This is a genomic window from Kribbella koreensis, assembly GCF_039525325.1.
In the GTDB taxonomy this organism is placed as follows: Bacteria; Actinomycetota; Actinomycetes; order Propionibacteriales; family Kribbellaceae; genus Kribbella; species Kribbella koreensis.
Genome location: NZ_BAAAHK010000003.1, coordinates 237,496 through 294,528 on the forward strand (window position 1 = coordinate 237,496; position 57,033 = coordinate 294,528).

55 protein-coding genes (1 of these 55 only partly in view) are annotated in these 57,033 nt (G+C 68.8%); 27 read left to right on the plus strand and 28 right to left on the minus strand.

Annotated elements, in window-relative coordinates; all coding sequences use genetic code 11:
- The 8 genes from ABD116_RS04990 to groL form a co-directional block, all read left to right on the plus strand.
- Positions 1-307, plus strand: the end of a protein-coding gene (locus tag ABD116_RS04990) for a ferritin family protein (RefSeq protein WP_343965262.1). It extends 1,343 nt beyond the left edge of the window; only the last 307 of its 1,650 coding nucleotides appear in the window; its start codon lies beyond the left edge, outside the window; it ends in the stop codon at positions 305-307.
- A 103-nt stretch (positions 308-410) separates the two neighbouring features.
- Positions 411-1,484 carry an NADH:ubiquinone reductase (Na(+)-transporting) subunit F gene (locus ABD116_RS04995; protein WP_343965264.1) on the plus strand — a complete coding sequence of 358 codons (1,074 nt, stop codon included), beginning with the start codon at positions 411-413 and terminating at the stop codon, positions 1,482-1,484.
- Complete coding sequence (locus ABD116_RS05000) at positions 1,481-2,665, plus strand: ferritin family protein (protein WP_343965266.1); 1,185 nt, start codon at positions 1,481-1,483, stop codon at positions 2,663-2,665. The genes ABD116_RS04995 and ABD116_RS05000 overlap by 4 nt, the downstream gene beginning before the upstream one ends.
- Positions 2,662-3,033, plus strand: a complete 372-nt coding sequence (gene mimD / locus ABD116_RS05005) for a propane 2-monooxygenase effector subunit MimD (RefSeq protein WP_343965269.1) — start codon at positions 2,662-2,664, stop codon at positions 3,031-3,033. Before ABD116_RS05000 ends, mimD begins: the two co-directional genes overlap by 4 nt.
- Before the next feature lie 18 nt (positions 3,034-3,051).
- On the plus strand, positions 3,052-4,095 hold the full coding sequence (locus ABD116_RS05010) for an amidohydrolase family protein (RefSeq protein WP_343965271.1): 1,044 nt from the start codon (positions 3,052-3,054) through the stop codon (positions 4,093-4,095).
- The gene (locus tag ABD116_RS05015) at positions 4,095-4,811 is read left to right on the plus strand and encodes an iron-sulfur cluster assembly protein (RefSeq protein ID WP_343965273.1); all 717 of its coding nucleotides are present in this window, start codon (positions 4,095-4,097) and stop codon (positions 4,809-4,811) included. The genes ABD116_RS05010 and ABD116_RS05015 overlap by 1 nt, the downstream gene beginning before the upstream one ends.
- A complete protein-coding gene (locus tag ABD116_RS05020; protein WP_343965275.1) occupies positions 4,808-5,833 on the plus strand; it encodes an NAD(P)-dependent alcohol dehydrogenase in 1,026 nt (341 codons plus the stop codon). The genes ABD116_RS05015 and ABD116_RS05020 overlap by 4 nt, the downstream gene beginning before the upstream one ends.
- Positions 5,834-5,881: 48 nt before the next feature.
- Entirely contained in the window at positions 5,882-7,573 is a 1,692-nt protein-coding gene (gene groL, locus ABD116_RS05025) for a chaperonin GroEL (RefSeq protein ID WP_343965277.1), read from the plus strand.
- 25 nt (positions 7,574-7,598) lie between these two features.
- Here the strand turns inward: groL and ABD116_RS05030 are convergent, their stop codons facing one another.
- Complete coding sequence (locus tag ABD116_RS05030) at positions 7,599-8,531, minus strand: NAD-dependent epimerase/dehydratase family protein (protein ID WP_343965279.1); 933 nt, start codon at positions 8,529-8,531, stop codon at positions 7,599-7,601.
- Positions 8,532-8,637: 106 nt separating this feature from the next.
- Complete coding sequence (locus ABD116_RS05035) at positions 8,638-11,406, minus strand: ATP-binding protein (protein ID WP_343965281.1); 2,769 nt, start codon at positions 11,404-11,406, stop codon at positions 8,638-8,640.
- 165 nt (positions 11,407-11,571) lie between these two features.
- Between ABD116_RS05035 and ABD116_RS05040 the strand changes: the two genes are divergently transcribed.
- The 4 genes from ABD116_RS05040 (at position 11,572) to ABD116_RS05055 (ending at position 17,171) form a co-directional block, all read left to right on the plus strand.
- Positions 11,572-12,603: an alpha/beta fold hydrolase gene (locus tag ABD116_RS05040; RefSeq protein WP_343965283.1), complete on the plus strand. Its 1,032-nt coding sequence runs from the start codon at positions 11,572-11,574 to the stop codon at positions 12,601-12,603.
- A gap of 110 nt (positions 12,604-12,713) precedes the next feature.
- A complete protein-coding gene (locus tag ABD116_RS05045; protein ID WP_343965285.1) occupies positions 12,714-15,500 on the plus strand; it encodes an ATP-binding protein in 2,787 nt (928 codons plus the stop codon).
- A gap of 4 nt (positions 15,501-15,504) precedes the next feature.
- A complete protein-coding gene (locus ABD116_RS05050; RefSeq protein ID WP_343965287.1) occupies positions 15,505-16,512 on the plus strand; it encodes an SLAC1 family transporter in 1,008 nt (335 codons plus the stop codon).
- Positions 16,509-17,171, plus strand: coding sequence for a hypothetical protein (locus ABD116_RS05055; protein WP_343965289.1), 663 nt, complete (start codon positions 16,509-16,511; stop codon positions 17,169-17,171). The genes ABD116_RS05050 and ABD116_RS05055 overlap by 4 nt, the downstream gene beginning before the upstream one ends.
- A gap of 60 nt (positions 17,172-17,231) precedes the next feature.
- Here the strand turns inward: ABD116_RS05055 and ABD116_RS05060 are convergent, their stop codons facing one another.
- The gene (locus tag ABD116_RS05060) at positions 17,232-18,422 is read right to left on the minus strand and encodes an epoxide hydrolase family protein (RefSeq protein ID WP_343965291.1); all 1,191 of its coding nucleotides are present in this window, start codon (positions 18,420-18,422) and stop codon (positions 17,232-17,234) included.
- A 219-nt stretch (positions 18,423-18,641) separates the two neighbouring features.
- Between ABD116_RS05060 and ABD116_RS05065 the strand changes: the two genes are divergently transcribed.
- On the plus strand, positions 18,642-19,094 hold the full coding sequence (locus tag ABD116_RS05065; protein ID WP_343965293.1) for a hypothetical protein: 453 nt from the start codon (positions 18,642-18,644) through the stop codon (positions 19,092-19,094).
- Here the strand turns inward: ABD116_RS05065 and ABD116_RS05070 are convergent.
- From ABD116_RS05070 to ABD116_RS05120, 11 genes are all read right to left on the minus strand, one after another.
- A complete protein-coding gene (locus tag ABD116_RS05070) occupies positions 19,091-19,624 on the minus strand; it encodes a hypothetical protein (RefSeq protein WP_343965295.1) in 534 nt (177 codons plus the stop codon). The genes ABD116_RS05065 and ABD116_RS05070 overlap by 4 nt on opposite strands.
- Positions 19,625-19,683: 59 nt before the next feature.
- Positions 19,684-20,100, minus strand: a complete 417-nt coding sequence (locus tag ABD116_RS05075) for a hypothetical protein (RefSeq protein WP_343965297.1) — start codon at positions 20,098-20,100, stop codon at positions 19,684-19,686.
- Positions 20,097-21,476: a DUF4331 domain-containing protein gene (locus ABD116_RS05080; RefSeq protein WP_343965299.1), complete on the minus strand. Its 1,380-nt coding sequence runs from the start codon at positions 21,474-21,476 to the stop codon at positions 20,097-20,099. Before ABD116_RS05080 ends, ABD116_RS05075 begins: the two co-directional genes overlap by 4 nt.
- Before the next feature lie 10 nt (positions 21,477-21,486).
- On the minus strand, positions 21,487-21,759 hold the full coding sequence (locus ABD116_RS05085) for a twin-arginine translocation signal domain-containing protein (protein ID WP_343965301.1): 273 nt from the start codon (positions 21,757-21,759) through the stop codon (positions 21,487-21,489).
- Positions 21,760-21,917: 158 nt separating this feature from the next.
- Positions 21,918-23,300, minus strand: coding sequence for a serine/threonine-protein kinase (locus ABD116_RS05090; RefSeq protein ID WP_343965302.1), 1,383 nt, complete (start codon positions 23,298-23,300; stop codon positions 21,918-21,920).
- Positions 23,301-23,347: 47 nt separating this feature from the next.
- The gene (locus tag ABD116_RS05095) at positions 23,348-23,890 is read right to left on the minus strand and encodes an EF-hand domain-containing protein (protein ID WP_343965304.1); all 543 of its coding nucleotides are present in this window, start codon (positions 23,888-23,890) and stop codon (positions 23,348-23,350) included.
- A 75-nt stretch (positions 23,891-23,965) separates the two neighbouring features.
- Entirely contained in the window at positions 23,966-24,379 is a 414-nt protein-coding gene (locus tag ABD116_RS05100) for a hypothetical protein (protein WP_343965306.1), read from the minus strand.
- 138 nt (positions 24,380-24,517) lie between these two features.
- Positions 24,518-25,246, minus strand: coding sequence for a GAF and ANTAR domain-containing protein (locus ABD116_RS05105; protein ID WP_343965308.1), 729 nt, complete (start codon positions 25,244-25,246; stop codon positions 24,518-24,520).
- 42 nt (positions 25,247-25,288) lie between these two features.
- Positions 25,289-26,020: an ANTAR domain-containing protein gene (locus tag ABD116_RS05110; protein ID WP_343965310.1), complete on the minus strand. Its 732-nt coding sequence runs from the start codon at positions 26,018-26,020 to the stop codon at positions 25,289-25,291.
- A 137-nt stretch (positions 26,021-26,157) separates the two neighbouring features.
- Entirely contained in the window at positions 26,158-27,285 is a 1,128-nt protein-coding gene (locus tag ABD116_RS05115) for a heavy-metal-associated domain-containing protein (protein WP_343965313.1), read from the minus strand.
- A 26-nt stretch (positions 27,286-27,311) separates the two neighbouring features.
- A complete protein-coding gene (locus ABD116_RS05120; protein WP_343965315.1) occupies positions 27,312-28,373 on the minus strand; it encodes an acyltransferase family protein in 1,062 nt (353 codons plus the stop codon).
- A gap of 172 nt (positions 28,374-28,545) precedes the next feature.
- Between ABD116_RS05120 and ligA the strand changes: the two genes are divergently transcribed.
- Positions 28,546-30,543: an NAD-dependent DNA ligase LigA gene (gene ligA / locus ABD116_RS05125; protein ID WP_343965317.1), complete on the plus strand. Its 1,998-nt coding sequence runs from the start codon at positions 28,546-28,548 to the stop codon at positions 30,541-30,543.
- 130 nt (positions 30,544-30,673) lie between these two features.
- Here the strand turns inward: ligA and ABD116_RS05130 are convergent, their stop codons facing one another.
- From ABD116_RS05130 to ABD116_RS05145, 4 genes are read right to left on the minus strand one after another with little or no spacing between them, the layout of a single operon-like run.
- On the minus strand, positions 30,674-30,880 hold the full coding sequence (locus ABD116_RS05130; protein ID WP_343965319.1) for a hypothetical protein: 207 nt from the start codon (positions 30,878-30,880) through the stop codon (positions 30,674-30,676).
- Positions 30,877-31,521, minus strand: a complete 645-nt coding sequence (locus ABD116_RS05135; protein WP_343965321.1) for a DedA family protein — start codon at positions 31,519-31,521, stop codon at positions 30,877-30,879. The genes ABD116_RS05130 and ABD116_RS05135 overlap by 4 nt, the downstream gene beginning before the upstream one ends.
- Positions 31,518-32,621 (minus strand): glycosyltransferase family 4 protein, encoded by a 1,104-nt coding sequence (locus ABD116_RS05140; protein WP_343965323.1) that lies wholly within the window; start codon positions 32,619-32,621, stop codon positions 31,518-31,520. The genes ABD116_RS05135 and ABD116_RS05140 overlap by 4 nt, the downstream gene beginning before the upstream one ends.
- The gene (locus ABD116_RS05145; RefSeq protein ID WP_343965324.1) at positions 32,618-33,661 is read right to left on the minus strand and encodes a lysylphosphatidylglycerol synthase domain-containing protein; all 1,044 of its coding nucleotides are present in this window, start codon (positions 33,659-33,661) and stop codon (positions 32,618-32,620) included. Before ABD116_RS05145 ends, ABD116_RS05140 begins: the two co-directional genes overlap by 4 nt.
- 109 nt (positions 33,662-33,770) lie before the next feature.
- Here ABD116_RS05145 and ABD116_RS05150 point away from each other — a divergent pair, with 109 nt between their 5' ends.
- The 4 genes from ABD116_RS05150 to ABD116_RS05165 are packed head-to-tail and all read left to right on the plus strand — an operon-like array spanning position 33,771 to position 36,430.
- Positions 33,771-34,577 carry a PIG-L deacetylase family protein gene (locus ABD116_RS05150; protein WP_343965326.1) on the plus strand — a complete coding sequence of 269 codons (807 nt, stop codon included), beginning with the start codon at positions 33,771-33,773 and terminating at the stop codon, positions 34,575-34,577.
- Between the two features lie 17 nt (positions 34,578-34,594).
- Positions 34,595-34,969 (plus strand): hypothetical protein, encoded by a 375-nt coding sequence (locus ABD116_RS05155; protein ID WP_343965328.1) that lies wholly within the window; start codon positions 34,595-34,597, stop codon positions 34,967-34,969.
- 49 nt (positions 34,970-35,018) lie between these two features.
- Positions 35,019-35,696, plus strand: coding sequence for a response regulator transcription factor (locus ABD116_RS05160; protein ID WP_343965330.1), 678 nt, complete (start codon positions 35,019-35,021; stop codon positions 35,694-35,696).
- Positions 35,696-36,430 (plus strand): phosphatase PAP2 family protein, encoded by a 735-nt coding sequence (locus ABD116_RS05165; RefSeq protein WP_343965332.1) that lies wholly within the window; start codon positions 35,696-35,698, stop codon positions 36,428-36,430. Before ABD116_RS05160 ends, ABD116_RS05165 begins: the two co-directional genes overlap by 1 nt.
- Here the strand turns inward: ABD116_RS05165 and ABD116_RS05170 are convergent.
- Positions 36,408-37,781 (minus strand): sensor histidine kinase, encoded by a 1,374-nt coding sequence (locus tag ABD116_RS05170; RefSeq protein WP_343966582.1) that lies wholly within the window; start codon positions 37,779-37,781, stop codon positions 36,408-36,410. The genes ABD116_RS05165 and ABD116_RS05170 overlap by 23 nt on opposite strands.
- A gap of 102 nt (positions 37,782-37,883) precedes the next feature.
- On the opposite strand from ABD116_RS05170, the gene ABD116_RS05175 reads away from it, so the two are divergent.
- The gene (locus ABD116_RS05175) at positions 37,884-39,137 is read left to right on the plus strand and encodes a COG4705 family protein (RefSeq protein WP_343965334.1); all 1,254 of its coding nucleotides are present in this window, start codon (positions 37,884-37,886) and stop codon (positions 39,135-39,137) included.
- Between the two features lie 77 nt (positions 39,138-39,214).
- Here ABD116_RS05175 and ABD116_RS05180 read toward each other — a convergent pair whose 3' ends face one another.
- The 5 genes from ABD116_RS05180 to ABD116_RS05200 form a co-directional block, all read right to left on the minus strand.
- Positions 39,215-41,893: a bifunctional YncE family protein/alkaline phosphatase family protein gene (locus ABD116_RS05180; RefSeq protein WP_343965337.1), complete on the minus strand. Its 2,679-nt coding sequence runs from the start codon at positions 41,891-41,893 to the stop codon at positions 39,215-39,217.
- A 90-nt stretch (positions 41,894-41,983) separates the two neighbouring features.
- The gene (locus ABD116_RS05185; protein WP_343965339.1) at positions 41,984-43,360 is read right to left on the minus strand and encodes an ABC transporter permease; all 1,377 of its coding nucleotides are present in this window, start codon (positions 43,358-43,360) and stop codon (positions 41,984-41,986) included.
- Positions 43,360-44,310 (minus strand): ABC transporter ATP-binding protein, encoded by a 951-nt coding sequence (locus ABD116_RS05190; RefSeq protein ID WP_343965341.1) that lies wholly within the window; start codon positions 44,308-44,310, stop codon positions 43,360-43,362. Before ABD116_RS05190 ends, ABD116_RS05185 begins: the two co-directional genes overlap by 1 nt.
- Before the next feature lie 121 nt (positions 44,311-44,431).
- Positions 44,432-45,250 carry an NADPH-dependent oxidoreductase gene (locus ABD116_RS05195; RefSeq protein ID WP_343965343.1) on the minus strand — a complete coding sequence of 273 codons (819 nt, stop codon included), beginning with the start codon at positions 45,248-45,250 and terminating at the stop codon, positions 44,432-44,434.
- Between the two features lie 356 nt (positions 45,251-45,606).
- Positions 45,607-46,242, minus strand: coding sequence for a DJ-1/PfpI family protein (locus tag ABD116_RS05200; protein ID WP_343965345.1), 636 nt, complete (start codon positions 46,240-46,242; stop codon positions 45,607-45,609).
- A gap of 63 nt (positions 46,243-46,305) precedes the next feature.
- On the opposite strand from ABD116_RS05200, the gene ABD116_RS05205 reads away from it, so the two are divergent.
- Positions 46,306-47,643 (plus strand): aminotransferase-like domain-containing protein, encoded by a 1,338-nt coding sequence (locus ABD116_RS05205; RefSeq protein ID WP_343965348.1) that lies wholly within the window; start codon positions 46,306-46,308, stop codon positions 47,641-47,643.
- Here the strand turns inward: ABD116_RS05205 and ABD116_RS05210 are convergent.
- Positions 47,640-48,464 carry a M55 family metallopeptidase gene (locus ABD116_RS05210; RefSeq protein WP_343965350.1) on the minus strand — a complete coding sequence of 275 codons (825 nt, stop codon included), beginning with the start codon at positions 48,462-48,464 and terminating at the stop codon, positions 47,640-47,642. The two genes, ABD116_RS05205 and ABD116_RS05210, sit on opposite strands and share 4 nt — an antisense overlap.
- 249 nt (positions 48,465-48,713) lie before the next feature.
- Positions 48,714-48,842, minus strand: coding sequence for a hypothetical protein (locus ABD116_RS05215; RefSeq protein WP_343965352.1), 129 nt, complete (start codon positions 48,840-48,842; stop codon positions 48,714-48,716).
- Positions 48,843-49,063: 221 nt separating this feature from the next.
- Between ABD116_RS05215 and ABD116_RS05220 the strand changes: the two genes are divergently transcribed.
- A complete protein-coding gene (locus ABD116_RS05220) occupies positions 49,064-49,255 on the plus strand; it encodes a hypothetical protein (protein WP_343965354.1) in 192 nt (63 codons plus the stop codon).
- Here the strand turns inward: ABD116_RS05220 and ABD116_RS05225 are convergent.
- Positions 49,252-50,322: a zeta toxin family protein gene (locus ABD116_RS05225; protein ID WP_343965356.1), complete on the minus strand. Its 1,071-nt coding sequence runs from the start codon at positions 50,320-50,322 to the stop codon at positions 49,252-49,254. The genes ABD116_RS05220 and ABD116_RS05225 overlap by 4 nt on opposite strands.
- A 106-nt stretch (positions 50,323-50,428) precedes the next feature.
- Here ABD116_RS05225 and ABD116_RS05230 point away from each other — a divergent pair, with 106 nt between their 5' ends.
- From ABD116_RS05230 to ABD116_RS05255, 6 genes are all read left to right on the plus strand, one after another.
- On the plus strand, positions 50,429-50,917 hold the full coding sequence (locus tag ABD116_RS05230) for a SigE family RNA polymerase sigma factor (RefSeq protein WP_343965358.1): 489 nt from the start codon (positions 50,429-50,431) through the stop codon (positions 50,915-50,917).
- Entirely contained in the window at positions 50,914-51,495 is a 582-nt protein-coding gene (locus tag ABD116_RS05235; RefSeq protein ID WP_343965361.1) for a hypothetical protein, read from the plus strand. Before ABD116_RS05230 ends, ABD116_RS05235 begins: the two co-directional genes overlap by 4 nt.
- Positions 51,496-51,575: 80 nt before the next feature.
- Positions 51,576-51,992, plus strand: a complete 417-nt coding sequence (locus ABD116_RS05240; RefSeq protein ID WP_343965363.1) for a hypothetical protein — start codon at positions 51,576-51,578, stop codon at positions 51,990-51,992.
- A gap of 41 nt (positions 51,993-52,033) precedes the next feature.
- Positions 52,034-53,827, plus strand: a complete 1,794-nt coding sequence (locus ABD116_RS05245; RefSeq protein WP_343965365.1) for a hypothetical protein — start codon at positions 52,034-52,036, stop codon at positions 53,825-53,827.
- A gap of 23 nt (positions 53,828-53,850) precedes the next feature.
- A complete protein-coding gene (locus ABD116_RS05250) occupies positions 53,851-54,756 on the plus strand; it encodes a carbamate kinase (RefSeq protein ID WP_343965368.1) in 906 nt (301 codons plus the stop codon).
- Positions 54,757-54,771: 15 nt separating this feature from the next.
- Complete coding sequence (locus ABD116_RS05255; RefSeq protein WP_343965371.1) at positions 54,772-55,845, plus strand: acyl-CoA dehydrogenase family protein; 1,074 nt, start codon at positions 54,772-54,774, stop codon at positions 55,843-55,845.
- Positions 55,846-55,884: 39 nt separating this feature from the next.
- Here the strand turns inward: ABD116_RS05255 and ABD116_RS05260 are convergent, their stop codons facing one another.
- A complete protein-coding gene (locus ABD116_RS05260) occupies positions 55,885-56,844 on the minus strand; it encodes an N-acetylglucosamine kinase (RefSeq protein WP_343965373.1) in 960 nt (319 codons plus the stop codon).
- Positions 56,845-57,033: the final 189 nt, after the last annotated feature.

Genomic DNA, 57,033 nt, shown 5'->3' on the forward strand with positions numbered 1-57,033 from the left:
CCGGCAGACGCCGAACATGGGCAAGCTGATCGGTCACCGCGAGTGGGAGACCCTGTACCACGGCTGGAACTGGGCCGACGTGGTCTCCGACATGGGCTTCGTCCGTGACGACGGCAAGACGATGGTCGCCCAGCCGCATCTGGACCTGAACCCGGACAAGATGTGGACCCTCGACCACCTGCGCAAGTGCCCGCCGCTGGCGAGCCCGAACGTGCTGCTGAACGAGATGAGCGACGACGAGCGGACCGCCTTCGCGGCCCGGTACGTCCGCGGCGGTCCGGCCGGACGGCCGGCCAGGGACAACTGACGCAACGCCATGGGAGGGCGGGCGCCCCTCGCTCTCCCCCAGGTCCACCCCTCTGATCGACACAGTCGGTCGGCACAGCCGGTCAGCGCAGCTGCGAGGAGCCATGGGCGACAAGCACGTCGTACGGTTCGAACCGGTCGGCATCGAGATCGAGGTCGGCGAGGAGCAGACCATCCTGCGGGCCGCGGCCGAGCAGGGCGTGATGCTGATGCACGGCTGCAAGGAGGGCCAGTGCGCCTCCTGCAAGTCGTTCGTCCTCGACGGTGACGACATCGAGCACGACCGGTACTCGACCTTCGCTCTGCCGGACTACGAGCTGGACGAGGGCTACACGCTGCTGTGCCGGGCGCACGCCTACGAGGACCTGACGATCGAACTGCTCAACTACGACGCGGACATGATCCGGTCCGGCCTGCCGATCCAGGAGGCGGTCGCCGAGGTGATCGCGAACAACGCGGTCACACACGACATGCGGCACCTGGTACTGCGCCTGCTGGACCCCGGCGAACTCAAGTACTTCCCCGGCCAGTACGTCGACATCACCGTGCCCGGAACGCAGGCCACCCGGTCGTTCTCGATGGCGAACACATCGAGCCGCGACGGCGGACAGCTCGAATTCGTGATCAAGATCTACCCGGGCGGCCTGTTCTCGTCGTACCTGGACGAACGGATCTCGGTCGGCGACCGGCTGGAGCTGACCGGGCCGTTCGGGGTCTTCACCCTGCGCGACAACCCCGGCGCGCGCCTGGTGTTCCTCGGCGGCGGGGCGGGGATGGCCCCGATCCTGTCGCTGCTGCGGTCGATGGCCGAGCGGGCGATCGACCGGCCGACGACCTTCTACTACGGCGCGCGTGGCAAACGGGACCTGTGCTTCGACGAGGAGCTGCGGTCGCTGGCGGCCACGCTGCCGGACTTCCGCTACCTGCCGGCGTTGTCCGAGCCGGCCGACGACGACGCGTGGGACGGCGAGGTCGGCTTCATCACCGACGTCGTCGCCCGGTACGAGAACGACCTCGACGGCGCCGACGCCTACGTCTGCGGCCCGCCGCCGATGGTCGAGGCCGCGCTGCCCCTGCTGGAACGGCTGGGGGTCGCGCAGAAGCGCATCTTCTACGACAAGTTCACCACCACCGGCGACGCCGGTGATCCCGAGGCGCTGGAGGCAGAAGCCAGATGACGACCACACAGGACTCCCCGCAGGCACGCAGCGTGCCGCAGCCGGTCTTCACCGATGCCGAGGCCGGTGCCAAGGTCTTCCCGGACTCGACGGCCCGCCGGTACAACTACTACACCCCGCAGAAGCGCAAGCAGAGCCACTACGAGGACGTCACGGTCGACGTCCAGCCGGACCCACGGCACTACCTGAGTCAGGGCTGGCTGTACGGCTTCTCCGACGGCCGCGGCGGCTACCCGCTGGACTGGACCGCGCTGAAGGCCTGGGGTTCGGACCAGCCCTCGCCCAAGCGCGGGCCGGGCTCCGGTGGGCTGTTCGTCAAGGAATGGCCGGCCACCGGCTGGCACGAGTTCCGCGATCCCAACGAAGAATGGGAGATGACGCTCTACCGGTACAACTCCAACGTCGTGCGGCAGGTCACCCAGAACGTCGAGGCGGCCCGGCAGTCGCACGCCTTCGAGCAGTGGAACCCCAACTGGATCCGGTTCGTCGAGCAGCACGTCGGCGCCTGGATGCACGTCGACCACGGCCTGGGCCTGTACCTGTTCGCGAACGCGAACCGGCGGGCGCCCACCAACATGCACAACAACGCGATCTCGGTGAACAGCATGCACCGGATCCGGGCCGCCCAGGACCTCGCGCTGTACAACCTCACGCTCAGCGAGGAGATCGAGGGCTTCAACGGCAAGGCGCACCTGGACACCTGGAACTCCGACCCGGCCTGGCAGGGCGTCCGCGACCTCGCCGAGCAGCTGACCGCGATCGACGACTGGTGCGAGGCGATCTTCGCCGCGAACGTTGTGTTCGAACCGCTGGTCGGTGAGCTCTTCCGCAGCCAGCTGGTCCAGCACGCGGCGCCCGGCAACGGCGACTTCGTGACGCCGACGGTGATCGGCGCCGAGGAGTACGACTTCGCCGAGCGCGACCTGCGCTACACGAAGGCGATGTTCGAGCTGCTCACCAGCGACAAGGAGTTCGCCGACCACAACAAGGCGATCCTGCAGGACTGGCTGGCCGACTGGACCGAGCGGTCGATCGGCGCGGCCCGCAGACTGCAGCCGCTGTGGTCGCAACCGGACAGCAAGCCGCCACGATTCGAGGACGGGCTGGACCGGGCGAAGAGCCGCTTCCGCGGCATCGTCGTCGGGTTGGGCCTCGAGGAGCCCAAGGAGCTGGGACTGTGAGCACCACCTTCACCACCGCAGAGAGTCCGTTCAAGTCCGACAACACCCCGTCCAACCGGTGCGGCTTCACGCTGATGAACAACCAGGTCGGCGCGGTCGTGGCGGAAGTGATGGGCACCAAGGACAACGTCACCGTGACGCCGTTGCCGTCGATGATCCGGGTCGACGCGGTCGGCAAGATGGAGGTGATCTACGACGAGATCTCCGAGGCGCTCGGCGAGGAGCAGGGCTTCTTCGACGCGGCCCAGTTCGAGGAGAACATGTCCACCCACTACGGCCGGATGATCCACCTCGACGACCGCACGATCATGTTCGCCAACCCCGAGGACGCTGCCGAGTACATCGGCTTCGACCTGACCACGCGCTGAGAACTCTCGGGAGGGACCGTGTACGAGAAGAACGGCGAGAAGTACTTCGTTGTCGACAGCCACATGCACTTCTGGAACGCCGGGCCGGACAACTGGGTGCCGGGGGCCGAGCAGTACGCGAAGGGCTGGATCGAGTGCTTCCACGCCTACCAGAGCCTGGCGCCCAAGGAGACCCACTGGCCGATCGAGAAGTTCATGAGCTACACCGAGGACGACCTGATGAAGGACGTCTTCGAGGACGGCTACGTGGACGTCGCGATCTTCCAGCCGACGTACCTGAAGGAGTGGTACACGAAGGGGTTCAACACCACCGAGCAGAACGCCGACCTGGGTGAGAAGCATCCCGGGATGTTCGTCCTGAACACCCGCTTCGACCCCCGCGACGGCGACGTCGGCCTGGAGGAGCTGAAGGCGAACGTGGACCGGTACGGCTCGAAGGGCGTCAAGCTCTACACGGCCGAGTGGAACGCCGGCTCGCGCGGCTACAAGCTGACCGACCCGGCGGCGTACCGGTACCTGGAGAAGGCGCAGGAGTACGGGATCAAGAACATCCACGTCCACAAGGGCCCCACCATCTGGCCGCTGGACAAGGACGCGTTCGACGTCTCCGACATCGACCACGCGGCGACCGACTTCCCCGAGCTCAACTTCATCGTCGAGCACGTCGGGCTGCCGCGGATCGAGGACTTCTGCTTCATGGCCACCCAGGAGCCCAACGTGTACGCCGGGCTGTCGGTGGTGATCGGCGGCCTGATGGCGGCCCGGCCGCACTTCTTCAACAAGGTGATGGGCGAGCTGTTGTTCTGGGTCGGCGAGGACAAGATGACGTTCGGCAGCGACTACGGCATCTGGGAGCCGAAGTGGCAGATCGAGGGCTTCGTGGACTGGGAGTTCCCCGACCTGCCCGAGTTCGCCGACTATCCCCGGCTCGGGGTGGAGGGCAAGAAGAAGATCCTCGGGTTGAACGCGGCGAAGCTGTACGACATCAAGGTGCCCGACGAGCTGCAGCTCAAGGCGGCCACTCCCGCGGCGCAGGACGACGCGAAGCTGGTCACCCAGTAATGACGGCAACAGCTGAGAGGTCCAGGGTGCTGAGCGCCCTGGACCTTGTCCGCGATCCGGAGCTGGACGAGCCGATCACCACGCTCGGGTTCGTCTCGTCCTGTCATGTGTCGGCAGCCGGGGACGTCGTCGTCAGACTCCGGCTGCCGACCTATTTCTGCGCGCCGAACTTCGCCTTCCTGATGGTCGCCGACGCGTACGACGTACTGGCCGCGCTGCCCGAGGTGCGGAGCGTGGACGTGACGCTGGAGGACCATTTCGCGGCCGACCAGATCAATGCCGGCGTGGCCGCGCGGGCCGGCTTCGTCGCGGCCTTCGACGGCGAGGCGGCGGATGAGCTGGACGACTTGCGCCGGACCTTCGTGTCCAAGGCGATGCTGGCCGGGACCGATCAGGTCTGCCGGCCATTGGTTGCCTCGGGCACCGATCCGGTCGAGCTGACCCGGCTGACGCTGGGCGACGTACCACCGTCGGCCGACCTGGACCGGCTACGGCGCCGGCGGGCCGAGCTGGGCCTGCGCTCGGACGACGGAGCGCCCCTGCTCGTCGATCCGGGCACCGGTGCGCCGATCGCCGCGGCCGGCGCACCGAAGTACCTGGGCCTGGCCCGGCTCACCCAGACTGGGATCGAGGCCAACACCGGGATCTGTAGGGGAATGCTGCGGCACCGGTACGCCGGGGCCGGGGCTGGGGAATCGGAGGAGGGACCAGGATGAAAGCAGTCCGGCTGCACGGATACCACCAGCAACCAGTGGTCGAGGACGTTCCCGAGCCGAAGATCAGCGGCCCGCTGGACGTGATCGTCAAGATCGGCGGCGCCGGCGTGTGCCGCACCGACCTGCACATCATCGAGGGCCAGTGGGCGGACGCGATGCAGCCGGCCCTGCCCTACACGATCGGGCACGAGAACGCCGGCTGGGTGCACGAGATCGGCTCCGCCGTCACCAACGTCCAGGTCGGCGACACGGTGATCCTGCACCCGACGCCGACCTGCGGCCTGTGCCACGCCTGCCGGGCCGGCAACGACATGCACTGCGAGAACAGCACCTTCCCTGGCCTGGACAGTGACGGCGGGATGGCGGAGTACCTGCTCACCTCGGCCCGGGCCTGTGTGAAGCTCGATCCGTCGACGCAGCCCAAGGATGTCGCGGCACTCGCCGATGCGGGCATCACGGCGTACCACGCGGTGCGCAAGGCGCTCCCCCAGCTGTACCCCGGCACGACCGCCGTGCTGATCGGAGCCGGCGGGCTCGGCCACATCGGCATCCAATGCCTGTCGGCGCTGACCGCCACCAACATCATCGTGGTGGACCGCAACCCGGAGGCGCTCAAGCTCGCCGAGCAGCTCGGCGCCGATCACACCGTCGTTGCTGACGGCAACCAGATACAGGCGGTCCAGGAGCTGACCGGTGGCGCGGGCGCGCACGTCGTGCTCGACTTCGTGGCCGAGCAGGGCGCCGAACAGGACGGCTTCGCGATGACCCGGCCGAACGGTTCGTACTTCGTGATCGGGTACGGCGGCGAGCTCCGGGTCCCGACCCTGGACATCATCTCCACCGAGCGCAACGTCATCGGCAACATCGTCGGGACGTACAACGACCTGGCCGAGCTGATGGCGCTCGCCCAGGCCGGCAAGGTCACCCTGCACACCAGGGCCTACCCGTTGGAAGCCGCCGCCGAGGCGGTCGCCGATCTCGACGCCGGCCGGGTGCGCGGCCGAGCGATCCTCGTCCCCTGACGCACCTACACCGTTCGCCCTGACCGGGCACGTACTGAGGAGGGAACGATGGCCAAGGAACTGCGATTCGGTGCACAGGCGCGTGAGCTGATGCTGAGAGGGGTCGAGCAGCTGTCCGAGGCAGTCAGTTCGACGCTCGGCCCGAAGGGGCGCAACGTGGTGCTGGAGAAGATCACCGGCTCCCCCGTGGTGACCAACGACGGCGTCACGATCGCCCGGGAGATCCACCTCAAGGACCAGTTCGAGAACATGGGCGCCCAGCTGGTCAAGGAAGCCGCGATCAAGACCAACGACATCGTCGGCGACGGCACCACCACCGCGACCGTGATCGCGCACGCGATCGTCCGGGAGGGGATGGCCGCGATCGGTTCCGGCGGCAACCCCGTGCTGATCAAACGAGGGATCGACGTCGCGGTGGCCCGGCTGGTCGAACGGCTGCGTCAGGTGGCCTACCCGGTCGTCAGCGAGCTGGACTTCGCCCGGGTGGCGGCCATCTCGGCCAACGACGACAACACGGTCGGGGCGGTGATCGCCAAGGCGCTGCACTCGGTCGGCGACGGCGGCATCGTGACCGTCGAGGAGTCGGCAGAGCACGGGATCCGGGTCGACTTCGTCGAAGGGTTCGAGTTCGACAACGGGTATCTGTCGCCGTACATGGTGACCGATCCGGGCAGCCTCCAGGCGGTCGTCGACGATCCGTACATCCTGCTCTGCAGTGAGAAGATCACCAAGGTGCAGGAGCTGATGCCGCTGCTCGAGAAGGTGATGCGCGATCCCAAGCCGCTGGTGATCATCGCCGAGAACCTCGAAGGCACGGCGCTCAGCATGCTGGTGCACAACCACATCAACGGGCACTTCCAGTGCGTCGGCGTGCGGGCGCCCGGGTTCGGCGACCGGCGGCTGCACAAGCTGGAGGACATCGCCGCCATCACCGGTGGCGCGGTGCTCAGCAAGCACTCGGGCTTCAGCCTGGAGACGATGACCATCGACCAGCTCGGCCGGGCCGACCAGGTCCGGGTCACCGCGGAGCGGACGGCGATCGTCGCGTCGCCCGGGCATGAGAAGGATGTCGAGTTCCGGCTCGCCCAGCTGCGGGCCGAGCTTCAGCGGGCGACGTTCGGGGTCGACGAGGACGTACTGACCGAGCGGATCGGCGCGTTGTCGGGCAAGGTCGGCGTGATCTCGGTCGGAGCGCCGACCCCGGCCGAGCTGAAGGAGCTCCAGCACCGGGTCGAAGACGCGCTGTCGGCGACCCGGGCTGCGATGGCCGAAGGGATCGTGGCCGGTGGCGGGGTGGCGATCCTGCACGCGGCGTCGGCGCTGGACGACCTCGAGGTCAAGGACGACTACGCGATCGGCGTCGACATCGTCCGGCGGGCGCTGCGCGAACCGGCGTACCTGATCGCCACGAACGCCGGCTACAACGGCGAAGAGGTGCTGGAGCGAATCAGCCAGCTGGGCACCGACGACGGCTTCGACGCCCTCGACGGCCGCTACGGCAACATGCTCGAGATGGGCATCGTCGACCCCCTCCGGGTAGCCCGCTCAGCCCTCCAGAACGGCGCCTCCGTGGCCGGCCTGCTCCTCACCACCAACGCCATGATCGCCGAAGAACAAACCGCCTGGGGCGGCAGCGCCGCCCTGATGACCGAGTTCGGCCCCCTCGACGAAGGCCTCCACCAACCCTCCCCCGACTCCAGCACCCCCCAATCCCTCGGCCTCGGCCCCTCCGTCGGCTGACCACCTGGTCCGTACGGTCTTCGGCTCAACCGCCGAAGACCGTACGGAAGCCATCGCGCCAGGACGGGGTCGTCAGGGTCCAGCCGAGGGCCGCCTTGGCCTTGCCGTTGGTCGCGGCCGGGAGCTGATCGCCGTAGTACACGGCCTGTACGCCGAGGGTCTCCGCCGCCTCCACGGCGGAGATCCGGCGTGGCAGGGGCGCGTCGAGGATGCCGGCCAGGTAGGGCAGCCACTCAGCCTGAGCCGCCGGTTCGTCATCCATGATGTTGTAGACGCCGGGGTCACCCTGCTCAACGGATCGGAGGGTGGCCGCGACCGCGTCGTCGACGTGGATCAGCGGATAGCGGCCGGCGCCGTCGCCGACGATCGGCAGCTCGCCCGCGCCGATCGCCACCGCGATGTCACCACCGGGTCCGATCGAGGTGCCCGCGCCGTAGAGGAACCCGTAGCGCAGGACGACGCCGTCGATCCCGGTGGTGCCCAGCACCAGCTCCTCGGCCACCACGTTCGCTCTGATGTGGATGCCGATCGGCCCCGGAGCATCCAGGTACAACGGTGACGACTCGTCCGTCAGGTCCTGCCCGGGCGCGGTCATGAAGCTCGCGCTCTGCGCCACCACCCGGCGGGTGCCGGCCTCGCTCGCGGCGCTCATCAGGATCTTCGTCCCCTCGATCCGCAGCCGGTTCGTCACCTCCAGCCAGGCGCCGTAGTCGGCGGCCGGGGCGGCCAGCGCGGTCATCAGGTTGACGATCACCTCCGGCTCGGTCTCGGTGATCGCGCGGTGTACCGTCGCCTGGTCGAGTCCGTCCATCAGGACCGGCCGGGCGCCGAGCGCCGCGACGACCGGCAGATTGGCAGACCGCCGGGCACTCGCGGAAACCTGATGGCCGCGGGCCACCAGCGCATCGACGAGCGGCCTGCCAACGACCCCCGTACCACCTGCGACGAAGACTCGCATGGTCATCTCCTTGTCGCCGATCCGGCTGTGACTGAAGACAGCCTGCCCCGGTCCGGTCACGCTTCGCGCCCCGGACACCCCTGGTCGGGCCACTGGTCGGCGCGACTCACCAGAGGTCCGCGGCCTGCAGCGCGTCGGTCAGATGCGTACGGGTGCTGATCGCGAGCTTGGTGAACACCTTCCGCAGATGCCACTCCACCGTCCGCGGACTGATGAACAGCTCGGCGCCGATCTCGGGGTTGGACAGCCCGCGGGCCGCCAGCCGGGCGATGTGCAGCTCCTGCGCGGTCAGGTCGAGGCTGGTGTCGACCGTCCGCTTGCGCGCCAGCTCACCGGTCGCGGCCAGCTCTCGCCGGGCCCGCTCGGCGAAGGCGTCCATCCCGATCTCGGTCGCTGCTTCGTGGCTCGCCCGCAACAGCTCACGGGCCTCGACCCGCCGGCCCTCGCGCCGCAGCCATTCGCCGTACAGGAGCCGGGCGCGGACCAGCTCGGTCCGTACGTTCGTCCGGCCGAGTCGTTCGATCGCTTCCCGATAGAGATCTTCGGCCTGTTCACCCTGGTGGAGTTGGGCATTCGAACGCGCGGCGACCCCTAGCGCCCAGTCCGTGCCGCTGGCCTGCGTCATGACGGAGAGCTGCTCGAACGCCTCGACCGCGGTGGCCCGCTCACCCGCGCGCACGGCGGCCTCGACCAGCTCGACCAGTCCCCAGTTCGACACCCCGATCTCGGCCGGGAACGCGGCGGCCTCGCGGGCGGCGGCCAGCGCCTCGGAGTACCGGCTGAGTCCGTTGCAGAGCAACGCCCGGGCCCAGTGCGCCAGCGAGACGCCGATGCCCTCGCCGCGGGCCGCGAGCTCGCGCATCGCGTCGGCGATCAACGGAGCGGCCTGGTCCTCGTGACCGCGGAACGCCGCCAGGCCGATCGCCGCGTAGAGCGTCAGCGTGTTCTCGGCCGCCTCGCTCACTGCCCTGATCTCTTCGACCGCGTCGGCGGCCGCGGTCAGCTCGCCGGCGAACACGTCGACGAAGACGCACGTGGTCAGTGCCAGCGGTAGAGCGCTGAGCGCCCCCGTGGTACGGACGTTCGCCAGATGCCGGCTGGTCAGGACGGCCCAGGCGCGCTCGTCCCACAGGTCGGAGGCCACGACCGCCGCCAGCCACATGAAGCGAACGCTCTCCTCCATCGTCAACTCATCGCCACCGAACGCCCGGATCGCCTTCCTGAGCAGCGGTACGGCCGTGGCGTAGCCATCGGCGAACAGGACGGCCACGCCCTTCAGGAGCAGGTCGCCGCGACGCAGGTGATCCGCTGACGCCAGCGCGCCGTGGGCGGCCGAGGCCACCTCCAGCGGTCCTGGCCCCGACGCCAGCCGGCCGGCGAACAGCGCGGCCGTCATGGCGTCGCCATAGCTGTCGAGCGCGAGAGCACGGTCGAGTGGTTCGAGTCGCCGGGCCGCGGTCAGCAGCAGCGACAGCGCCTCGTTCCCGCGGCTCGAGGCGAACTCGACCTGCCCCCGGAGCATGTCGGTACGAGCCCGTTGCAAGGCGGTCAGCGGCCCGTGCCCGGCCACCGCCAGCAGATTCAGGGCGTCGTCGAACGCACCGGCGTGCACCATCGCCCCGGCCGCGTCGAGCTGGCGCTGGGCCCGGTCGGCGGGATCCGGGGTGAGGATGGCCGCCCGGTCGAGGAACGCCGCCGCGGCAGCCAGTCCGCCTTGGGCCATGGCGCGGTCCGCGGAAGCCTCGAGCTCCGCGGCGACCGTCTCGTCCGGATCGGTGGCAGCGTGCGCGCGATGCCAGGCGCGCCGGTCCGGATCCAGCTCGCGATCCGTCGCCTCGGCCAGCGCCCGATGCGCTGTCCGGCGTTCCGCCAGGTCCGCGGACCAGTAGGCCACGGACCGTACCAAGGGATGCCTGAAGTGAACGGTCTCCCCCAGCTCGATCAGACCGGCCTGCTCCGCCGGTCCGGCCGCGTTCACGTCGAACCCGGCCTGCCGGGCGGCGCGCCACAGCAGAGCGACGTCACCCAGTGGTTCGGCGGCCGCGGTGAGCAACAGCCGTCGCGACGGAGCCGGCAGCTGCTCCAGCCGGCGCAGGAACCCGTCCCGCATCCGGCTGACCAGGGTTCGCGGCCAAGGGGGCTCCGGTCCGAAGGTCAGTTCTGTCGAGGTCAGCCAGCGCGGCAGCTCCAGCAGCGCCAGCGGGTTCCCGTGCGCTTCGGCCAGGATCCGCTGCCGGACCCGGTCGTCCAGCGGACCGTCGAAAGAGGCCTTGAGCAAGGTGTCCGCGGCCGGCTCCGCCAGCCCTTCGACAGTGAGCGACGGCAGCCCGGTCCACAACCGGCGGCCCTCGCCATCACGGGTCGCGATCACCAGCACGACGGCCTCGGTCGCGAGCCGGCGGACGACGAAGGCGAGCGTCTGCGCGGACGCTTGATCCAGCCACTGCGCATCGTCGACCAGGCAGAGCAGCGGCTGCTGTCTTGCGCCTTCGGACAGCAACGTCAGGACTGCGAGCCCGATCAGGAACCGGTCCGGTGGCGGCCCGGCCCGCAGCCCGAATGCGGTGCCGAGAGCATCCGCCTGCGGAGCCGGCAACCGGTCGAGCCCGTCCAGCAAGGGTTCGCACAGCTGGTGCAGACCGGAGAACGCGAGTTCGAGCTGTGACTCGACGCCGGCGACCCGCAGGATCCGGCTGCCCCCGGCGGCACCGGCCAGATACTCGAGCAGCGCGGTCTTGCCGATCCCCGGTTCGCCCTGGATCACCAGTACCGCGCTGTTGCCCGCGCGCGCTGCCTTGACCAGACCGGCCAGCGTCTCGCACTCGCTGCGTCGGCCTGGTAGATCCGGCCATCGACTTCGCGGCCCCGGCGACACCATCCCTCCAGCGACTCGGTCTTACCGTGCCATCCCGGCGCGACGCTGGCAATGGCCGACCAGGGCTGCGACCAGGGCAGTCACTGGTGCCAGTGACTACCGGCCGCGCCAGGCTCGCGACATCGGCAGACACAGCGATCTGTCCCCTGACAAAGGAGTTTCGCGATGAGCAAGTCGCTTTCCCGTCGTGGGTTCGTCACTACGGCCGCAGCCGCCACCACGGTGTCGCTGGCCGGTGGCTGGGCGTCGTCGGCAACGGCCGCGCCCACCCGGGTGCAGGACGGTTTCGGTTCGGTCGGTACCGCTCCGGGGCTGCCGGCCGGATTCACCAAGACGTTCAAGAGCCGGTTCGTCCAGGCCAACGGCATCCAGCAGCACGTCGTCGTCGGAGGTGACGGCCCGCCGCTGCTGCTGATCCACGGCTGGCCCGAGAACTGGTACGCCTGGCGGTTCCTGATGCCGGCCCTGGCCCGTGACTTCACCGTCGTCGCCGTCGACCAGCGCGGTATCGGACTGTCCGAGAAGACCGCAGGCGGCTACGACTCAGCCACTCTGGCCGCCGACCTGGCCGCACTGATGACGAGACTCGGGCACCAGCGGTTCGCCGTTGCGGGCCATGACACCGGCTACATCATCGGCTACGCGCTCGCCGCCGACCACCGTGACCGCGTCGACCGGCTGGTCGTCGCCGAGATCCCCGGGCCACCCGGTGTGGTCGACCCGCTGAACCCACCGCCGCCGCTGTTCCTGCCGGGTTTCCTGAACGACAAGCTCTGGCACATCCCGTTCAACCGGGTCGACGACGAGCTCATCGTGGACATGGTCAAGAGCAACGCGGACGCCTACTACCGCTACGAGTTCTCCATCCAGGGCGGCGGCGCGACCTTGCCGGATCAGGCCATCGACTACTACGTGAAGCTGTACACCCGCGACCGGAACACTCTGCGTGCCAGCTTCGGCCTGTACCGGGCATGGGACGCCACTCTGCAGCAGAACGGAGCACGCCAGGCCAGCAAGCTGACCATCCCGGTGCTGGGCATCGGTGGCGCGAACAGTTGGGGTGGAGCCGCCGCCGGTGGAATCGCCCCCGCCGCGACCAGCGTGCAGTCGCTGGTGATCCCCAGCGCCGGCCACTGGGTAGCCGAACAAGCACCCGCCGCGATGATCGCGGCACTCACCGGATTCCTCACCCCGTAGCCGACCGGCACCCATTGCCAGGCCTGTTTGCCGATGGCAATGTACGGAGCACGGCCCCTGCACCCACTGGCTGGGAGCCGTGATTCTCCGGACGGTGTGCCATGGCGGCGATGGCAGGCTTGCGGGGGCGAGCCAGCGAGTGCGAAGTGCTGAACGGCCTTGTGCAGAACGCACAGACCGGTCACAGCCAGGTCCTGGTCCTGCGCGGTGAGGCCGGCATCGGGAAGACCGCGATGCTCCAGTTCCTGCTCGACCGGGCCTCCGACTGCCGGGTCAGCCGCGCGTCCGGTGTGGAATCGGAGATGGAGCTCCCGTTCGCCGGCCTGCACCAGCTCTGCGCCCCGCTGCTCAATCGTTTGGAAGAGTTGCCGCCGCCGCAACAGGACGCCTTGGCCACCACGTTCGGTCTGCGGCCCGGCAATCCGCCCGACCCGTTCGTGGTCGGCCTCGCCGTCTTGAACCTGCTCTCCGACGCAGCCGAGCAACAACCGCTGGTCTGCGTGATCGACGACGCCCAGTGGCTCGACCACGCCTCCGCCCAAACCCTCGAGTTCGTCGCCCGCCGGCTCCGGGCCGAACCGATCGCCCTCGTCTTCGCCGTCCGTACCACGGACCAGCAGCCCAAGCTGACCGGACTGCCGGAACTCGTCCTGACCGGGCTGACCAACCGCGCGGCGACCGGGCTGCTGGATTCGGTGCTGGTCGGCCCGCTGGACGACCGGGTCCGCGACCAGGTGCTGGCCGAAGCTCACGGCAATCCCCTTGCGCTGCTCGAACTGCCCCGCCAGGTGTCCCGGACCGAGCTGACCTTCGGACCGGACGGCGCCACCCTGACCGGCCGGCTGGAGGAAGGATTCCTGCGCCAGTTGCAGGTACTGCCCGAGGAGTCCCGCCGGCTATTCCTGCTTGCCGCCGTCGAACCCGTCGGCGACGTCGACCTGTTGCGCCGCGCCGCGCAACGGCTCGGCATCGGCCATGTCGCGATCCAGGCGGCCGACGGCGCCGGACTGCTCGAACTACGGCACCGGGTCGAGTTCCGCCATCCCCTGGTGCGATCAGCCGTCTATCGGGCGGCGAGCGAACAGGAACGCCGTACCGCCCACCAGGCGCTGGCCGACGTGACCGACCCGGTCAAGGATCCGGACCGTCGCGCCTGGCACCGCGCCCGCGCTCTCGCCGGGCCGGACGAAGCCGTCGCCGCCGAACTCGAACAGTCGGCCGACCGGGCCCAGAAACGCGGCGGGCTGGCGGCCGCGGCGGCCTTCCTGGCAGCGGCAGCGACCCTCACCCCCGACCCGGCCCGCCGCGCGCAACGCGCCTTGACCGCTGCCCAGGCGAAGGCCGCGTCGGGCGCGTTCGATGACGCGCTCAGCCTTCTGGCGGAAGCTCAGGCCGGACCACTCGACGAGGCCGAAGGCGCGCGGGTCCAGCTGCAGTACGCCCAGATCTCGCACTACTCCCAGCACGGCAACAAGGGCATGCCGCTCCTGCTGGACGCCGCGAGCAGGCTGGAGAACAGCGATCCGAAGCTTGCCCGGGAGACCTACCTGGATGCGCTCGCCGCGGCCATGTTCGCCGGGCGGCTCGCCGACGGCCCCGACACCGGGATGCAGCAGGTGGCGGAGGCGATGCATCAGGTTCAGCTGCCCGCAGAGGCCACCAAGCCCGACCTGCTCCTCCAGCATGTCGCCCGGCTCTACACCGACGGCTACCCGGCCGCCGCGGCCGGCTTGCTCGACGTCGTGAACGCCTTCGGCAGCGACGAACTCACGATGGACGAAGCGGTCCGCTTCGCCTGGCTGGCGGCGTGCGCGGCGACGGATCTGTGGGACGACCTCAACTGGGGCATCCTCACCCGCCGCCACCTGGACGCGATCCGCGGCATCGGCGCGCTCGGCGTACTGCCTGTGGCCCTCAACAGCCGGATCATCTACGACCTCTACAGCGGCGACCTGGCCGAGGCCGAGTCTCTGGTCGCCGAGGCCGCCTGGGTCGCCGAGGTGACTGGTGGCCAGAACGCGATGATCCCGTACGGCGAGATCAGCCTCGCCGCGCTCCGCGGCCGCAGGGTCCACGCCGAGGCCGGCTTCGCCAGGATCCTCGACGACATCGCGGTCCGCGGCGAGGGTGTCGGGCTGAACATGGTCAGCTGGTTCCAGGCGATCCTGTACAACGGCCTCGGCCGGTACGACGAGGCGCTCGCGGCCGCCCGTACCGGCGCCGCCTCACCGCTGGAACTCGGGCCGCCGAAGTGGGCGCTGGCCGAGCTGGTCGAAGCCGGCGTCCGTAGCGGGAACATCGACGAGGCAACCGCCGCGCTCGAGCAACTCGGCACGTTCGCACGGGCCAGCAACACCGACGCGGCCCGTGGCGTCCTGGCGGGACGTACCGCGCTACTGCGCAGCGGAAGCGCCGCCGAGGACTGCTACCGCGAGGAGAGCGAGTTGCTCGCGCGCACCACGCTGCGGGTCGAACAGGCACGTGCCCAGCTCCGGTACGGCGAATGGCTGCTGCGCGAGAACCGTCGCCACGACGCCCGCGACCAGTTGCGTCCGGCCTACGAATCGTTCAGCTCGTTGGGTGTCGACGGATTCGCCGAACGGGCCCGCGGCGGGCTCGTCTCGGCCGGAGACTCCGTCCTCGAACGCTCCCTCGACACACCAGGAGATCTCACCGCCCAGGAAGCCCATATCGCGAGACTCGTCTCGGAGGGACTCACGAACGCCGAGATCGGCGCGGTTCTCTTCATCAGCGCCCGGACGGTCGAATGGCACCTGCGGAAGGTCTTCGCCAAACTCGGCGTCTCCACCCGGCGCGAGCTGCAGCAGCTCAGAGCGGCCAGTGCCGGCACCAGGGGCGTCCCTGGTTCGAAGGAGCGGCACGACGAGCGACGGTGATCCCATGACCACCACCAAAGTGCCTTCTTCGGCAGTACCGACTGCACCCACCGGAAGACCGACGGGGTGGGGAGTGCCGATCGCCCTGTTCTCGATTCCGCTCGGCCTCGCCGGGCTGGGCGGCGCCTGGCAAGCCGCGGCTCAACTCCTCGGGGCGCCGGGCCTGGCGGCCGACCTCGCCTACGCGGCCGCCACCGTCGTCTGGCTGTGCTTCAGTGTGATCTATTGCGTGAGCGCGCTCCGGCACGACCTGGGCAGATTCCACCTGGATCTGCGGCATCCGTTGTTCGGTCCGCTGACCGCCTATATCCCGGTGATCGCGATCCTGCTGATCGCGCACTACGCCCCCGACCTCGGTGCGGCGGCGCGCTGGCTGACCTTCGCCGCGGTGGCCGCGCTGGCGATCAACGCCGCCGCGCTGGTGGCCCACTGGCTGAACGCTCCGCTCGACGCGGACGCGCTGCACCCGGGCTACTTCCTGCCGGTCGTCGCCGGTCCGTTCATCGCCGGCATCGGGCTGGCCGCCGTCGCCGAGATGTCCGTCGCCGTTGCCGTGTTCGGCATCGGCATCTACTTCTGGCTGCTCCTCGGAGCCGTCATCACCGGTCGGCTGTTCTTCGGCTCGGCACTCCCCCAGCCCTTCAAGCCGGTGCTGTCCATCCTGCTCTCACCGCCTGCCACGGCGAGCCTGGCCTGGTTCGCGATCAAGCCCGGACAGCTCGACCAGGTGCAGGCAGCGATCGGGGGCATCACCTTGTTCACCCTGCTGATCCAGCTGTTCTTCCTGCCCGACTACCTGCGGCTGCCGTTCAGCTCCCAGCACTGGGTCTTCACCTTCCCCCTCGCCGTCCTGGGCAACCTCGGCGTCCGCTGGACCGCCGCCCTCGACTTCACCGGCTGGCGGCCGGTCGCCTGGACGATCCTGGCCTTCTCCACCGCGGCGATCCTCGCCATCCTCGGCGGCACCCTGCGCGATCTCGTCCGGAAACTCACCGCGGGCAGGTCAGCGTGACGCCACCGCGGTCCCTGACCGAGGTCGAAGGGCTCGGGTCACCGCACGTCCAGTTCCTCACCACCGAACACTGGAGTCTGCTGGCCACCCGGAGCATGACCTGGAGCGAGATCTTCAGCCGGACCGGCACCTACCTCACCGTACTGTCGGCCACCGTCATCGCCTTGTCGCTGGTGGCCAACGCCAGCGGCTTCGGATCGGCCTTCCTGACCTTCGCGTTGCTGGTGCTGCCGGTCACCCTGCTGATCGGCCTGGGCACGTACTTCCGGCTGATCGAGGCAGATGTCGAAGACTCCTGGCTGGTGATCGGGATGAACCGGCTGCGGCACGCCTACCTCGAACTCGCACCGGAGCTCGAGCCGTACTTCGTCGCCGGCCACCACGACGATCCGCCGGGCATCATGACCACCTACAGCTTCCGCAACCGGGTCGGCCTTTCGCACTGGCTCTCGGGGTCGCCCGTCGTGGTCGGCATCATCGACGCGGTGGTGGTCGGCGTACTGGCCGCAGTGATCTGTGAAGCCGCCGGCGGCGAGGCCGCACTTCGTACCGTGGTCGGCGTTCTGGCCGCTGCCGCCGCCACCGTGCTGCTGGGTCTTCTGGGCTACCGGAAGATCCGCGAGGTGACCCGCGACTACGAGCCGCGCTTCCCGGGCTGACCTGCTGGCAGGAAGAAGCCGATCGAGGGACTTGCCTCGATCGGCTTCTCTTCGTTCGGATCAGGGCTGCTGCATCGGGCGGAAGGCGGCCCGTACTTCGGTAGCGAACAGCTCAGGCTCCTCCCAGGCGGCGAAGTGGCCGCCGCTGCCGACCTCGTTGAAGTACTCCAGGCCGGGATACACCGTCTCGGCCCAGCTGCGTGGCGCGGCCCAGATCTCACCGGGGAAGGTGGTGAAGCCGACCGGAACCTGGACGGGTGGCGGGGTGTGACCGGCTGCCGCTGCGAGGAACTGTCCGAACTCCCAGTACCAGCGGGCGGCCGAGGCGCCGGTACCGGTCAGCCAGTACAGCATGATGTTGTCGACGATGGTGTCCCTGGTGAGGCCGCCGGTCGGCTGCTTGTCGATGAACGCCTGGGACATCTTGTAGTAGCTGTCGGTGTCGTGGTCGAGCATCCAGGCCGCCAGCCCGATCGGGCTGTCCAGCAAGGAGTATCCGATCGTCTGCGGGCGGGTCGACTGCTCGAGGAAGTACCCGAAGCCGGTCGCCGTGAAGGTCGCGAGCGCCGCATGCGCCGCGCGCTCCTGCTCGGTCTCGGCCGGCAACTGGTCGACGATGCCCAGGGCTGTCGCGAGCAGATTGACGTGGATGCCGAGCAGTCCTTCAGGTCCCATCCGGCCCATCGCGTCCGTGACCGCGGCGCCGACGTCGCCGCCCTGGGCGACGTACCGGGTGTAGCCGAGCCTCTTCATCAGCTCCGCCCAGGCGTGCGCGATCCGGCCGTTCTCCCAGCCGAGTTCGGCCGGCTCGCCGGACAGGCCGTAGCCCGGCAGCGACGGCAGTACCAGATGGAACGCATCCTCGGCCCGGCCGCCGTACGCGGTCGGATCGGTGAGCGGACCGACCACGCCGAGCAGCTCGACGACCGAGCCGGGCCAGCCATGCGTCATGATCAGCGGCAGGGCGTTCTCGTGCGGCGACCGGACGTGGACGAAGTGGATCTCGACGCCGTCGATGTCGGTCGTGTACTGCGGCACCGCGTTCAGTCTCGCCTCGAACGCGCGCCAGTCGTGATCGGTGGTCCAGTAGCGGGCCAGCTCCTGGACCGTCGCCAGCTGCACACCCTGGGACCGATCCGTGACCAGCTCGCGGCTCGGCCAGCGAGTGGCGGCGATCCGGTCGTGCAGGTCGGTGATCGCTTCTTGCGGCATCGCGAGCCGGAAGGGACGGATTGCGTTTTCGTCGGGCATGGTTCCACCTGCCGGGGAGGTTCGGCCGGCGCGGGCTGCGCCGGGTCAGTCCGCTCAGCGTCGCGCGCCCCCTCGCCCTTCGCGCCAGTGTGATCCCCGGCCCACGCCCGGGTCCCCCTTGCGAGGAGCTCGTCGCCCTCTCCCCCGTGTACGTTGACCACCCGACCCTCCACCAACAACGGAACGCTGACACCGATGAGAGAAGACTGGTTACGGCCCATGTCCGGCGTCGAAACGCTCTCGGTGCCGGTCCGCCGGGTTCGCCGGGTGTTCTATCTGACCGGCACCGCGCTGTTCGGCGGCTTGGTCGGATACCTTGTCGCCGCCGGCAGCAACGACGACTACGTGCGGCTTGGCTTCCACATCGGCGTGGCAGGGCTGGCCGTCTATGCGTTCGAGGCGGTGCGGTTGTACTACGGGATCCTCACCGGCCGGTCGAAGCTGACCATCGGCCCGCGGGGCATCACGTTGGGAGATCGCCGGATCGACTGGGCGGACATCCAGGACATCACGCTGCGGCCGACCTCGCCGGTACTGGGGTATCTCGCGTTCGGGCCGCCGTCGGTGCGGATCCAAGGACGTAAGGCGTCTCAGCGCATCGACGTCACTCGGGATCATGTCAAGGATCTCGAAGGCTTTGCCGCCTGGCTGGAGAGCGTCCGGCAGCGCTAGGAGCAGCGGCCGGGGCGGAGGGTATGGCGGGGGCCCATTTCGCGGGCGTAGTGGCGGAGACCGGAGCGGTACTCGATCCGGATGCCGGTGAGGCGGGCCTCGCCGAGCGGGTCCGGGCGATGAACGTGCACGACCAGCTTGGCGCCGGCCGACTTCGCGAGCTGGGCGCCGACCGCGAGGGTGGGCGTGCCGTTCTCACCGTCGAACGGACCGTTGCCGAAGGCCCAGCCGGTCTTGCTGCCGCTCGACGAATTCGCGCCTTCCGGCACCAGCAGGGCTCCGTCATTGTCGACACCGTCCGGACCGGTGAGCGAGACGGCGGTGATCGTGATGGGGTCTGAGCCGGTGTTCGTCAGCGGCAGGTTGCCGATGGTCGCGTCGGCGGTTTCGCCGACGCTCAGGCAGACGGCGTCGCCGAGTACGTTGCCGCTCAGTGGGCCGCCGTCGCGGCGTAAGGCGAAGTACCAGACTCCTGCCCCGACGACCAGGGCCCCCGCGGCGATACCGGCGACCAAAGTTCTAGCACCCATCTGATCCCCCAGTTCATTGCGTGCTTGTGGTCAGACGGTATCGCCTGCGGGGGTCCGGGTCAGGTCGGCCAGTCGGCTTCTGTGACGTGTCCGCCGGCTACGTCGACGGTCACGTGCACGGGGCCGTCGGGCAGCAGGTACAGCTCGTAGCTGCCCTCCGGTACGTCGAAGAAGACTGCCGAGTGGACCAGCGAGCCGTCCGGAGATGGCCGCGGGACAACGGCCACATGCGGAAATCCGGCTCCATGGCCATGACCGTGCCCATGGCCGTGTTCAGCGCCATGGTCGTGACCGTGCTGATGGCTGTGGCCGGGTGCGACCATGTTCTCTGCCGTCCAGCCGATCGGGCGGCGTTCGATCTCGGTGTCGTCCAGGGCGGCCGGCATCGTCAGGACGATCGCGCCGACGCCGTCACCGATGTCGAGCAGGACCGAAGAGCCCTTGCCCGCGTGGGGATTCTCCTCCGCGTTGCTCATGACGCGGCCGGTACGCCCGGCTTGCTCTGGTAGCCGCCACCCGGCGTACCGAGGTACGGGAACACCTTGAGGTAGTCGGAGTTGGTGTTCGACGTGCCGTCCTTGACCGCCGACGCGGCCCCGTCCGGCGTGAACGACGGATCGACCAAGGGGATCGTCAGCCCCGCGACCGCCCGGATCTCCACCGTGACGACATCGTCGAAAACCCTTCGCCCGTTCGGGAAACCGGCCGCGTCACCGGCCACCAGCCCGAGCGGATTCGGCGACTTCGACGGCGGTACGGCGACGTTCAGCCGTAGCATGTCCGCCTGCACCGGCCCGGTGTAGTTCTGGAACCCCGGTACGACGCCCTTCGGGATCCCCGTCAGCAGAATCGCCGCCAGATCGGCCCGCGGCTTCTTGTACGCCGCCAGGTTCGGGAACACCCCCGGGTACAGCACCGGCAGCAACCCAGCCAGCTCAGGCTTGGTCACGTACTGCGCGTACTTCTTGTCCTCCGACGGCGGCCGGCTGTTCCATTTGTCCTTCTCCGCCATCGGCACGATGACCTCGTTGAACAACGGGTTGCCCAGCCGCGACACCTGCTTGTGCGGCCCGTGCCAGTGCGAGACCCCGAGCAGCTCGTCGAAGATCTTCGACTGCTGGCGACTCGCGGTCGCGTAGACCCCGATGACCGACTTGGCCGACATCACGTCCGTGGGCCTCTTGCCGTCGCGGGTCAGATCCGAGATCGGCACCTGCAGCGCGATGGTGTGCACGTTCGAGCCCTGCAGCCCGTTGACGCCGACGGCGGCCGCCGACGGGATCAGGTGCGCCGCCTGGAACGGACGCAAGGTGCCGAGGTCGAAGATCGACCCGAGGTCCGCGAAGAACCCGTCGGCGCGCTGGCCGGCGAACACCTTGCGGTCCTTGCCGATCGTGTGGATCGCCTCGCCCGCGAGCTTGGCGTAGTTCGGCGTACTGCGCACGCCCACGTTCACCGGCGGCGCGGCCAGGTCGCGCGCCAGGGTCCGCGACCGGCCGTGCTCGACCCGGGTGACCGAGTAGTACTGCGGCCGGTTCCAGGTCTTGTCCTTGATCGAGGTGATCGGGCCGGTGTTGTACAGGAACGTCTTCTTGTTCCGGATCTCGGCGTGGAAGCGGAACTGGTAGCTGATGTCCGCCTTGCCGGTCCCGGAGTTGGAGATGTGGATCTGGTAGAGCACGTCGTCGCCGAACTCGTAGAAGTTCGGGCCGCCGAACGGGTTCTGGAACGGGATGAAGTTGGCGATCAGGGTGACCGTGTCCGGCTTGTCCGGGCTGACGAACGCGTAGACATCGGTGTTGTCGGCGACCGGGTCCTTGGAGATCTCCGGTGCTTCGCGATGCGATGACATGTCCCGCTCCTCAGGCCGTGGTCACGCCGGCCAGCCGGGTGGCCAGCTCGCGATCGATGATCGAAACCTCGCGCTCGCCGACCAGGATGGTCAGCTCGCCCAACTTCACGTCCTTGACGTGGACGACGAACGACTCGGCGTTCGCCAGGTCGGCCGCCTCCAGCTGGGGCGCGGCGTCGGCGGGCTGGTCGCCGAAGATCTTCGGCGCCGCGACCGCGCCGACCGCGGCTGCCGTCCCCGCCCCCGCGAAGACCAGAAAGCCGCGACGTGTTGCGTCACTCATGACTGTCCCTTCCCTCTGTCTGCCCTCACATGCGAATCAGTCGCATGTGCTGTGATCTGGATCACAGGTTGCAGTCGAGGGACATTCGGGGCTGTCCTGCGGGCGGATGGGTGCCTTCGGTGTTTATCCCTTGGCGGCGGGTGCGCCGGCCTTCGGCACTACCCCTTGGCGGGCGGGGTGGCCGACGACGGCGGGGGCGTCGAGGGGTTCTCGGGTGGCGGCGTGCTCGAAGGGGCGGTCGTCGGCGCGGACGTGGCCGGGGTGGTGGGTGCGGTGCTCTGCGGCGGCTTGGTCGACGTAGGCGTCTGCGTCGGCGCGGTTGTCGTCGGCGTACCGGAGGACGGCGGCGGTGTGGGCGTGTTCTGGCTGGACGGGGTCTGCGACGGCTTGGCCGTCGTGCTCTGCGTCGACTGGTTCGTGGTGCGGGTCTGGCCCGGTCCCGAGGTCGACGGGTTGGCGGGTGCGGTCGGCGTACCGGAGGTGACGCCTGGGCCGGGGCCGACGTTGTTCGTCTCCGGCAGTTGGGGATCGTTGTTGTTGAGCAGGACTACGGCCAGTACTGCGGCCGCGGCGGCGAGGAGCGCGATCCCGCCCGCCAGCAAAGCCTTCTGCCGCGTCTGCCAACCCGAGGGCGGTGGCGGCGTCGGTGTGACCGGAACAAGCGGTGTCGTCTCGACCGGAACCACCGCGGCACGAACCGTCGGTGCGACCGCTGGGGCGACCATCGCCGCGGTCGCAAGGGCCGGCGTACGGAGGAAGCCGCCCGCGATCTCCTCAGCAGTCGGGCGTTCGGCGGGCTCCTTGGCGAGCATCCGGAACAACGCGGTCTCGAAGGCGCCCGCGAGCTCGGGCCGGGTCGCGCTCGGCAGCGCCGGCTCGGCGTCCACGTGCTGGTAGAGAATCGCGGCCGGGTGCTCGCCCGCGAACGGCGGCTGACCGGTGAGCAGCTGGTAGAGCACACAGCCGAGCGAGTACACGTCCGACGGGGTGCCGGCCTGTCCACCGCGAGCCCGCTCCGGCGCCAGGTAGAGCGCGCTGCCGATCAGCTGCCCGGTGGCGGTCAAGGCGGTCGCTTCATCGGCCCGATGCGCGATCCCGAAGTCCGCGACCTTCACCGTTCCGTCGGGTGTCAGCAGCAGGTTGCCCGGCTTGACGTCGCGATGCACCACGCCCTCGCGATGCGCCGCGGCCAGTCCCAGCGCGGCCTGCTCGATGATGCCGATCGCGTGATCCTTCGGCAACGGTCCGTGTTCGGCCAGCTCACCGGCCACCGTCCGCCCGTCGACCAGCTCCATCACCAGGAAGAACTCGTTGCCGTGCTGGCCGAAGTCGTAGACCGCGACCACATGCGGATCGTTGAGCTGAGCCGCCGCCCTGGCCTCCCGATGAAAGCGCTCCACCGCGCTCGGATCGCGATCGGACGGCAGCATCAGCTTGACCGCGACCGGCCGCCCCAACTGCTCGTCGACGGCACGGAACACCTCCCCCATTCCGCCACGCCCGAGGGAAGTACCAAGTCTGTATCGCTCCGCTACCAGCACTCACCCATCCGTACCCCACGACGCAAACCCCAACCGGTCAACCGTCGCTAACTGGTCTGGTACGGACCGAACATCCACTGGGAAGGGGACGCGGGGTCGTCGCCGCGCCAGAAGCCGGACCACAGTTCGCGGAACTCGTCGCGGGACAGGTGGCCGTCGCGGTTGAGGTCGAGCTTCGGGAACACCTCCTCGGCACCGTCGGCGGAGCCCTTCCAGGCGTACACGACCTGCTGGTGCTCCGCCGCCGCGATCCGGTCGTCGCCGTTCTCGTCGATCGCGTCGAACATCGCCTCCGCCGTCGCGTAGACGGCGTCGTCCATCGCCGGCAGCTGATCGACCACCGTCATCAGCTCGTCCAGCGACACCTTGTCGTCGTGGTCGGCGTCGGACATCGTCGAGATCGCCGACCACCAGCCCATCATGATCGCGCGCATCCGCTCGTGGTCCTCGGTCCCCGGCTGCCAGCCGCGGATCCCGACCCAGCGCTGGGTCAGCGCCTCGAAATCGGACTCCTCGAGAAAGCCGTTCCGGTCGGCATCCATCGCCTCGAACACCCCGGCCACCTTGCGCCGCTGAAACTCACTGGCCATTCGCCCGCCCCTTTGCGCCACACCTCGATCACACCCCGTGACCGACCCCAGTGTGTGACCGCGGTGACCGGCTGGCTACCCCGAACTATTCCGGCTCTCCACCGAATCTTTTCCGCTGAGGATCTGCGTCACGGTCGCCGCCGGTACTTCGAGGAGGAAGGCCACCCCGTGCTCGTTCAGCCTGCCCCAGGTGGTCAGCGCCAGCGCGAGCTCTTCGAGCTGTTCAGGCCCCGAAGGCCGCGGATCGCAATGGAAGTACAGGCGCTGGGCGAGTTCCTGCCGAATCCCGGTCGCGGACAGCCCATGCGGTAGCGATGCGGGGTGGGCCGCGCAGACGACCGCCGAGACGGACTCTTCCGCCCGCCGCTGGTCGCCGGTCAGCACGAGCGCCAGTGACAGCAGGCCGACCCCGTGCTGCTGGAAGAGGATCGCGGCTGCGGAGCACCGCTGACTGCCCAGGCTTCCATGCCCGGAATGGGTCTTCAACATAACGCCCTGCCCCCTGGAATCGACACTCGCTGAGTGCCGCCGGGGTCTTGGGCAGCAGTTCGGAACGATCGGATGAACCGGTCCCCCCGATCCACACCTCAGTGTGCGCTCAATATCTCCTCACGTACAGCGACGCCGTCAGTTCTGACCGTGGTTCAGCAGTTCGGCCTCGACCGTTCCGTCGATGACGGCCGCCGCGACGGTGGCCAGCGGCCGCTGGTTGCGGCGGGCGTACGCGCGCATCAGGGTGAACGCCTCGTCGACGGTGACACCGGCCCGCTCGGACAGGATCCCCTTGGCCTGCTCGAGCACGATCCGGCTGTTCAGGGCCGATTGGAGCTGCTCGGCCAGCAACTGGCCCTGCCGGACGGCACGCTCCTGCAGCAGTCCGACGGTGGCGATGTCGCACAGCGCCTGCGCAAGCTTCACCTCGGTCGGCCGTAGGGTTGCGGGCTCGCGGCAGAACAGGTTCAGGACGCCGACGACCTGACCGCGCAACCGCAGCGGCAGCGCATGAGTACGCCGGAAACCCAGCTCGGTCAGCGCCGCATGGAACCTCGGCCATCGCTGCTTCGCCTCGTCGGGGCCGACATTCACCACCGGCTGGCCGATCGAGTAGCAGTCCAGGCACGGGCCCTCGTCGTTCTGCAGGGCGAACAGCTCGAGAACCCGGGCCTCGGTGGTGGTCGAGGCCATCACCTGCAGGATGCCCCGGTGATCGGCCAGGATCAGGCCGGCCGCGTCGGCCGGCAGCAGTTCGACGCTCCGCTCGCACAGCGTGTGCATGAGGTCGATGACATCGAAGTCGTCGACGAGTGTGTCGGCGAGCTCCACGAATACTTCGGCGAGGCGCTGTTCCCTGCTCATCGCGTGCTGCCTTTCCGGACCCGCTGGGACCGTTTGTCGATGTCATTCATCATGCTCGTCCTCGGGGTGAAAGGTCACCCGATGGGCGACCACGTCTGCCGCGAGTTCCCGCAGTGGCCTCCCGTCGGCGTACGCGCGGGCCCGCAACAGCAGGAGGGCCTCGTCGAGACCCACCGACGCCTGGACGGTGACGATGCCGGTGGCCTGATGGATCTCCCGGTGGTCGTCGGCCGCGTCGACGAGGTCCGGATGGAGATCGCCCGGCGACGTGGCGTGCTGCAGATCCAGCAGGATCGACGACGCGGCCGCCGCATAGTCGAGCGCTTCTTTGAGTTGCAGTGCTTCCAGCGGTCCCGGCGTATCGCGGTACAGGTCGAGTACGCCGAGCCGGATGGCGCCGATCTGCAGCGGGAAGGCGAAGACGGCGGCAACCCCGGCCGCGAGCGCACCGGGGACGAAGCCCGGCCAGCGGGCGGTCTCCTCGGTCAGGTCAGGCAGTAGGACCGGCCGGCGTTCGTGGAAGGCGTTCAGGCACGGTCCCTCGCCCAGGGTCTGCTGCAGGTCCTCGAGGACCGCTGCCGGTCCGTCCGTCGAGGCCAGCGTGCCGCCGTGGCCGCGTGCGGTCATCAGTGCGACTCCTGCTCCCGTGATCGGTACGGCGCTGACCGCCGACGCGCACAACCTGGTCCAGACCGTGGCCCCATGGGCGGTCCGGTCCGGCTGGTCGAAGGCGAGCACCTCGAGGAGGATCTGCCGCACACGGAGCGAAGCCACTGCCTGAGTCCTGTCCCGGCCGGTACTCGCGCGCCTAAACAAGGAGGACCACGGTTGCGCAGTCTCGACGTCGCAGCCCCCACGATGCCTGGCTCAGGCGCGTTTGGGAATCCTGCCGCGCCGCGTCTCGGTCCCGATCAGGACGCAACCGCCGTGATCACCGTGTAGCCGCGGTCCCGGATCGCGTCGAAGCAGCGCTCCCGGACGTCGGCCGACGGGAACGCCGCGACCACCCTCTTGGTGTCCAGATCGATCTCCGACACCGTTACCCCGTTGCTCTGCAGCACCTTGGTGATCGTGCTCGTGCAGTGCGAACACGTCATGTCCGGTACTTCGAACACCTCGCCGGCAGGACTGCTCATCGCGACCTCCTGATCACTGGTGATCTCCACCCCGTCGACCAGCCGGGCGAACGTCTCGACGAAGGTGTCGACGACACCGGGCAGCAGCGTGACCCGACGGCCGTCGACGGTCGCCGGCATGTTCGCGAGACACCGCGGCTGCTCGGTCAGCGACCCGTACTGCCGCAGCAGACCGGCATCCTCGGGATCAGGCGAGGCGATGACCGCGTCCTTCATGGCCCGCAGCATCCTGGTCGTCTCCGCGGTGTACCGGGTTGTCCCGTCGGCCGGCGCGACCGGGATCATGCCGCGCCGGAACGTAGACGACTGCAGCCCCCAGAACCACGTGTTCGCCACCACCGCGAACAGCCCCGAGTCCCGCAGTCCACGAGCGAACTCCCCCGGGGTCCGGTACCGCGTCCGATCGGCCAGATACGCATGCTGCACCAGCGCCCGCGCAGTCGTCTCCAACCCGACGCTGAGGATCTCCACCGGATCCCGATCCGTCGTGGTCGCCGTCATGACGGCGATCTCGGCGGCGTCCAGTTCGTCGACCACCGCGTCGGCCAGGGCCCTCCGAAGTACCAGCACGGTCTCCCGCGCAGCGATCGGCACGATCGGGCCGAATCCACCCGGACCGCAGTGGGCGACGTTCAGCACCCCGTCTGTGTCGTGCCACATCACCCGGTGAGTCGCGCTCGTGACCAACTCCGGGGGGCACGGCCGCATCCCGCTCTCGAGATAACTCAGCTGCGCCCTCGTCAGGTGACTGCCAGGCGCCGGCGTCAGCGGGGTCAGCTCCGGTTCGACCCGGTACGGCGAAGCCGGAAACCAGCGATCCGGCTGCAAGTCGACGTCGGCGAGCACCCGGGCCAGGAGCTGCGCCGCGGCCGACCGATCGTAGTGCGCTACGTCCGGCAGCATGCTCCAATTCTGGGTGAAGCCAACTGTCAGTGCGCTGTGCTACTGCGTGTCACGGTCCGTATCGCGCGCGGAGCTCTGATGGGCAGCTCGAAGAGCGACGTCGGCAGGTAGCGGTAGAGGACGAGGCAGAGCCAGGCGAGGAAGCCGGTCAGGACGACTGGCTCGGCGATGGCCACGATCCACTGAGTCGCCGGACCGGCCGCGGACAGCGGGCCGATCAGCGCCGCGTGGGTCAGCGCCAGCAAGGGCATGTGCATCACATAGATCGGCAGCGTGCGGCTGCCGATGCTCGCCAGCCCCTTGGACAAGCCCTCCCAGCGGGTCACCAGGCCGGCCGCCGTGACCCCCAGGACGATCGCCACCCCGCTCACCACCGGCCAGAGACCGAACCAGGTCTTCGCGTCGAAGACGCCGACGACGGCCAGCAGTACGGCGTACGGCGCTCCGACCAGCAGCAGCCGTCGCCAGCTCGCCTTCGCGGCCAGGTCCTCGATCAGGCTCTTGCCGTAGAGGCCGGCCAGGAAGAAGACCAGGTTCTGGTAGACGCCGGCCCGGTCACCCGGTACAGCGAGCAGGCCCGCCGACGCTGCCGCCGACAAGAGGAACGCCGGGGTGAGGACCGCCCACGCCGGCAACCGGTGCGCCGCTTTGGCGATCACGAAGTACAGGGCGAGGGCGTAGAGGTACCAGAGGTTCGACGGTGTGATCGTCAACTGCGCCAGGAACTTCAACGGACCGTCCGCCCGCTCGGTGCCGAAGTCCGGTACGAACGCCAGTACGACGGTGTGGATCACCAGCCAGACCACGTAGATGTAGTAGAACTTCGCCACCCTGGTCCGAAGGACCACCGGCCACGGGCGCTGGACCGCGCGGACCGCGAAGAAGCCGGACACCGCGAAGAACAAGGGCATCCGGAGCGGCAGCAACTGCTCACCGAGCGTCCCCCACAGCCCCCGTGCCTGCCCGCTGATGTGCCAGTCGATCTGCAGGTAGTGCTTCATCAGGACGTGCCAGAGCACGACCAGCAGAATACACATGCCCTTGGCAACGTCCGCCCAGGCGACCCGCCCCCGCTCCGTCGTCAACATGCTTCAAAACTTAGGGAAACCGGGCCCTCACTCCATCAGGCCCGAGTCGCCACCGACCGTCATCCCGTGGTCGTAGGCAACGATCCCGGCGTCCACCCCGAGGCCGACGGCCGGCCCGGGATCCGCACCGGATCGCGCGTTCTGTCCCCGGCCGCCGGTAGTGTTTCGGCTCGTGGATACAGGGGAGCGGATTCAGGAGCTGGCCGACCGGATCGTCGTGCTGCGGGACGCCTACTACCGGGGGTCTCCGGAGGTGGCCGACGCCGACTACGACGCGGTCGAGGACGAGCTGCGGGCGCTGATCGAGGCGAATCCGGAGCTGGCGCCCGACCCGAATCCGCTGGAGCAGGTCGGAGCGCCCGCGGTGCTGCACGCGCCGATCCGGCACTCGCGGCCGATGCTGTCACTGGAGAAGGCGACCCGGCCTGAGCAGGTGGAGGCCTTCTTCGCTCGCTTCCCGGGGCAGTCGGTCGTGGTCATGCCGAAGCTGGACGGGTTGTCGCTGGCACTCGTCTACGAGGACGGGCGGCTGGCGCGGGCGATCACCCGTGGTGACGGGACGACCGGCGATGACGTGACGCCGCTCGTGCGGGCGCTGGCCGATGGGGTGCCGGAGCGGCTCGACGTACCGGGCCGGATCGAGGTGCGCGGCGAGGCGGTCATGTTGCGCTCGACCTTCGCCGCCTACAACGCCGCTCATCAGGACAAGCCCCTGATCAATCCGCGGAACGCCGCCGCCGGCACCCTGCGCGCCAAGGACCCGGCCACCGTCGCCGAGCGGCGCCTGCAGTTCCTCGCCTTCGACCTGCTCAGTGACGCCGACGACACCGACGCCGATCTGGATCGCGCGCTGCAGACGCTCGGCTTCACCGTCGCGGAGATGCGGCACTGTGATGACGCGGCCGCGGCGCAGGCCGTCATCACCACGATCGAGCAGCAGCGCAACGACCTCGACTACGACCTCGACGGCGCCGTACTACGCCTCGCGGACCGCGACGCCTTCGCCGCCGCCGGCACCCGATCGAGCTCACCGCGCGGTGCCCTGGCCTTCAAGTTCGCCGCCGAGGAGAAGACCACCATCCTGGCCGACGTGGTCTGGGACGTCGGCAAAACCGGCAAGATCGCGCCGGTCGCCTGGCTGGAGCCGGTCTTCGTCGGCGGCACGACGGTCACCCGCGCGACGCTGGCCAACCAGGAGGTCATCCGCGCCCGCGGCATCAAGATCGGCGACACGGTCCTGGTACGCCGCGCAGGCGACGTCATCCCGTTCGTCGCCGGCGTGCTCGATGCCGCCAAGCGCACCGGCGCCGAGCGCGACATCGTGCCCCCGTCGGTCTGCCCGTCCTGCGAGCAGCCGCTGACCGAGCAGGGCAACAGCCGCGAACTGTTCTGCACCAACGTCGCCTGCCCCGCCCAGACAGTCCGCCGCCTGATCCACTGGGCGTCCCGGGCGGCCGCCGACATCGACGCGATCGGCGGCGTCTGGATCGAGCGGCTGGCCGAGGCCGGCATCCTCGAACACCCCTCGGACTTCTACCACCTGACCAAGGAGGGCCTGCTCGAGTTCGACCGGATCGGCGAGGTCTCGGCCACCCGGATGATCGACTCGATCGACGCCAGCCGCCAGGTCGGCCTCCGCCGCGCCCTGATCGGCCTCGCCATCCCGATGGCCTCCGAAGGCACCGCCACCAGAATGTGCCGAGCAGGCTTCGGCTCCCTCGAGGAAGTCGCCGACGCGGGCGTCGACGGTCTAGTCGCGGTCGAGGACATCGGCCCGAAGGTCGCCGCCTCCCTGATCGAGCACCTGGCCCGTCTCCGCCCAGAACTCGAGCGCCTCCGAGCAGCCGGCGTCTCCCTGGACGTCCGCGAGGAAGACCTCCCACCCGTAGTCGCCGCCGGCGCCCCGCTGGCCGGCAAGACCGTGGTCGTCACCGGCTCGATCAGCGACCCCCGCTCCGGCGAGAAGGTCCCCCGCCCCGCCTTCCAGCGCCTCTGCGAGAAGGCCGGCGCCACCATCGCCTCCTCCGTCTCCGCCACCACCGACCTCCTCATCACCGGCGCCGACGTGGGCGCCGCCAAACTCACCAAGGCCGAAAAGCTAGGCGTCACCGTCATCGACCAATCCGAAATCTGGCAGCAACTCCAGCAAGCCGACCTCCTCAACCGCTGAACCTCCGACCAGCAAGGCGGTGGTCTCTTGAGTCTGGGATCCATCTCGGGGACAAGGTCTGGGTCGACGGTGGAGTCTTCGGCGAGATAGACGCGGCCGCCTGCCTCGGCGACCATCGAGTCGAGCGTGCTCAGGGTGCGGCCGTCGTGGAGCCAGCGCGCCGGTAGGTCGGCTGCGAGGATCCAGCCCCATCCCACCCGGCGTGGCCGGGCAGGAGCGGCAACGCCCAGCCCAGCGGTGGTACCTGGTGCATCAGCTCGCCCAGCGTCACACCGGCTTCGACCACCACAACACCTTTGAGCTCATCGAACGACAACACCCGGTCGCGGGCGGTCATGTCCAGCACGATGAGGTTTCTTCGGCGGTCATACCGTCGGCCGGGGAGCGTTGGCGGAGGAACTCGATTCCGACCGGTACGAGCGAGACGATCACGATGACGGCGATGATCGGCAGCAGGTACTTGTCGACCCCCGGGATCTGCGACCCGAGCAGATGACCCGCCAGCACGAGCCCGACCGTCCACACCACACCACCCGCGACCTGCCAGCGCGCGAAGGCCTTGGCGTCGATCCGCAACGTTCCGGCCAGTGGGTTCATCACCGTACGGACGCCAGGGATGAACCGGGCCAGCACGACCGCCCGGCCGACGCCGTACGACTCCAAGTGCTCTCTCGCCCGCTCGGCCGCCCGCTCGGCCGCCCGCTCGAGTCTCGGTCGCTCGACGATCGCCGGGCCGAACCTGCGGCCGATCAGGTAGCCGACCTGGGCTCCGAGCACCGCACCGAGCGGCGCGAAGACCAGCGTCAGCGGCAGGTTCAGATGGATGCCGGTCGTGGTCAGCAGACCGGCGGTGAAGAGCAGCGAGTCACCGGGGAGGAAGAACCCGATCAGCAGACCTGTCTCGGCGAACATCACCAGCAGCACCGCCCACGGACCCAGCTGGGAGAGCAGGCTGTGCGGGTCGAGCAGATTCATCATGCCGTCGACGGTAGGAAGCCGGCGCTGAGAGCAGGCTGAGTAGCGCGGTAACAGGCGATGTGCTGATCGATCACCGTCGGCCACGTCATCACCGGATCGCTGAATCTGTTGTGCGCTTGGAGTTTCCGCAACAGCGGTGCATCGGTGAGCAGCTCGGCGGTGACCTCGGCCATCGCCTGGTGACTGTCGACCAGAAACCCCTCGACACCGTCGCGGACAAACTCACCGACACCACCCGACGCCATCGCCACGACAGCCAGACCAGCACACCGAGCCTCCAGAGCGGCTACTCCGAACGACTCGAGCTCGGCGGGAGCCAGGTAGACATCGGCCGACCGATAAAGCTGCTGGATCTCGAAGCGGGTCAACCGCCCGGGCAGCTCGACCCAGTCCAGGCCGCGACGCCTGGTTGCTCCGGTGATGGCCGCCGCACGTGGACCGGCACCGATGATCACCGCTCGCAGCGGGATCCCGGCCGGTACCCGGTGACGAATCTGCTGCAGAGTTCTGAGGAGTGCGTCGGGCCGTTTCCGTTGGGTGAGACGCATCGTGCTGACGACGGTCAGCGGATGGTCGGCCACCGGAGATTGCCGCCAGGGCACCGGGTCGATGCCGTTGTGGAGTACGGCGATCGGCCGATGCGGGAGCACCTTGCCCAGGCGACGAGCCACTGCCTCGCTGACGGCAGTCCACCGCACCCTGGGACCGAAGTCGCGATCGACATGCGCGAGCAGCCAGGCAAGGAGCACGCCGTCGGGTGCGGGCAGCGAGTGGAGGGTGATGACAGCGGGCAGGTCCAGTTCGGCCGCGAGCCGGGTCGCGTTCCATGCGAGTGGTGAGAAGAACGAGGTGTGCGCATGCACGAGGTCGTACTCGCCGGAAGCGAGCGCGAGTCGGAGGGCCTCGATGGACGTCGGTACGCCGGCCAGCGAAGGCAGCCGTAATACCGGTACGTCGGTGGCCGGGGAGTCGGCCGGGGTCGCGGTGAAGACGGTGACGGCGTGGCCCGCCTGCCGGAGTTGGACGGCGAGATCGTGCACGTGCAACTCGATCCCGCCCAGCCGTGGCAGGTACACATCGCTGACGAGTGCGATCCTCACGCCGCCACCGCCGGCTTGCGATTGACGAGCAGCCAACAGGCCAGCGTCACTCCCCCGACCGGAATCTCCAGCAGGTACGTGAAGCCGCGGAACAACACGATCCCCGCCGTCACCGCGGCCGGATCGACGCCCATCGCGACCAGCGCCGCCACCGTGCCCACTTCGACGACACCAGCACCGCCGGGCGTGATCGGAATCAGCGTCAGCAATCGTTCGACCGCCAGCCCGGTGATCAGCACCGGCAGACTCAGCGAGGTCCCCAAGAGCCGGAAACACAACCACAGAAGCGCCAACTGCAACAGCAGATAGGCCACCATCCCACCGGTCATCGGCCGCCAGCCCCCGCGAAAGACGTCAAGGACGGAGGTCCGCAGAGCCGGCAGCGAACGCTCCAGGTCACCGCGTCTCCGCACGCGCCTCAAAACACGGCCCAGTACGCGGCTGAAGGCCCGGTCCAGCACGCGGCCCGCCGATGCCGCAGCGCGCTCGCTGGCGAGGAACCAGAAGACACCGGCCAGCGCGACGAGCACCGGCACCAGCAGAACGCCGGCCCGGCCGACCGGCAAGATGCTTGTGTGTCCGATCGGCAATGCCGTTGCGGCGTTGACGATCGGGGCCAGGGCCAGTGCGACGGCGATCACGCCGAGTTTGGCCAGGACGTTGATCAGGGTGGTGACGGCGAGGAAGCCGGCGAAGGCTGCGGAGGTGAAGCCCCAGCGTCGGGTCATCGCGAAGTTCAGGCCCGTACCGGCGGCTCCTCCCAGCGGCAGGACGTTGGCCACCGCGCTGCCGGTGAGGCTGAGGGTCAGGCCGCGGCGTTTGGTGAGGCCGGGCAGGGATGCGGCAAGGACGAACGAATGCGACCACAAACCCGCGATCCACACGACGGCCAGCAAGGCGATGGCCGGGAGCGAGAGGTGGCCGAGGAGCGTACCGACGGTTGACCAGTTGGTACCGACGGCACGGGGCAGCAGGACGACCAGGGCGATCGTCAGGGCGCCGGTCAGTACCGAGGTGATCGTTCGCCGGGGTGTGCTCATCGCGATCCTGTTCCACGGACGGGCGTTGTCCGTTCATCGTCGGAGCAGGTCGCTGAGAGGGCGCTGAGAGCGGTTCGGGCTGTGGGCAACCACGTGCCATGGTGGTGAGGTGGCCTACACGCTGGTGTCCTTCCACGCGCATCCCGACGACGAGGCGTTGCTGACGGGCGGCACCCTCGCGCGCCTCGCCGCCGAGGGGCATCGCGTGGTGCTCGCGGTCGCCACCGACGGGGAAGCCGGAGCGGCCTCAGCCAAGTACCGCGAAGATCTCGCCGCCCACCGCCGCGACGAACTCGACCGATCCGCCGAAGCCCTCGGCTGCGCCCGCGTCGTCCGCTTCGGCTTCCGCGACTCCGGCTGGTCCCGCTCGTCGACACCCGGCCCCGGCACCTTCAGTGCTCTGCCCACAGACGAAGCAGCCGCCCCACTCGCCGACCTACTGGTCCAGGAACACGCCGACGCCCTCACCGTCTACGACCCCGCCGGCGGCTACGGCCACCCCGACCACAAGCAGGTCCACACCGCCGGCCTCCGCGCCGCCCGCCTGGCCGCCACCCCTTTGGTGCTGGAGGCAACGATCGACCGCACCTTGATTCGCCGCCTGATCCGCCTCGTCGAGGCAGTCCCCGGCATCCTCCCCGACATCCACGCCGCCGACTACGCCACCGCCTACACCGCCCGCGAGTACCTGACCCACCGCATCGACGTCCGCCAGTACGCCGATGCCAAGCGCCGCTCCTTCGAGGCCCACGCCAGCCAGACGACCTCCGACGACACCGCCCGCACCCTCGCCCTCCTCCTCAAACTCCCGCCGTGGCTCTTCCGCCGAGCCCTCGGCCACGAATGGTTCGTCGAACACGGCCGCTCCCCCGGCGCCTTGACCGACGACCTCTTCGCCTCGCTCAGACTGCGCTGACCAGACCGGAACGGAAGGTGCTCGCGATCAGTCCGGAGTACACGACCGGCCAGATCAGGACCACCTTCACCGTGCAAACCCGGCGCCGGCTCGTCTTGGCCGCCAAAGCTGCCGTGCTCACGATCGTCGCCCTGGTGGTCGGTGAGCTGATGTCCCTGGTCAGCTTCCTCGTCGCCCAGCAGGGATTGCGCAGCGCACACGTCAACGTCTCACTCAGCGACGGCGCCGCGCAGCGCGCAGTACTCGGAGCAGGTGTCTATCTCGTCGCGCTGACGCTCCTCGGCCTAGGGTTGGCGGCCGTCATCCGGCACACGGCCGGAGCGATCAGCGCCGTCTACGTGCTCGTCTCGCTTGCCCTCGCCGTGGTCCTGATCGGCCGCCGGGACGCTTGAGCCCGCGTCACTCAGCTGATTCTCAGCGGGGTGGGGACAGACTGGCGGTATGCGGGTGCTGATGGTGGAGGACGAGGAGCGGCTGGCCGAGACGGTTCGGCGGGGGCTCAGCGACGCCGGGTTCGTGGTCGAGGTGGTGCACAACGGCGAGGACGGGTTGTGGGCCGCGAGCGAGCACAACTACGACGTGATCGTCCTCGACATCATGTTGCCCCGGGTGAACGGCTACAAGGTGCTCGAACAGCTCCGCGAGCGTGGCGTCTGGACGCCGGTGCTGATGCTGACCGCGAAGGACGGCGAGTACGACCAGACCGACGCCTTCGATCTCGGCGCCGACGACTACCTGACCAAACCGTTCAGCTTCCTGGTACTGGTCGCCCGGCTGCGGGCCCTGATCCGGCGGGGCGGCCCTGAACGCCCCGTCGTTCTGGTGGCCGGCGACCTCACGCTCGACCCGGCCCGGCGCCGGGTCGAGCGCGCCGGCCGCGAAGTCACCCTCACGCCACGCGAGTACGGCCTGCTCGAGTTCCTGATGCGGCACCGCGGCGACACCGTCAGCAAGGGCGAGATCCTCGAGAGCGTCTGGGACCCAGCTTTCGACGGCGACCCCAACGTCGTCGAGGTCTACATCCGCTACCTCCGCCTCAAACTCGACGCCCCCTTCGGCCGCCGGGCGATCGAGACGGTCCGCGGCATGGGCTACCGCCTCGACCCGGACGGTGGCTGATGGCAACGATCAGGCAAGACCCGAAGACCATCCTCCGCAGCTCGGCGCGCAACTGTTCGACCGCTCGCCCGCCTCGCGGCGCCAGGGCCGTCCGGTACGCCGTACCGGTGGCGAGCGCCACGATCGCGGTGGCCGGCGCCATCGCAGTGATCGGTCTGGCCGACGGGGCGACCGAATCGGATGGCCTCGCCGCGCTCGACCCCGGGTTCACCGCCGACATCGTCTCCGACCGGACCCCGGCGCTGACCGTCCTGGCCCTCTCCCTCACCTTCGTCGGCGACGTGCCCGTCCTCGTGACGCTGATGCTGATCGCGGCCTTTCTCCTGTGGAGATGGACCCGCGGCCTGCGCGCGCCCGCCCTGCTGCTGTTCGCCATGGCCGGATCGGCCGCGCTGACCGCCGGCTTGAAAGCGCTCGTCGAACGCAAGCGCCCAGGCGTCACCTTCGTCCTCGGCCCGGTCGACACCGGCTTCGCCTTTCCCTCCGGCCATACCCTCAACTCGACGGTCTTCTTCGTCACGCTGGCCGCCTTGCTCTGGGTCGGCCTCCGCTCGTACGGCGCGAGAACCGCCCTCGTAGTCGCCGCAGGGCTGATGAGCATCGGCATCGGGCTGAGCCGCGTCTATCTCGGGTACCACTGGGCCACCGACGTCCTCGCAGGCTGGACGGTCGCCGTCACGTGGCTCGCACTCGTCTCGCTGCTGGCCTACTTCACCCGGCCACGGGAAGCCTGACGACGAACCGAGCCCCACCCAGCGGCGACTCGCTCACCTCGACCGTCCCACCGTGGCCGCGGACGACTTCCCGGACGATCGCCAGCCCGAGTCCGGAGCCGCCGCTGCCGCGAGCCCGGCTCGCGTCCAGCCGGACGAAGCGCTCGAACACCCGCGACCGCTCCTCCGGCGGGATGCCGTCGCCGTCGTCCTCGACGGTCACGGTCGCGGTACCGGCCTCTTCGGAGAGGGTGAATCGCACCTTGCCGTGAGCCGCCTGGACCGCGTTGTCGGCGAGATTACGCAGTACCTGACTGAGCTTGGCCGCGTCGCCGCTGACCCGCACCGGCGGTACCACCGCTTCCACCGCAACGCCGTTGGCGGCCCGCAAGCGGCGCAACTCGATGCCTACCAGGTCGTCCAGATCGACATCGGTCCGCTGGATCCGCAGGCCCGTATCGTCGGCCTTCGCGAGCAGCAACAGGTCCTCGACCAGCCGCCGCATCCGCTCGGTCTCCGCCTGCATCACCTGGTGCAACTCCCGCGCCGACTGACCGGTCTCGTCCGCCTCGACCACGTCCAGCGCCGCCATCAGACTCGCGATCGGCGACCGCAGCTCATGACTGGCGTCCGCGACGAACCGCCGCTGCGTCTCCTGCCCCGACTGCAACCGATCGAGCATCTCGTTCATCGTCACCGCCAGCCGGGCGATCTCATCCCCCGCCGCCGGCACCGGCACCCGATCGGCCAGCTGCCCGACCCCGATCCCGTGCACCCGCGACCGGATTCGCTCGACCGGCCGCAGCGCGCGACCCACCAGCACCCACGTCGCGACACCGACAAGCGCCAACAGCAACGGAAACCCGATCAACAGGTACGTCGTAACGGTGGTGATCGTGTCCCGCTGGGTCTCCACCGACGACGCCACGATCACCGTGTACCGCGCCCCGTGAAACTCAGTGCCCCGGGCAACAATCAGATACGGGCTGTCGTCATCCAGCAACGGCATCTCGCCGACGTCGTCACGGACGAACTGACCGGCCGCCGGCCTGGTCTGCGTCAACGGCGCACCGGCCGCGATCTGCGACGAGACCGCAACCACTTTGCCCTGCGCGTTCACCACCTGGATCAACTGCGTCGCCCGGGTGTTCTCGACCAGCTCCTTCGCCAGCCCCGACTCACCTTCCTCAGCCACCTGGCCCGCAACGTCGAAAGCCCGCGACTCCGCCTGATCGGCAACACTCGTGATCAGCGTCCGCTGCAACAACAACAGCAACACCGCCGCCCCGATCGCCAACGCGACAGCGACCACCACCAGCGCGGCCGCCGTCGACCGCGCCCGCACCCCGGCCCGCCGCACGAACCCCGGCATCTTCACCTTCGCAGCCTAACCAGGCGAACTCGAAACCGGGCGGACCGACCGGGCTCGCAGTCTCAGCGGATGCTCAGCGCAAGGTCCGTACGGTCGGCCGGCATGACTACCAATGCCGCGACCCGTTCAGCAGTACCGCGGGCACTGCTGAACAAGGTGCCCGAGGTAACCATCTGGTTCTGGCTGATCAAGATCCTCTGTACGACGGTCGGTGAGAGCTTCGCCGACTGGATCAACCTGCAGCTCGGCGTCGGGCTCGTCGCGACCGCGGTCATCTTCACCGTGGTCTTCGCGATCGTCCTCGGCTGGCAACTGAGCACGAGGCAGTACAAGCCGGCCGCGTACTGGCCCACCGTCGTGGTGGTCAGCGTCACCGGCACCCTCTACACCGACATCCTCACCGACCAACTCGGCGTACCGCTCTGGCTCAGCTCCTCGGTCTTCGCCGTCGCCCTGGCCGCCGTCTTCGGCACCTGGTGGGCCCGCGAACGCACCCTCTCCATCCACAGCATCATCACCCTCCCCCGCGAGGCCTTCTACTGGCTCGCCGTCCTCGTCACCTTCGCCCTCGGCACCGCGACCGGCGACTGGACCCTGGAACTCACCGGCTGGAGCCCCGGCACCTCGGTCCTGCTCCCCCTGGCCCTCATCGCCATCGTCACCGCTTGCTGGCGCCTCGGCGCCAACCCAGTTCTGGCCTTCTGGCTCATCTACATCCTCACCCGCCCCCTGGGCGCCAACCTCGGCGACTGGCTGGCCGCTCCGAAGATCCCCGACCAGGGCCTCGGCCTCGGCACGCTCGTCACCAGCCTCATCTTCCTCAGCGCGATCCTCGCGACCGTCGTCTACCTGACCTTCACCAAGAGCGACGTCATCGAGGGCCACCGCGCCGCCCGTACGCCGAAGTACCACCGCCCGGCCCGCGAACTCCCCCTGATCGCCGTCATGGCCGTGGCGACCATCGCGGCCGGCTCGCTGCTCAGCTGGGCCTCCGCCCAGCCCCACACCAACGCCGCCGCGGAGAAGGAAGGCCCCAACCCCGCGGCGAACGCCAACCTCACCCCCGCCCAGTCGACAGCCAACTTCCCCAAGGAGGACGTCGCCCAGTTCCGCGCCCTGGTCGCCGGCATGGACACCGCGCTGACCAAGAACGACCAGTCCGCCCTCAACACGGCCGTCGACAGCTACGAGAAGGCCTGGGACGACGACCAGCCCAAGCTCGAGAAGCTGGACAAGAAGGCCTGGGGTTTCATCGACGGCCAGAACGACGCCGTCTTCACCTCGGTCCGCGAGACCAAGAACCCCGACGCCGAGAAGCAAGCCGTCCGAACCCTCCTCAAAACCCTCGGCGGCTGAGGCGAGCCGGCCACGACCACCGGACAAAGGCGAAGAGCCCCTGCCGGAGCAGGGGCCCTTCGTTCGTACGGTGTGGATCAGCCGTCGTTCTCGGTGGCTGGGATTGCTGCGCCCGGGACGTTCTCCGGGGCGTAGAGCTGGTCTTCACCGGGGTACGGCTTGGACCATTCGTGCGCCTGGTACCAGTCGAAGTGGTTCATCTGGGCAGGGTTGGCGAAGTCGGCCCGAGCCTCCGGACCGGTCAGCTTCTGCTGCGACTTCCAAATGTCCCACTTGGCCGCGAGTTCCTGCTTGTCGGCCGGAACCGCCGCCTTGGGTGCGGGCGCCACGGCCGGGTTCTGCGCCGCGGGAACGTCCGCGCCACACGACGGCAGGTTGGCGGCGCTGAGGCCCGCGGTCAGCGAGGTGCGGTTGGGCAGGTAGGTGAACGGGGTGAAGTCGGGCGTCGTGGTGAAGGCCGCCGTCATCGGGCTCGCCGCGCTGTCCTTCTGGTTCATCGGGTGGATGCCGAGCATCTGCTCGATCGTCCGGATCATCGTGATCTGCGTGTAGTACCGGTTGTCGACGACGCCGCGCTGGGCGTACGGGCTGATGATCTGGATCGGCGCCCGGTGCCCGTCGACGTGGTCGAGACCCGCCTGCGAGTCGTCCTCGACCACGAAGATGGCCGAGTCCTTCCAGTACTTGCTGTGCGAGATGGTGTCGACCATCTTGCCGACCGCGAGGTCGTTGTCCGCGACCTGGGCGGCTCCGTTCGGCGGGCCACCGGTGTGGTCGCTCGACAGCCAGAACATGTTCAGATTCGCGGGACCATTCTTCTCGAAGTCCTGCTTCCAGATCTCGTTGCGGTAGATGTCCGGCACCGAGGTGTCGAACTTCGGGAAGCCGGGCACCGACACGTCGTTGAGCGACGGGATCGGCGACGAGGAGATCAGCGGGTACGCCGTCTTGGCACCGGTCGACGCCATGTTCTTCGTGTCGCAGTACAGGTTCTGCCAGCTCGCGCCGGCCGGCTTGGTGAGGAACTGCTGGAACTCACCGAAGTTGCGCACGGTCTTGCCGGCCGCCTGCGCACCGGTCCAGATGAACCCGGTCCGCTGGTGCCCGAGAGCGTCGTCCTCGGTGTCGTAGCTGCGCAGGTACTCACCGGCCGAGGATTCGGTGTACTCCGGGTTGTCGGCCTGCATCAGCCAGTTGTGACCCTCGGCGGAGTTCGTGCCGATGTCGTAGGTGTTGTCGTACAGCCCGAACTGCTTGGCCAGCGCGTGCTGGTTCGGCGTCACATTCTCGCCGTACTGCGCGAGCGCGGGATCGCCGTTGCCCTCCGGGATGTCGCCGTACACCTGGTCGTAGGTCCGGTTCTCCTTGACGATCAGGAAGACGTGCTTGATCGTCGACGGTTCGCCGAGCCGGTTCGGGACCGGTACCGGCTTCTTGTTGCCCTCGCCGACGCGGACCGAACTCTTCGTCCAGGCGTTCTGCTCGAAGACCGCGTCCGTGCCGTTGCGGATCTCGCGGTCACCCGGCAGCTTGAACCGCTGCAGGCTCGAGGTCGTGTCGTGCGTACCGTGGCCGGCAGCCGTCGTCGGGCGGAGGGCGTCGATACCGCGAGTGTTGGAGACCAGCACCTCGTCGCCGACGGTCGTGATCTCCGCCGGGAAGTAGTCCGTCGGAAGCAGGCCGATGTAGCTGACCGGCTCCTGCGCGGACGTGTACTTGTAGACGGCGACCGCGTTGGCGCGGCCCAGTGTCACCAGCAGGTGACCGTCGTCGGTCAACGTCACCGCGTCGGGCTCGTAGCCCACGGACGCCTCGGGCCACGGCTGGGTGGCGATCGTCTGGACGACCTTGTCCTTGGCCGTGTCGATGACCGAGACGTCGTTGGTCGCGGTGTTGGTGACGAAGAGTGCGCCGTCCTTGGCGTACAGCGCGGTCGGGTGGAGGCCCACGTCGATGCTCGCTGGTGGCGCGCCCGGCGCGTTGAGATTGATGACGCTGACCGTGCCGCTGGTGGTGGCCGCGGTCACCTGCGATGCCAGTACCTGGGTGCCGTACGAGTTGATCGTCGGCTCACCCGGCAACGCGGGGCGTCCGCCCTCGTTGCTGACGTACAGCTTGTCGCCGACCTTGACCAGGTCGCGCGGCGCGTTGCCGACGGCCCAGCTCTGGGTGATGGCTCCGGTCGCCGCGTTGATCGCGACCACCCGGTTCTGGCCGTTCACCGCGGCGTACACGGTCGATCCGTCGGCCGAGAAGACCGGCTCGGCGGCCAGCGCGTGCTTTGCGCCGTCCGCGGGGATCGCCACGAACGTCGGGTTGGCGAGGCTGCCGTCCGGGTTCACCGTGAACTTGCGGTACCCGTCGGTCTGCCCCAGCCAGAGCTGGGAACCGTCGGGCGAGTACGTGGGGCCTTCCTGGCCGATGTCGTTGCCGGGGATGCGCAGGTTCGCCGCGGCGTTGTTGCCGATCAGCTGCTGCACCTTCCACGTCGACAGGTCGACGATGGCCAGCGCCATTCCGCCGTCCGTGATCGAGGCCGCGACGTGCTTGCCGTCGGGGCTGACCTCGGACGACATGATCTTGCCGTTGTTGATGACCAGGCGCTCGCCGATCGGGTTGATGTACTGGTCGCTGGAGACGACCTGACCCTTCTCGGTGACCTGGCCGACCTGTTCCGTTCCGAACATGTCCGTCTTGGCGACGGCGACGCCGGTACCGGCGGCCACGACGGCGACAGCGGTGGTACCCGCTGTCACCCGTGAGATCCGTCGGCCGACTTGCCGAGCGGCGAGGCCAGGGCCTCGCTGCTCGCGCCTTCGGCGGGTTACTTGCATGGAGCTTCCCTTCTAGCGGGTGGAAAGCAGTTCGACATTGGCGTCGAACTGCCAGAGTGGGTTCGGCTGATCGCCGGCGGGCGTCTGCACCAGGAAGTAGCCGTTGACTTCCTTCGGTCCGTCGCCATCCGCGACGTAGCGCCCGTTCGGGGTGAGGTCGAGCTGGTAGATGGCCGAGCCGGCGGCCTCGATGCCAGGCAGATGCCAGGTCACCACGCAGCGCCAGTCGTTGCCCGGTCCTTCGGCGTCGAGCTGGCCGCCGCCCTTCGTACAGGCCGCCGTCGTCTTCAGCTGCTCCTCGGTGACGTCGGCGCGGTTCAGCTGCTTGGCCTGGATCCGGTACAGGTGCGCGAAGGCGGTGGCCACCGACTGCTGCACCTTGTCCTGGGTGATGCCCGATCCGGTCGCACCCGTCGCCGGCGCGATCACGCCGGTGGTGACCGCGAGCAAGGCGGCCAGCGGCAGGACCCCGAGCCAGATCGCTCGGCGTGAGGAACCGTCATCGGTGAGGTTGGTGAAGTCGCGTCTGAGGAACAGCAGGTAGGCCAGGGCTGTCGCGACCACGGCCCACACCAGGCTGACGACGATGCCGATCAGCAGTGGACCGACCTGGGTCGGGCTGGTGAACAGGCCGTTCCAGGCGATGAACGCGTACCCGGGCAAGGCGAGCCGGAAGGCGACCGGGATCGGCAGCATCTGGGCGAGCTGCATCACCAGGGCGACGATCGCTGGTACCAGCAGCCCCATCGGCGAGCGGCCGAGCGCGATCGACCCGAGCAGGCCGATGGCGGCCAGCGCCAAGGTCGGGGCGAGCACGCAGACCCAAGCGAGCAGGACTTTACCGGCCGCATCCGACGAGGACAGCAGGTGTCCGTCGAGGCCGATCAGCGGTTGATTGCCCACCGCAACGAGCCCGCCGGCCGAGCTGCCGCCGACGAGGCCGGCCACCAGGATCAGGATGACGGTGAGGCTGGCGAGAGCCTTGCTGATGAAGATCCGGCGGGGCGACCGGACCGCGACGAGCAGATGCCGCCAGGTGCCGAGCCGGTCCTCGGAGGCGAACACGTCGCCGGCGATCATCGAGGTCAACAGGGGCAAGGCCCAGGTACCGGCGAAGCCGAGCGTGACGAGCGGACCGGCCCAGGCGGTCGCGTGCATCCAGCGGCCGAACAACGTGTCGACCGGAAGCGAGCCCTGCTGGCTCACCGCGGCGACGAAGACGGCGGGGGCGATCCAGCACGCGATCACCAGCAAGCGCACGCGCCATTGCGAAACGAGCTTCACCAGTTCGAAGCGATAGCCACGAGCCACGGACACGCGACCTGCGGCCGGTGCTGTGGTTGGTGCCGGGGCTTGTTCCGGGGCGACGTCGGCGACGGTCGCGGTCATCAGTTCTCCTGCTGCTCGGTCGCGGCCTGGTCGGTCAGGGCCAGGAAGGCTGCTTCAAGGGGTGACACCACGGGAGCGAGTTCGCGGATCGCGATCCCCGCCTGGACGAGCCGGACGACCAGCCCGTCGAGAGCCGGTACCTCCGCCCGCACCACGAACCACGCCTGCTCCACTCCTCCGGCCGCGTCGGCGGTACGGATGCCGGCCGTCTCGCCTGCCACCTTCCGGGCGGCTTCCGGGTCGGAGGTGAGCAGCCGGTACTCCAACTCGCCGTTCTCAGCGGCCAGCTTGCTCAGCGGCCCGGAGAAGACGACACGTCCGGTCGACAGGATGGTGACCTCGGAGCACAGCGTCTCGAGATCGTCCATGCGATGGCTCGACATGACGACCGCGGTCCCCTCGGACGCGAGCCGGGTCAGTACGCCGTGCACGTGCCGCTTGCCCGCCGGGTCGAGGCCGTTGGACGGCTCGTCGAGCACCAGCAGCCGCGGCTTGCTGAGCAGCGCGGCGGCCAGGCCGAGTCGCTGCCGCATACCGAGCGAGAAGCCACGGACGCGGTCGTCCGCAACGTCGGTCAGCCCGACGTCGGCGAGCGCCTCGTCGATGCCGGCCGTGCGAGCGTTGCGGCCCTGGAGCTCGGCCAGCGCGGCGAGGTTCTTCCGGGCGGTGAGGGACGGGTACAGGCCGGGGCCGTCGACGAAACCGGTGACTCCGGCGGGTGCGGCGAGCGCCCGGCCTACCGGCGTACCGAGGATCTGGAGACTTCCTTTGTCGGCGACGGCCAGTCCCAGCAGCAGGCCGAGGAGCGTCGTCTTGCCGGCGCCGTTCGGGCCGGCCAAGCCGTGGATCTGGCCCTGCTCGACCTCCAGTTCGACGCCGTCGAGAGCGACGACCTCACCGAAATACTTCTCGATTCCCCGGGCGCGGACAGCAGGGGACGACTTCTTCATCAAGCGGACTCCGTGGCGGCGGAACAATGTGACGGACTACCTGACCACGTTGTCACCAACTTCCGGTGACGTCACTACCCCCGAAGGTGAACAGTTGTTGACCCCAGCGTGGAGCCGCCGGTCAGCGGAGTTCGAAGCCCTGGGTCCGGAGGGCGCCGCGGAGGTGTTCGCGGCCCTTGAGGCCGGCCACGCTGCCGAAGCGGTGGGCCACCCGTTTCACCCAGCTGCCCGGGAGGCCGGCGGTCGCGTAGAAGGCGTTGAGCAGTTCCTCGTACGCCTCGACATGGGCGAGCTGCGGCTCCAACGCGTACTGCTCGTGATGCAGCACCGCCTGCTGCGGCAGCCGCGGCTTCACCGCCGCCTCGTTTCCCAGCTCCGGGTGACCAACCGTGAGCCCGAAGACCGGGAACACATTCGGCGGCAGCCCCAGCTCCTCGGCGACCTCGAGCGGCCGGTTGCGGATCGCACCGACGAACACCGTCCCCAGCCCCAGCGACTCCGCCGCCAGCGAAGCATTCTGAGCCGCGAGCGCGACGTCGATGAACGACAGCAACGCCGCCTCGACGAAGTCGGCCCCTTCCGCGGTCGCCGAGCCGATCTCGGTGGTCACCTGCCGAGCCCGGGCCAGATCCGCCAGCCAGACGAGCAGCAACGGCGCATCCACAATGAACTGCTGATCCCCCGCCAACTCCGCGAGCCGCGCCCGCCGCCCGTCATCCCGAACCGCGACCACACTCCACAACTGCAGATTCCCCGACGTAGGCGCCGACTGCGCGGCCGCCACCAGCGCCGCCAACGTCTCGTCGCTCACAGCCTCCGCCCGATACCCCCGCACCGACCGATGAGCCAGCTGCTGCTCGAGCACCGCACTCCACTCCCCCGGCACCTCGAACCCCGCCCCATACCGCAACCGATAGGACTCCTCCGCAGTTGTACTCATGCCCTCGATTCTCGCCGAAGTCCACTACCCCACTGCACTTCGTCCGCCATCCGATCCAGCAGGCGCTACCTCGACCCCTGGCGTTTGCCCGACGCTGGAGGGATCCTCAATCGCATCAGCGCTAGGGGGAGAGCATGAAACGCTGGTTGGCATCCTCGCTCGGCGCCGTCGTACCGCTGAGTGCGGCCACTAAGTCCAAAGCCGCCAAGCAGTCCAAGGCAGCGGGTTCGAGTCGGGGTCGTCGACGGTCGTCTTCTACAACCACGGACCCAGCACCGGCACCCCGACATCGTGTGCTGCTTCACTCAGGTGGTTGCCGGAACAGATCCAGGCTGTACCTGAACAGCCAGAGCTGATCACCCCAGAGCAAGGCCCTGCTGCAGCACGTGGTGTTCGAGGTATGGAGTCACGTTCGCCAGCGCACGCTCGACATACTCGTCCTTTTCGCCGACCGGGGCTACATAGTGCATGGCGGTCCTGGCGGCTTCGAGGGTGTGGAGGCGGGCGATGGTCCAGGTGGCTAGGTAGGTGGAGGCTAGGCAGCCGCCGGCTGTGGCCACGTTGCCTCGGGCGTAGAAGGGTTGGTTGAGGACCTCGACGCCGGCGGCGATCACCCAGGGCTTGGTGGTGAGGTCGGTGCAGGCTGGTACGTCGGCCAGGTGGCCGAGTTTGGCCAGGACCAGGGCGCCGGAGCATTGGGCTGCCAAGAGTTGGCGATTGGGGTTCAGGCGGCTGAGGGTGGTCATGATGGCGGGGTTCTCGACCACCTCGCGGGTCTTGCTGCCGCTGCCGATGATGACGGCGTCGGCGGTGCAGGCCTCGTCGAGGTCGATCATGGCGTCGATGGTGACGCCGTTCATCGAGCGGAGTCGCGGCGCCGGGCCGGCGATCGACACCCGCCAGCCGGGTTCGCTGACCCGGTTGAGGATGCCGAGGGCGATCAGGGAGTCGAGTTCGTTGTAGCCGTCGAAGGTCAGGATCGCGATGTGCATGAGGTCGACGGTAGGAGCCTCGATCCATGACGATCCAGAAATTGTCCTGCATACAATGCGGGGATGAGAGTCCCGAAGTACAAGGGCGTCGTCGATGCGCTGGCGGCGCAGATCCGCGACGGCAGGTGGCCGGCCGGGCATCGCCTACCCACTCACCGCCGGCTGGCGGCTGACGAGGGCATCGCGGTGGTGACGGCTTCTCGCGTGTACGCCGAACTGGAGGCGATGGGCCTGGTCAGCTCCGAGCAGGGCCGGGGCACGTTCGTACGGGATCTCGCGGCCGCCACAGGCGACGATGTCGATCAGCGCGAGGTCGCCGTCGACGCCATCGACCTGAGCTTCAACTACCCCGCCATCCCCGGGCAGGCCGACCTCTTGCGCCAAGCCCTCAGGGATCTCGCCACCGCAGGCGATCTCGAAGCGTTGCTGCGCTATCAGCCCCATCGCGGGCGGGTACAGGACCGAGCCGCGGTTGCCCACCATCTGCGGCGGCGGGGACTCGACGTCGGCCGCGAGCGCGTCCTGATCGTCAACGGCGCTCAGCACGGTCTGACAGTGGCGGCGATGGCGTTGTTCCAGCCGGGCGATGTGGTCGCGGTCGATGCGCTGACCTACCCCGGGTTCATCGTGCTCGCCCGCACGTTGGGGCTGGAGCTCGCGCCTTTGCCGGTGACCGGGGATGGGCCCGACCTCGACGCGCTCGACCAATTGTGCCGGCGACGCCGCGTCCGGGCCGTCTATGCGATGCCGACCATGCACAACCCGCTCGGCTGGGTGCTCGACGCTTCCCAGCGCGCTCAGCTGGTCGCCATCGCCTCCCGGTACGACGTCACGATCATCGAAGACGCCTCCTACGCCTACCTCACCGACGACGCGCCACCGCCACTGGCGACGCTCGCACCCGACCTCACGGTCTACGTCTCAGGGCTGTCGAAGAGCATCGCGCCCGGTCTGCGGATCGGCTTCGTCATCGCTCCCACGGCGCTGGTACCGGCGCTCGAGCGCGCCATCCGGGCGACCACCTGGCACACGCCTGCCATCACAGCGGCGATCGCCACCCGCTGGCTGACCGACGGTACGGTCGAACGCCTCGAGACCCAGAAGCGCGACGACGCCCGCCTCCGCCAATCCATCGCGGCCGACGTACTGGCCGGGTTGCCGCTGGTACGTCATCCGTCCTCGTACTTCGTATGGCTCCCACTCCCCCAAGACGCCCGCCCCGACCGGATCGCCGCGGCCCTGGCCGGCCAGCGCATCGCGGTCTCCACCGCCCAGCCCTTCGCCACGACTCCGACGGTGCCGCACGCCCTCCGGCTGGCACTCGGCTCGGTCGGCATCCCCGAACTGCGCGCCGCGCTTCCCGTAGTACGGACCGAGATCGACAACGACCCCTATCGCTAGTCGGTGATCCCTCGCGTCAAGAGCACCAGGGCAATGAAGCTCCGGAACAGCTCCAGCGGATCATCGTTGCTGAGAGCAACGACCCGCTCGCCCCGCCGGTCGACGTTCCGCAACGCGCAGACCAGCTCCGCGAAGGCTTGGTGGTGGAACCGGACCGTCAACTCGGCAGGCCGCGTGATACTGGGCAAACCGAAGCCGGACAGTCGATCCAGCGCACGCTCCGCGCCATCCCGGATCAGCTCGCGCGCCACCTCGGGATGCACGGACAGCGCCGCACTGTGCGAGACCGACTCCTTGACGACCACCGACTCGATCCCCGGACAGAACGCCTGCGCCTCGTCGATCGTCACCTGATCACCCGAGATCAGCACCACCGGCACCCCGTGCGCCAGTGCCACCAACGCGTTGATCCCGGCCTCGCCGGTGACCTCACCGTTCAGCCGCACCTCGGCGATCGCCCGCGGGTTGTACGTGTGATGCAGCACGGACGACGTGGCTCCCGCGGACCCGTGGTACGAGACGAAGAACGCCGCATCGAAGGAATCGTCGAGCCCTTGCATCATGTACAGCGGCTTGTGCCGGCCGGACAAGTAGCTCGCCTGCCCCAGCAACCCGTCCGGCCGCAGATTCTGCATCGTCGAGTGCGAGTCGTTGACCAGGAACTCCGTCGCCCCCGCCGCCATCGCACCTTCGATCGCAGCATTCACCTCAGCCTGCAACTGCCCGCGGTAGTACTCGTACTCCTGCCCCGGCCCGCGACACTGACTCCAGTCGACGACGCCGGCCGTCCCCTCCATGTCAGTAGACAAGAACACCTTCACGCCGGTCTCCCCTTGCCGTAGCCGACCGCCATCATCGCGCACTGCGCCGGGTCGGCTCCTGCAGGTCGGCCAATGGCAGGTTCGCGTACCGCTGGCGCCAAGCATCACGCCACCGGCACAAAAACCCGCCACCCAACCACCGTTCCTCGCCGGGGACGGACGAACGGATCAGGCCGCGGGACCCCCGAACGGGCTAGCCTTAGGTTAGGCTCACCTAAGGATCTACGTCGGGGTCCCGGGCCTAACGGGTCAGAGCGTGTGCAGTTTGTCGAACGGGGAGAGGACCCGCAGCAGCTTGCCGCCGCCCAGGTCGACCACCACCGCGTGGGTGCCCTCGACGGCACTGATCGTGCCCATGCCCTCTTTGTCGTGAGACACCCGGTCACCTTCTTCGAAGGTCTTGATCGGGGCGGGCACCCGGGGCTTGAAAGGACTCGTGGACAGGTGACGACGCGTCGTCGCGCGGGAAGGCTCCATCAGGTCTCCAGTATGCGCCCATGACGCAATCTGCGCATGTTGCCTCCAGGCGACTGAACTCTTGTCCGGCCTCTCCCAGCGGCAATAGCATCCACCGTCACTACCGCCGAAGGGATGCCGCGATGGCGTGGGGTAAGGGAAAGCAGAAGGCGCAGGATCCGGAGCAGGGTGGCTGGCAGTCCGGCCGCAAGGCCAAGAAGGCCGCCGGTTCCGGTGGGGGCCTGGTCGGCGACAAGGTCGTCGATCCGAGGGGTCGCGTGGTCAAGGACTTCTCGGGTCGTCAGCGCCGGCAGGGCAACGAGCACGGGGTCTAAGGAGCCGCTATTCCTGCGGTGGCGATCTGTAGTGTCACCGCGTCCGGGTGCAGGAGAGGTCTCGCCAGAGCAGTGACTGCTCTGGCGGCCTCGACGGTCTGTCGACGGATCTCCGCGACAGGCGCTGAGCGGCCGCGGTCCTCGAATGTCGCGACCGCTTCCAGGAAGAGGCGTGACTCGAGGACGGTCCAGGGGCGATTGCGTTCTGCGGCGATCGCTTCCGCGCCGGCGGGTTGTCGGTGCCAGCGGCCGTCGGCGGTTCGCTGGTTGGCATAGAGGAGGTCGCCGTTCGGCCGCAGTACGGCGACCACGTCGGCGAGTTGTGCGCGATCGAGTGCATCGGCTGCTCGGAGTACGGGTTGTTCATCACCGGCTAGGCGTCCGCAGCCGTAGGCCTCCAGCGCACGAAGGTAGCGATCCTGTACGCCGAAGCGGCTGACCGCATCTGCCACCGCGACGATCGCGACCTCCACCTGATAGCCGGCGGCCTTGAACTCACGAGCCGCCTGCTCGAAATCAGCCGGCGCCTCGAGTACGACATCGAAGCGCCGGGCGCTGACGTAACGGGTGGCGCCGGCCGTCCGGCGATCGGGGTCGATCACGACCGGACGGCCGCGACGGTTCAGGACCTCCCGGGCGAGCGCGGTGATCGACGCCTTGCCGTCACCGGGTTCACCGACCACGATCACGACGATCGGCTGAGCCTGTGGTGTACCGATCAACTCGCTCTCGTCATCGGAGAGCGGACCCCTCACGGCAGACCTCGGCGCCAGGTCTGGTGGGTCTTCATCGGGTTCGGCCAGTAGGTCTTCGCCGTCGGAGTAGATGGCGGCGACCTCGTCCACATTCAAGGGCGTCAGCTCGCGCCGCCTGACAGCCCACATCTGCCGGGCCTCGCGCCAATCGGCGAGCGCCGCGCGGTCCGGCGTACCGGCTGTTTCTTCGCGCGCGATCAGCTCGGTGTACCACCCGATCACCTGAGCGGCGCCTTCCAGTGCGACCTCGTACCGCACTGCTTCCTCACCCGACCAACTCGCCGAGCCCAACTCGGCCAGCACGTTCAGCACCCGGGCGACGATAGCGGCGTTCAGACTTCCTGGACATGGCGAAGCAGCGTTTTGTGGTACCCACGGCATTTGAAGAGGAAAGGCCCCGGAACCCAGGAGACAAACGGTGGAGTTCGACGAGTACGTCGCCGCCCGCGGGCAGCAACTGGTGCGCTTGGGCCTCGTCCTATCCGCCGACCACCATCGCGCCGAAGACCTCGCGCAGACCGCGCTGATGAACGCCTACCGGCACTGGCGACGCGTCCGCGCGATGGACGACCCTCATGCCTACGTCCGCCGCATCCTCGTCAACGCCTACCTGGCGACCACCCGCCGCAGCTCCTCCCACGAAACACCGTCGGAACTGGACGACGTCGGCCACCCAGAGCCCGACCCATCGCTGGCGCTGGTCGAGCATGACGCGATGTGGCAGATGCTCGCGACGCTGCCGACGCGGGAGCGGACCGTGGTCATCCTCCGGTACTACGAAGACCTCGACTACGCCGCCATCGCGACCCTGCTCGGGATCAAGGACTCCACCGCCCGGGCGAGCGTGAGCAAGGCACTCGCCTCTCTCAGAGCAGCGCACGACCCGGCTGAAGGACACAACCGATGAACCAGACAGAGCTCGAGCAGGAGCTTCGCGCGACGCTGGCCGAGGCGGGCGATCGGGCCGAGGTCATCCACGACCTCGGTCTCAGAGCAGTACGCCCGGTACGCCGCCGCCGTCGTACCTGGCTCGCCTCCGGCGTCGCCGCCGCGCTCGTGGCTGCTGCCGCGGTCGTCTTCGCAGTCAACGCCTCCGACGTCGGCAAGAGCGAAGTGGCGAGCAGCCCGCCGTCCAGCAGGCCGGTCACCATCCCGACCTCGTCCTGGAAGCCGGGCGACGGCGAACTGCAAGCTCTGCAGACCGGAGTACTGCGCGTCACTCCCGAGGGTTGCCCGTACCTCATCCCGGCCGACTCCCGGGCGAGCTCGAAGGACCGCACCCCACTCATCTGGCCGGCCGGCTACACCGCCCGCTACGCCGCCGACGGCAAACTGGAGATCGTCGCTCCGAACGGCGCCGTCGTCGTTCGCGAAGGCGGCGAACTGTCCGTGGGCGGCGGCCTCATTCCCACCTCCAGCAAGCTCTGCACCTTCGGCGAATCCGATGCCTTCGTGATCATGGAAGACCTCACCAAGCCACGCTGAGGTGTGACGAGTGACGTCACGGTGTTCCGCTGGTTGTCACGCCTAGGGGGTGACAACCAACCACCAGCAGGGAGAACACCATGTCGACTACGACGATGCAGCCGGATGTCACGACGGCTGTGGCCAAGCTGATCCGGTTCCTGGAGACCGGCGAAGTACCGGACGGGCTCTTCACCCCCGACGTGTTCACCGATCTGTCGCTGCCGCAGTGGCGGGTGCAGGCGAACACCGTCGACGACGTGCTCGCGATCCGCCTCGAAGGGCATCCCAGTCCGGGCAAGGTGCACGTGACCCGGGTAGACCCGACCGATCGCGGGTTCACGATCGAGTTCGAGGAGCGCTGGGAGAAGGACGGCCAGCGCTGGTACTGCAGGGAGATGCTCCGGGCCGATGTGGTCGGCGCCGCAATCTCGGACCTGTCCGTCTACTGCACCGGCGACTGGGACGAGGCCAAGCAGCGGGAGCACGCGGCCGCAGTACGGCTGATCCGTCCCTGAAATCCGCCGCCGGGGCGGCCCGGAAACCTACGATGAGGCTGATGTCCACCTCGTCGAGGGTCCGCGATCTCCTCGACCGAGCCGACGCCGAGCGCGCGGCCGGCCGGGGAGACGCCGCGTCCAGCCTGTACGACGAAGCAGCGGCGCGATGCCGGGAAGCGGACGACCTCGACGGCTGGACCCAGGCGGTGCTCGGCGCAGCCACCGTCTACCTGTTCGGCGCCGAGCCGGGGAAGCTCCCCGCTCAGCTGTACGACGTACTGGCCAGGACCACCGACGATGCGACGAGAGCCCGCCTGGCTGCCGCGCTCACCCGCTGCTGGGCCTACGCGGGTCAGGCCGCGCGGGCTGCTCAGTTCGCGACCGAGGCGGTCGAGTGCGCGGAGCGTACCGGCGTACCGGCGTTGATCGCTGACTGTCTCGACGCTGCGCTCGCCGCGCATTGGGGTCCGGACGAACTCGAAGTACGCCGCTCACTCACCCGCCGCCTCGACGACGTCGCGGCCCATGTCCTCGATCCCGACGCACGTCTGCAAGCACATCTGTGGGGGCTGCAGGTCGCCTGCGAGACCCTCGACGTCCCAGCGATCCACCGACAGTTGCGTGCCCTCGAACGACTCGGCGAGGAGTCGCCGCGAGCGCTCTTCTTCTCCGCCTCGCGCCGGCTGATGCTCGACGTGCTCAGAGGCCGGACCGACACCACCGCCGGGCTGATCGAGATCGCCACCAAGGCCGCCGACCAGGCCGCGCTGCCGGATTCGTGGATGGTACTGATGGCGATGGCCGCCTATGCCGCAGCTCAGTCCGGCGACCTCGACGCCTGCGCGGCCGGAGCCACAGCTGCCGAGTCTTTCGCGTTGTCCGAAGGCATCACCGTGCTCTCCGCCGAGGCCGCCTACCTCTGGACCTGCGCCGGAGACCTCCCCCGGATCCGCGCGCTCGTCCACACCTTCCACGGCACCGTGCTCGACGACCTCCCCCGCGATGTGAACTGGCTGCTGACCCTGCAGTGTGTCCTCGATGCAGCGCTCGCCGTCGCCGATCGCGAGGTTGTCGGCAAAGCGGCTGAGCTTCTCGGACCGTACGAAGGACGCGCAGTGTTCAACGCCGGAGCCGTATGGTTCCACGGCGTCACCGACGACACCCTCGCCCGCGCCGCCGCGCTGCTCGGCGACCCCACCACCGCCGACCGCCTCCGCACCCGCGCCCTCGCCACCTACGACCGGCTCGACGCCCCCTGGTGGCGCGATCGTTTGGCTTCCTGGCCGTTCGAACCAGTTGCTCAGGACAACAATCAGGTACAGTTCCGGCCTGCGCCCGGCGGACTCTGGCTGATCGGCAGAAACCCAGCCGGTACGCCGCTGCGCGAACTCCGCGGCTTCGGCTACCTCCGAGAGCTACTCCGCCGCCCACGCCGGCCGGTCGCCGCACTCGACCTCGCCGGCCCCGGGACAGCGATCGAGTCCGGCCTTGGCGAAGTACTGGACGAACAAGCGCTCAAGGCCTACCGGCAACGCCTTCGCGACCTCGACCAGGAACTCACTGAGGCCGGGGAATGGTCCGATCTCGGCCGGCTGACCACCGTCCGCCTGGAGCGCGACGCGCTCCTGGACGAGTTGGCGCGAGCGACCGGCCTCGGCGGCCGCGCCCGAACCACCGGCTCCAGCCAAGAGCGCGCCCGGGTGGCCGTCAAGAAGGCGATCAGCGCCGCCATCGACCGGATCGCCACCGTCGACGAGCCGCTCGCCGACCACCTCCGCTCCACCATCCACACCGGCCTCACCTGTTCGTACGAACCCACCCCGAACGACACCCTGCAATGGATCCTCGACTGACGGCCGGCATGGGAGGCTGAGGCATGCGCATAGTCATCGCACTCGGCGGCAACGCCCTCCTGCGCCGGGGTGAGAAGCCCGATGCCGCCGTCCAGCTCGCGCACCTCGTCGCGGCGGCTCCCTCGCTGGCCAAGATCGCCGCCGAACACGAGCTGGTACTTGTCCACGGCAACGGTCCGCAGGTCGGACTGCTCGCCCTCGAGAGCACCGCGGACCTGAGCCTCTCGCGTTCGTACCCGCTCAGTGATCTGGTCGCCGAGACGCAAGGCATGATCGGCTACTGGCTCCAGCAAGCGCTCAGCAACGCAGGCCTGGCTCGTCCCGTCGTCACCCTGATCACCCAGACCGTCGTCGCCGCCGACGATCCTGGGTTCGACCGTCCCAGCAAGTTCATCGGGAGCGGGTACGCCGAGGACAAGGCCCACCAGCTCGCCAAACGGAACAACTGGACGATCCGCCGCGACGGCAACAGCTGGCGACGAGTGGTGCCCTCCCCCAAGCCTCAGCGCATCGTCGAGCTCGACACGGCCGACCTGCTCCTGCGGAGCCAGACGACTGTTGTCCTCGCGGGCGGGGGTGGTGTACCGGTGACCGAAGGGCCTGACGGTTTGACCGGCGTCGAGGCGGTTGTCGACAAGGACTATGTGGCTGCCTTGGTGGCGACACAGCTCAACGCGGATCGGCTGGTGATGCTCACCGACGTACCGGCGGTGTACCTCGACTATGGGACCTCGACCGAGCGACCGCTGCACGACATCACCCTGGCCGATCTGGACGAGCACACCTTCCCAGCCGGCTCGATGGGGCCGAAGGTCGCCGCCGCCCGGCAGTTCGTCGCGGAGACGTCCGGCCGGGCGGCGATCGGATCACTCGACGACGCCACTGCAGTTGTCGCCGGCAGCGCCGGGACTCAACTCTCACGTACCTGAGTCGGAGGACCTGAGATGACCGAACCTCTGCTCGACCGGGTGCAGGCCTATGCCGATAACGTGCTTCGCCCGCGCGCGCTGGAGACCGACCGGACCGGCGTCACCGAGCAGACCGTGCGCGATCTCGCCGAGCTAGGCGCTCTCAACCATCTCGCCTCAGCGGAGTACGGCGGTGCCGACCTCGATCGCGGCGCCGATCGTCGCCTGCACGAACTGCTCGCCGGGGGCTGCTACAACACCTGGCTGGTCTGGGCCCAGCACGCGCCGCAGGTCGGGCGGATCCGGCAGGCTGTCGAGCAACCGGGGTCCAGCTTTGATGGGGAGCTCGCCGATCGGCTGTTGCGTGGCGAGGTATTGCTGGGGGTCGCGCTCAGCGACGTGCGGCGTTATCCCGAGCGGTACGTCGCAGTCCGGCGTACCGATGGCGGTTGGGTCTTCGACGGAACCATCTCGTGGGTCAGCGGCTGGGGACTCAACCAGTGGATCGGCGTCGCCGGGGTCGATGCGGGCGATCCGGCCCGGCCGCGGGTGGTGCACGCGCTTGTCCCGATCGGCGACGGCGTCATCGGTACGCCGCTGCGCCTCGGCGCCGCAAACGGCAGCCGGACCGAGCGCGTCCAGCTGACCGGCGTCGAGGCGCCGGACCGCCACGTCATCGCAGTACAGGATCTCGACACCTGGCGAGCGGCCGATGTCGCCGGAGCCGCAGATGCTCGTGCACACCATTTCGGGCTGGCAGCCACCGTGCTCGACGAACTACGCGCCGGCCCGCATCCGGCCGCACACAAGGTCGCTGAGGTCTGGGCACCCCGGGTCGACCTGATCCGCGAGCAGGCTTACGCACTCACCGATACGGTCACCGCGGCCGGCCCCGATGCCCCACAGCGCATCGACGAAAGGCTCGCCTTGAAGGTCGCGATCGGCGATGCCCTCGGCGTCCTTACCCGCGCGCTTCTCATCTCCCGTGCGGGACGAGGCCTGTCCACCGACGACACCGCCCAGCTTCACGCCCGCTCAGCCCTCTTCGCCTTGGTCCAAGGCCAGACTTCGGCGGTCCGCGAAGCCCAGCTCCGCGCCTTGGCCACCTAGAGCCCAGCGCCACGCTCTGGCCAGCTCCGCGCTCTGGCTCTAGAGGGTCAGCTTGGTGATGGAGTCTGTGTTCAGCGGGCTGCCCGCCAGCCGAGCTGCGTAGAGGGCGGCGCCGAGGACCGGCGAGAGCATCGGGTCACGCAGGTCGACCGGCTCCTCGGCGAGATGCTGCTGGAAGGCAGCGCGGACCTCGTCGCTCTTGAAGACACCGCCCGAGTACGACACCGGCACCACCTCGCCGGGCGCGTAGCCGAGCTGCGCGATGGTGGATTTCACCAACCCCGCAAGGGATCGACCGGCTTCGCGCAGGATCGCAGTACAGGCTTCGTCGCCGTCATCGGCGGCCGCGGTGACCAGCTGAGCCAGCGACGCGATCCGAGCCCGATCGCCCTGCCAGCGGTTGAGGACCACGTCGACGAGATCCAGGTCCGCGGCCAACCGCAGGTGCTCGGCGAGATGCTTCCGCAGCGGACCAGGAGGCAGCCGACCGTCGGACATCTTCGCGAAGGTGTTCAGGCCGCGGATCGCGATCCAGTACGCCGATCCCTCGTCGTCGAACAGCTCACCCCAGCCGCCGACCCGAAGCCCGTGGCCGTCGCGTTCGCCGTACGCCATCGACCCGGTCCCGCCGATCACGTTGACGCCGTCGATCGCGCCCAGCGACCCGGCCCAGCCGGCGACCATGTCGTTGTCGCAGCTGTAGCGCTGGTGCCCGAGCACCCGACCGGGAATCGCGTCCAAGGTCGCCAGGTCAGCACTGACCTCGCCGTATCCCGGCAGCGCGAAGAACGCGTAGGCCAACTGCCCGGGCGGCACACCCGCTGCGCCGCAGACCGACTCGACGCCGTCGCGCAACACCTGCTCGACCAGCTCGATGCCCTGCCCGAGGTAGTAGCAGCTCGGTGCCACCGTGCTCGCCAGCACTTCACCGGCACTGGACACCAGGGCGAAGGCGGTCTTGGTGCCACCACCGTCGACTCCTAGGAAGACACCGGACACGATTGCTCCCCTCGTTGCAATAATCTGCACAGATTAGCATTCAATTGTGCCTTAATGCAGAGAAAGCATGTCAGAAGTTAATCGATTAAGCGTCCACAAATGATGCCTGAGGCAACTATTAGCAGCGCGTGATTGTGCTCACAGAGGGTTAGATAAACTACCCTGAGTGGCATTGTTTACCTTATTGTG

Coding starts and splice junctions, on each gene's coding strand:
- groL (WP_343965277.1), top strand. CDS start 5,882: ATGGCCAAGGAACTGCGATTCGGTGCACAGGCGCGTGAGCTGATGCTG.
- ABD116_RS05070 (WP_343965295.1), bottom strand. CDS start 19,624: ATGGGTGCTAGAACTTTGGTCGCCGGTATCGCCGCGGGGGCCCTGGTC.
- ABD116_RS05120 (WP_343965315.1), bottom strand. CDS start 28,373: ATGTTGACGACGGAGCGGGGGCGGGTCGCCTGGGCGGACGTTGCCAAG.
- ABD116_RS05160 (WP_343965330.1), top strand. CDS start 35,019: ATGCGGGTGCTGATGGTGGAGGACGAGGAGCGGCTGGCCGAGACGGTT.
- ABD116_RS05065 (WP_343965293.1), top strand. CDS start 18,642: ATGTCCGGCGTCGAAACGCTCTCGGTGCCGGTCCGCCGGGTTCGCCGG.
- ABD116_RS05085 (WP_343965301.1), bottom strand. CDS start 21,759: ATGAGTGACGCAACACGTCGCGGCTTTCTGGTCTTCGCGGGGGCGGGG.
- ABD116_RS05050 (WP_343965287.1), top strand. CDS start 15,505: ATGACCACCACCAAAGTGCCTTCTTCGGCAGTACCGACTGCACCCACC.
- ABD116_RS05145 (WP_343965324.1), bottom strand. CDS start 33,661: ATGAGCACACCCCGGCGAACGATCACCTCGGTACTGACCGGCGCCCTG.
- ABD116_RS05240 (WP_343965363.1), top strand. CDS start 51,576: ATGTCGACTACGACGATGCAGCCGGATGTCACGACGGCTGTGGCCAAG.
- ABD116_RS05015 (WP_343965273.1), top strand. CDS start 4,095: ATGACGGCAACAGCTGAGAGGTCCAGGGTGCTGAGCGCCCTGGACCTT.
- ABD116_RS05175 (WP_343965334.1), top strand. CDS start 37,884: ATGACTACCAATGCCGCGACCCGTTCAGCAGTACCGCGGGCACTGCTG.
- ABD116_RS05130 (WP_343965319.1), bottom strand. CDS start 30,880: ATGACCGCCCGCGACCGGGTGTTGTCGTTCGATGAGCTCAAAGGTGTT.
- ABD116_RS05135 (WP_343965321.1), bottom strand. CDS start 31,521: ATGATGAATCTGCTCGACCCGCACAGCCTGCTCTCCCAGCTGGGTCCG.
- ABD116_RS05255 (WP_343965371.1), top strand. CDS start 54,772: ATGACCGAACCTCTGCTCGACCGGGTGCAGGCCTATGCCGATAACGTG.
- ABD116_RS05165 (WP_343965332.1), top strand. CDS start 35,696: ATGGCAACGATCAGGCAAGACCCGAAGACCATCCTCCGCAGCTCGGCG.
- ABD116_RS05250 (WP_343965368.1), top strand. CDS start 53,851: ATGCGCATAGTCATCGCACTCGGCGGCAACGCCCTCCTGCGCCGGGGT.
- ABD116_RS05100 (WP_343965306.1), bottom strand. CDS start 24,379: ATGTTGAAGACCCATTCCGGGCATGGAAGCCTGGGCAGTCAGCGGTGC.
- ABD116_RS05000 (WP_343965266.1), top strand. CDS start 1,481: ATGACGACCACACAGGACTCCCCGCAGGCACGCAGCGTGCCGCAGCCG.
- ABD116_RS05200 (WP_343965345.1), bottom strand. CDS start 46,242: ATGCACATCGCGATCCTGACCTTCGACGGCTACAACGAACTCGACTCC.
- ABD116_RS05105 (WP_343965308.1), bottom strand. CDS start 25,246: ATGAGCAGGGAACAGCGCCTCGCCGAAGTATTCGTGGAGCTCGCCGAC.
- ABD116_RS05075 (WP_343965297.1), bottom strand. CDS start 20,100: ATGAGCAACGCGGAGGAGAATCCCCACGCGGGCAAGGGCTCTTCGGTC.
- ABD116_RS05195 (WP_343965343.1), bottom strand. CDS start 45,250: ATGAGTACAACTGCGGAGGAGTCCTATCGGTTGCGGTATGGGGCGGGG.
- ABD116_RS05060 (WP_343965291.1), bottom strand. CDS start 18,422: ATGCCCGACGAAAACGCAATCCGTCCCTTCCGGCTCGCGATGCCGCAA.
- ABD116_RS05205 (WP_343965348.1), top strand. CDS start 46,306: ATGAGAGTCCCGAAGTACAAGGGCGTCGTCGATGCGCTGGCGGCGCAG.
- ABD116_RS05245 (WP_343965365.1), top strand. CDS start 52,034: ATGTCCACCTCGTCGAGGGTCCGCGATCTCCTCGACCGAGCCGACGCC.
- ABD116_RS05020 (WP_343965275.1), top strand. CDS start 4,808: ATGAAAGCAGTCCGGCTGCACGGATACCACCAGCAACCAGTGGTCGAG.
- ABD116_RS05045 (WP_343965285.1), top strand. CDS start 12,714: ATGGCAGGCTTGCGGGGGCGAGCCAGCGAGTGCGAAGTGCTGAACGGC.
- ABD116_RS05030 (WP_343965279.1), bottom strand. CDS start 8,531: ATGCGAGTCTTCGTCGCAGGTGGTACGGGGGTCGTTGGCAGGCCGCTC.
- ABD116_RS05095 (WP_343965304.1), bottom strand. CDS start 23,890: ATGGCCAGTGAGTTTCAGCGGCGCAAGGTGGCCGGGGTGTTCGAGGCG.
- ABD116_RS05040 (WP_343965283.1), top strand. CDS start 11,572: ATGAGCAAGTCGCTTTCCCGTCGTGGGTTCGTCACTACGGCCGCAGCC.
- ABD116_RS05080 (WP_343965299.1), bottom strand. CDS start 21,476: ATGTCATCGCATCGCGAAGCACCGGAGATCTCCAAGGACCCGGTCGCC.
- ABD116_RS05170 (WP_343966582.1), bottom strand. CDS start 37,781: ATGCCGGGGTTCGTGCGGCGGGCCGGGGTGCGGGCGCGGTCGACGGCG.
- ABD116_RS05115 (WP_343965313.1), bottom strand. CDS start 27,285: ATGCTGCCGGACGTAGCGCACTACGATCGGTCGGCCGCGGCGCAGCTC.
- ABD116_RS04995 (WP_343965264.1), top strand. CDS start 411: ATGGGCGACAAGCACGTCGTACGGTTCGAACCGGTCGGCATCGAGATC.
- ABD116_RS05185 (WP_343965339.1), bottom strand. CDS start 43,360: ATGACCGCGACCGTCGCCGACGTCGCCCCGGAACAAGCCCCGGCACCA.
- ABD116_RS05235 (WP_343965361.1), top strand. CDS start 50,914: ATGAACCAGACAGAGCTCGAGCAGGAGCTTCGCGCGACGCTGGCCGAG.
- ABD116_RS05220 (WP_343965354.1), top strand. CDS start 49,064: ATGGCGTGGGGTAAGGGAAAGCAGAAGGCGCAGGATCCGGAGCAGGGT.
- ABD116_RS05190 (WP_343965341.1), bottom strand. CDS start 44,310: ATGAAGAAGTCGTCCCCTGCTGTCCGCGCCCGGGGAATCGAGAAGTAT.